Here is a 57671-nt window from a genome sequence, read left to right as displayed (position 1 = left end):
CTGCTCGACCTTCCGCAAACAGCAGGGCGACCGACCCGCCGCGGTGAGTGACATCGGGATTCACAAAGCTCGCCCCTTCCTCATATCTGAAGTCCGGAGCAATACGCGTCAACAGCTTCGCAATATGTCGACTGTCATACCCCGCAGCGACGAGAAACCGGATCGACTCTGGCAGCAGCCAACCCAAAAGCATGCTCAGAAGGACAGGCACAATTCCTCCGATCCAGTACACCACGTGCCAGTCGAAATGCGGAATCAGCGCCCAGAACGCAATACCACCAACTACCGCACCAAGGGGCGTTGCACTAACCGTGATTGCCACAGTCCGCGCTCGTGCTCGCTGTGGTGAGTATTCGGCGACAAGTGCCAGCGCATTCGGAATGCCGCCTCCCAAACCGACACCGGCGAAGAAGCGGACCGCCAACAGCGCCGCCCACGTGTCGGCATATATTGTAAGTGCGGTAAATACGCCAAATATCACGCAAGACAACTGCAAGAGCCGCTTCCGGCCAAATCGGTCGGCTATCGGACCGACGATCAATGACCCGAGCGTCAGACCGGCCAATCCGGATGCGAAGACCAGCCCCAAGGAAGTCACTTTGCTCCCAAGGTGATCCGCCAACAGCGGCGCAGTGAAGCTAACTATCTGAATATCGAATCCGTCGAGCAAGATCACCAAGCCGCATAGCAGGAACAGCAACCACTGTTGACCGCCAATTCGCCGACGGTCTATCTCTTCACCAACGTCATACTGCGTGCGATTCATCGCGTGGCCTCCGGTGGACCTCGTTAATTGCGTTCTGCTGGCGCGCTGCCTGGGTCAGGCCGGGATCTCCATTCGAGATCCGGTGACGATTTCGACGATCGCGGTCGCATCGCCGGTGGTTATGCCTCGCCATGCGACGTGCCCGTCGGGGCGAACAAGCACGAGCGGCGCGCCATAGAGCTTTGCAATCGCGGCATCGCTTATCGCATGTACGGTCACCGGTGCACCCCGTTCGCGCAGTGCATCGTGCAGGCGATTGACTTCGGATTCCATCGCCCCGTCAAAGACCATCAGCACGAATCCCTTACCGAACAGATCGAGCGTCGACCGACCATCCTCGAGCCAAGCATGCGGTGCCCGCGCCCCTGGACGGGCCGTCTGCACATAGATAGAGTAATCATCGGGGGGCGCACTTGTACCATCAGGCACCACGATAGGCGAATAGTCGTAGCGGTACCCGATCTGCAGTCCGAGCGACTCCCATTCGATCCGCGTGGATTCGCGCATTCTGCTGCCAATGAGCTTGCGAACGCGCTCGCCTTCCTCGGTATCGTCGCAAACCGAAGCGGCATCTGGCGCATCCTTCCACGCGCGGAAATTCTGCGTCGAAAAGTCAATATTGCGCTGTGCCACCGGCCGGCGTTCGGGTTCGTAACTATCAAGCAAGCCCGGACCGCCCCAGCCTTCTAAAACGCCTTGCAGCTTCCAGCCAAGATCCAGCACTTCCTGAATCCCTGTATTCATCCCCATTCCGCCAGTGGGCGACATTGTGTGGAGGGCATCACCCGCCAGTAGCACGCGTCCCTTGACGAACCGCTCGGCCAGCATTTCACTACGTCGCCACGGCACGATCGACAACACCTCGAACGGTACGTCGGCCCGGCCGAGCGCCTCGCGGACGTAGGCGCCGGCGTCGAAGGTGTCCAGATCCATTTTCTCCTCAGAACCCAATACAGTCAGGCGCCAGATTTCTCTCCCGTCTACAACTGTCAGGTTGCCCCATGTACCGTTCGGACCCACGAAGAGATACCGCTCTGCCTCGCCCTTATCGTGAGATTCGTTGAAACCAGGGATGCGCAGCAATACATTGATCGAATAGCTTAGCAGGCGGCCTCGCATCGTAATACCGAGCTGCTCGCGAATAGTACTTGTTGCCCCGTCGCAGGCGACGACATACTGACTCTCGACGGTAATCAGCTTGCCCGTACGCAGATCTGTCAGCACGGAGCGCACGGCGTTATCGGTTTCAACGAAACTTTCGAAACGGTGCTCATAGCGGATCGAAACCAACGGGTTTTCCCCGGCGACATTCGCTAGGATTGGCTGCAGCCACAACTGCGGACAGCGCTGCTTTTTCTCGGGCGTCTGCGCCGGCGTTGGCGCCTCGTGCATGCTCGGATAATCCTCACGATCTAAAAGAAAGCCGTTCAGATTCGTGCAAAACACCATCGACAGCCTGTAGTCCTCTGGAAACCCACACGCCCGAACACGGTCGGCAAATCCCCAACGGCGGAAGCCCTCCATGGTCCGCACAGCCACCAACCCCGTGCGTGGATGTTCGATGTTGCCATCGCCCCGCTCTACCAACGTACATTCAATTCCACGCCACCCAAGGTCGATTGCCATCGCAAGTCCAATAGGGCCGGCACCAACGATCAAAACCGGTGTCTTTATGAGCTCGTTCACCACTAATTCCTCCCGTGCTTTGCACCCCATCCGCCGCACAACTGCGGTCGCCAAGTCTGGGAAATTATCGTTAGACGCTCGTGTCGCGTCCAATGGATAGGAGAGAGACACTGTATTCATGAACTGAATGGCAAACGAGCAGGGACTCGCCTCCCCTGACTGCAGGACCGTAACTGTGCCTGCACATATGCACGACGCGAAGCGTATGTAGCGAGGATTGCGACCTCAATGCCCCGAAAATTCCTGCCGATGTGTCGTCATCCGCTGCGCTCGTCAAGCCAACATAGGTACCATTGCCGATTGCGAACTGCGCTATCCAACTTATATTCGACGCACGGAACATTCACATCGTGAATTTCAGGTCAGAAAGGCCTTGATCGGCTGGCCTGATGCATGGGGATGCTTCTGAAGACAACTGGGGAAACTGGCAAGACGCCGGCATGAATATAAACACACTAGACCTGAACCTGCTGCGGGTCTTCATCGCGCTGTACAAGGAACGAAATGTGTCGCGCGCAGCAAGCGCGATCGGACTTACCCAGCCCGCCATGAGCAATGCACTGCTCCGGTTGCGTAGAAGCTGCAATGACGAGCTGTTCGTCAGAACGAGTCAAGGCATGAATCCCACGGCTTTGGCGGAGCAACTTTCTGGACCGGTTCGAGAAGCATTCGTTCTTCTTTCTCAAGCGCTGGAATCGCCGTTTGCATTCGATCCCGCATCGTCCAGCCGCATCTTCCGGTTGTTGATGTCCGATGTCGGCGAGACGATCATTCTTCCCCAACTCATCGATACCGTGATGCGCAGTGCACCTGATGTACGCATTGAAGCCATGCAGATCCCGCACGACCGATACGCGAGCACATTGGAGGCAGGCGGCGCCGATCTAGCGATCGGCAATCTTCCTTTTCTAAAGTCGGGTTTCTTCCAGCAACGGCTCTTCGAAGACGAATATTGTTGCATTGCCCGGCAGCAACATAACAAATTACAAGGTCGTTTGTCGCTGCACGACTATGTACAACACGAACATTTGCGCGTGAGCAGTGGAAACGCCGAGATACTTGTCGACAATGAACTTGCACGAAGGCGCCTTCGCCGAAAGATCGTGTTAGTGGTCACGCATTACCACACTGCCGCCGAGGTGGTTGCAACGACCGATCTGCTTGCAATTGTGCCGCGCAACTTCGCACCTGACCCCGGCAAGCTTCGCCTGCTACCGCTACCTTTCGACGTTCCACATGCCAAAGTGCGACAGTTCTGGCACAAAAAAGTCAACCATGACCCAGGCAATCAGTGGCTACGCCAAGTCATAGCCGGGCTGCGATGGCAGAACCCCAAAAAACATTCACGAACCGTAGTGGCCTTGTGAGAGCGTGAGAAGGTTTGTGCTGTGCCTGCACCCGCCCTCAGGTGGGCCATGCCAACAAGGCGCGTTCCACCGTTTCATTGAGCTCGTTTGCACTGGCTCCTGCGGCTGCTAGAACGCCGATTCCGCTGAAGATCGCGTGTACGTATCGTGCAAGTGCCCCCGAATCCGCGTCCGGCGGCAGGTCGCCCTCAATTTTGGCCTGCTCGAAGCGCTTCCTCAGGACAAGTTCGAGAGCCTTTCGTCGCCTCGCGAGTTCCTGCGGAATATCGTCGTTGTCCGGCCCGGCTGAGAGGCCAGCCTGAATCAACAGACAACCTCGAGGTTCGGTTGGGTCAGTCAGCCACTCCACGGCTCCGAAGAGCATACGCTCGGCGACTTCGCGAGCAGTGGCGCCCGCAAGCATCCACCTCTTGTGAGCCGCCCTACGCTGCCGGTATCGATTCAAGACCGCGTCGAACAGGCCGCGTTTGTTTCCAAAAACCGCATAAATACTTGGCGCATTGACATCCATGGCCTTCGTCAGCTCCGCCATCGAGGCACCGTCGTAGCCGCAGCACCAGAAAACATCCATTGCGCGGTCCAAAATTTCGCCTTCATCGAACGTGCGAGGTCGAGCCATCTTCGCCTTCCATCTGTAAATTTATCGATCGTTACAAAATCAACTTGACACCCGCGGGCGAGCGTCTTTATTGTATTGTATCGATCATTACATAACTGGACAAGGTCGCTCATGGACACTTCATTGCAAGGTAAGATCGCAGTAGTCACAGGGGGCAGCAGCGGTATCGGTCTGGCAATCGCCAAAGAGTTCGTTGGCAAAGGCGCCTTTGTATTCATTACGGGACGCCGACAACCGGAGCTTGACGCGGCGGTCGCCGAAATCGGCAGGAACATCGTCGCCGTCCAAGCCGACTCGTCGAAGCTGGCCGACCTGGACCGCCTATTCGAAACTGTGAAAGTGCAGAAAGGACGCGTGGATATCGTTGTGGCCAACGCCGGCATCCTCGAGAAGGCGCCGATTGGCCAGATGACCGAGGCGCATTTCGACCGGCTCTTCACGATCAACGTCAAGGGGCTTGTGTTCACGGTCCAGAAGGCACTTCCGCTCATGCCGGACGGCGCCTCCGTGATTCTCATGTCTTCGGCTGTAGCCAATAAGGGCCTGGGGAACAACAGCCTTTACGCCGCTACCAAGGCAGCCATCCGCAACTTCGCGCGCGGCTGGATCGTCGATTTGAAGGCGCGTAGGGTTCGGGTGAACGTCATCAGCCCAGGGCCGATTGAAACCCCAGGTGCCGCCATGGCCGGCGCGTCCGTTTTCGCACAGATTGCGGCACAAGTCCCCGTCGGCCGGCTGGGCGTGCCCGATGACATTGCCAACACCGCAGTATTTCTCGCATCGGACGACGCGAGCTTCATCAACGGCGCGGACATCCAGGTTGACGGTGGTTGGGCTCAAATCTGAATCTGTATGCAGCCGAGGGCCATGGCCGACGGCGCTCGGCGGTTGAAATGTAACGAGTGAATTTTTTCGAATCGCTGGAATCAATACAGGATGTCCGCACCGGACTACAGTCACTCGCTTCGGCTCGACCTGCGTTTGTTCTACTCTGAGTGGTTTTCGACACTGCACGCCATTCGAATCACAAGCGGAGCTTCCTGAGCAGAGCCATTTCCATCCATTCGAGCGGCGAGGCATTGAGAATGTCGCTTCCCATGAGCGCGCCGGTCTTGAAGTGGTTGACCTGCCCCATCTTGTTGAATTCAACGCCATCTTTTGAAATGAGGCCGAGGCCGACTAGCTCGCGCGCGGCCTTCACGGTCGTCTTGCCCTAATAGACGCTCTTATAGGCCGACATGAGCCCGGTGCCGACCGCGTGCTCGCCATTTCCAGAATCAACGGCTCCGTCTGATAGAAAAACGCGTGTTTGTGCATCGGTTCCGCCGCCACGCTGCCGGTTTGTATGAACGGCATCCATTGATCGCCGCCGACACGGCCGCCGGTCGCGGTAAATCACTTTCCGCGCCATGTTCGCTTCGTTTTTTCTACACTTCGCACTCCTTTTATTAGCGGTTCGCGCGACGCTCTTCAATGTTGCTTGAGATTCCTTTTCCGCTCCGCCTATCACACACAGAATTCCGACATCGGCCAAATCGGTCGATTCCGCTCTCGCCAGATCCATGCGCCCCCATGGAGGCAACTATTTTTCGTTTTTCAGAAAGGATTCATTGAATGCAGAAATCACGCCTCAACAAGACGCTCCTCAAGCTGTCGCCTCTAGTCGCATGCATGACGATGATGCTTGCCCAAAACGCGTCCGCGCACGGCTGGCTGGATCAGGGCCGCAATTACCTGTGCAAAACCAAACAAAATACGGGCTGCGGGGAATGGATCTTGTACGACACGCAGAGCCTGGAAGGGCCGGATCGATACCCTGATACGGGCCCGAAGGACGGCACTCTTGCATCGGCAGGTAAGACCCTTCCGCTGAATGAACAGACCGCCGACCGCTGGAAAAAAGTCGATATCAAGACGGGCAGGAATACGTTCAAGTGGCACCATACCGCGCCTCACAAAACCAGGGACTATCGATTTTTCATCACAAAGAAAGGCTGGAATCCGAACAAGCCGCTCACGCGTGATTCGTTCGAGTCAACGCCGTTCTGCTCCCTGGAATACGACCAAAAATTTCCGCCTTACGACTTGCCGATGGAGTGCAACGTCCCAAGCGACCGCTCGGGCTATCACGTGATTCTCTCCGTGTGGGATGTGGGCGACACCGCTGCGAGCTTCTATAACGTGATGGATGCGAACATTGTCCCGGGCGACGGCGGCGGCAATGGCGGCACGCCGACTCCGCCGCCGACGCCGCAATGGAAGGAGGTCGGCGCGATCGAACCGTCTCTGGATCTGAAAGCGGGCGATAAAGTCAAGACTCGCGTCTTCAAGGCTTCCGGCGAGGTAAGCAGCCTGTCCACGTCGATCACGATCAACTCCGACAAGAACGGCGAGCGCAACGCATGGGGGCTGCAACTTGCGAAGGAAATCAACAAGAAGCAGTCCGCGTCGATGATGGCCGGGACGCTCGGCACGAGCGGCTCGATTGAGCCGGCGGCAGGAAAGAACGACATTTTCACGAAAGACGGCAGCGGCATCAAGCGCGTCGAAATCGAGATCCAGAAAAAGCCGGCCGACAGCATCAACCCGTCGTTCACCGTGACGGTGAAGAGCAGCTATCCGATCGTGGGCGGCAAGGCCAAGGTGGATCCGTTCGTGACGGTCAACAACGCCGCCGCGATCAACGCCAAGCTGTACGACGCGCGAAACAAACTGGTCGGCTTCACGCCGGCGATGATCGAGCGCTCGGGCACCGTGAGCATCGATGTACCGGCCGCGCAGGCGGGCGAGCATACGCTGGTCATCACTTCTCGCGAACGAGATGGCGAGATGGAGCAGCAATCGTTCGACATCAAGCTGACGGGCGGCGAAAGCAGCGACACGGCCGACAACGCGAAATGCGAAGCGGCGCCTTACAAGCCCGGCACCGCGTACACCGGTGGTGCGAAGGTTCAGCGCGACGGCAAGATTTACACCGCGCGCTGGTGGACCCAGAATCAGGAAGCGGGCAACGCCGCATACACTGGCGCCGATGGCAGCGGCAAGGTGTGGAAGGACAGCGGTTCCTGCAAGTAAGCTGACTTAGCGGTATTCCGGCGCCCCTGGGCGGTGACCGGAACGGATCGCCTCTTCGTGCGAAGAGGCGATTTTCATTGGATTTCCTGCCCCCATGAAACGGTTCGATCGGCACACGCCGACTCGGACCGTTTCCTCTGCCCCTCCCCTATCCGATAAATCATCGCGCCCATTCGGTGCGGTGCGATTCCTCTCGGTGTGCTGGATTGAGCGCTTACGGTCAAACAGGCGCTGGAAAAACGTCTAGCTGAATAATGCCGGGCGGCTCCCTGGTTTGCGCCGGTGCGGTACAAACCAGGAGTATCGCATTTAGTACCACCCCTCCATCTTCAGCAACAACGGCTGCTGTTTTCCCCCCTTGAGCCACGCATCGTATGCATCGGTCAATTGCCCGACGAACTCTGGCTTGTCTTGCGCATAAGCGAGATAGCGGGTGGCAACGGTAAATGAATCGGCATTCTCCTTCGATTGATTGATTTTGTTCGCCTTTGCTTGCCGCTCGGCCAAAGTAAGCGGCACGCCGGGCATCTCCTGGTCCAGCATCGGCAAGCTCGCCAATTTCGTCAGATCATGAAATCCGGGTTGGGCCATGACGCCGATGTATTCGTGATCGTCGGTCTTGAGGGCCCCGTGGGACAGTTCGTGGATGGCGACGTGGGCGACATGTTCCGGACCTAAATGCGAGGTGCCCTGGATTTCGGCGATCTTCGCGGTGTAGACATTCACATACTTTCGCTTGTTGCGGTCGTCACGCCCATAAGCATCCATATTGAGTTCGGCGACGACGCTTGCCTTGCCCGATTTGGCCTGCAGGTAGTCGATGTTTTTTGATGTCTTCAGCTTGTCGAGTGCACTGTGAACACTCGCGATGTTCTCCGACCATTTTCCAAGATAGGACTCCTCCAGCGTGCTGCCGAAGAATATCTTGCCGATTCGCAGTGCGTTCTGCCGATTTTTCGGCTCCTTGAGAAATTTTTGGGCTTGATCGAGGCGCTTCATGCCCAAGCTCTTTGCGTCTTTGAAAAGCTTGCCACCCGCTTTTCCGTCCGTTGCATTCAGTCCGGCGTTGTCCTTGAAGCGCAGCGGATTATTCCGCACCATCCTGAACAAATTCAGCCCATCGACCGACCCCGCCGGATCCGGATTCAGCCAGCGCCCCAGCCACGGCGCGTAATAGCGGTAGCCGTAGTAATACAGCCCCGTCCCATCGCGCTCCTTGCCTGAATAGCGCACCGTCTTGTATTTGGCCTCGCTCTCGCTGCGGGCCGCCCTCAGTGCGGTGCCGCCGAACGGGAAATACTCCTCGCGGCTGATTTTCTGGCCGCTGCCGTCCAGCTCCAGCACGCTGGAGCCCAGTTGGTCATCCAGGCTGTAGCGCGCCTGGTCGTTGCCGATCCCGGAGGGTTGGCCGGCTTCCCAATGCAGCACCCGCAGGCCGCCGTCCGCCGTTACGACTTGCAGGCTTTCGTTGATCTTGCGGCCGCCGCCGCTGATATCCGACTGCGATGTCTCGCGCCATTCCAGCCCCGGCAGGTAGCGCACCTCCTCGCGATGCGTCTGGCTGCCGGCACGCCAGCTGCGCACCTTCCTGACGCGCTGCCCCCCGCCGTCGTAAATGTAACGCTCGTCGTCGGCCGGGCCGTCGGCGTGCTCGGTTTGCACGGTCCGCTGCAATTGGTTGCGTTCGTCCCAGGCCAACGGCTGGCCCGGCTGCAGTTCGCGCACATTGCCGTTGGCATCGAAGCAGCCGTCGACGTCGCCCGGCATGACGCCAGGCCGCTTGGCGACCGCCCGGTTCGAGCGCGGCGAGACCAGCATCTCCAGCGTGTAGCGCTGCGCGCCAGCATGCACGATCGCTTCCAGGTTGCCGCCGCGGTCGTAGCGGTATTGCCGCACGTAGTTGGCCAGTTGCCCATCGTCGCCCACCTGCAGCGGCGGCAAGCCGGGACCTTGCTGGCCGGCTTGCGCGCTTTCCGGGCCGCTCGCTTCGAGCAGCTGGTACAGCGCGTCGTAGCGATACGCGCGCACCGGGTCGATGCGCTGGTTGGCATGGTGGCGCACCGGCTGCGTGCCGTCTTCGATCCGGGTGACGTTGCCGACCGGATCGTATTGATAGCCCAGGTCCTGCAGCACCACGCCGTCGCGCTCGCGCACCGAGCGCAGCGCGGCCAGCCGCGAGGTTGCGGGCTCGTAGCGATAGTCGCGCCGCACGCCGTTCCCCGCACGGCTGGCGAGCAACTGCCCGCCGGCGTTGTAGCTCGGCTCGGTCAGCACGATTTGTTCGGCCTCAGCGACAACCCCTGCGGCCAGTTGCAGCCAGCGTCCCTTCAAGAGTCCGGCGCGGTCGTACGCGTTGCGCCGCCGATGACCGACGGCATCCAGCTCGCCGATCACCGCGCCGAACGCATCGTAGTCCCAGCGCGTCGCGTATCCCGCGCCCGGCTCCAGCAGCGCTTCGCTGGCCGCCGCCTCTTCCGGCCAATCCGGGGCGTCGAGCGCGGCCAGGAAACGGCGGCTGTCGGCCAGCGGCTGGCCGTGCAGGCCGTAGCCGGCCAGCGCGCGCCGCCCGGCCGGATCGTCGTGCCGCCACAGCTGGCCGCGCAGGTTGTGCGCGGCCGCATCCGGCGCATCCTCGCCGTAGGCGTAGCGTTCGCGGCATTGCGCGGGCGCGTCGCCGCGTTGTTCCTGCACCGCCAGCGGACGGCCGAGCGCGTCGTGCTGCCGGCGCCGCTGCTGGCCGTTGCCGTCGGCGGCCCATAGCGGCCGGCCGGCGACGTCGGCCAGCGCCAGCCGCAGGCCGGCGTCGACGCTGTCGCTGCGCAGCGGCTGGCCCGACAGCGTGTGCACGGTGCGCAGATTGGGCGCGGCCAGCCGCGCATCGGTCTGGCTCAGCAGCTGGCCGGCGGCATCGAATTGCTGCCGGCTGATGCGCGTATCGCGCGGCTCGTCCGGCGCGCTGCGGTTGTAGGCGACCGTGCGCACCGTCAGGCCGCGGTTGTCGCGCACGATGACGTTCGGTGTGTCGCGGTGTAGCGAGGAACTCATTTGCTCACTCCTTCAGTGTCATCGGATCGTGCCTGTGCATCGTTGCCGGACGGGCTGTAGCCCTGCCGCGCCAACGGCACTGCGGCCGGATCCTTCGCCTGCGCGCGCAACGCCTCGACCTCGGCCGCGGTGTCGTTCTCGTCCTCATGGCTCTCGAACCACACGCCATAGGTCGTCCGTCGCAGATAGCCTGCGGCGGTCCACACTTCGGTGTTGCGGCCCAGGGGGTCATAGCACAGGGTGTCGTAGCAACCGTGCTCGCGCAGCGCGGCATCGTTCACCGTGTGGTGGCTGTCGAGGAAGTACGGCCGGTAGGTGCGCACAGGCAAGCCTTTGTTGTTGTACTCGACCCGCTCCGACACCACCCAGCGCGGATCCGCGTCCTGTTCGAGCAACTTTCCGTTGTCGATCGCCAGGTTGCCCTGGCCATCGCGTACATAGGCCGGCCCCGGTTCAGTACGCAACTTGGTCTGCAGGCTGCGGCCAAAGCCGTCGGCAAACACCAGCGCACAGCGGATCTGGCGCTCGGGGTCGTCGGGGTAGCGGTCATGGGTCAGCACGGCGCTGTGCACGGGCTCGCGCGGCAAGCCGTCCAGCACCGCGCGAACCGCCGCCTCGGTCTGCGGGGAAACGCCATCGAGCGGCGTGCCCGCGAAACGCCGGCGGGCACGCACCCGGCCTTCCGCGCTCACCCAGCCCCGCGCCAGCAGCGACGCCTGGATCCCCTCCAGCTGCAGCGCCCCGGTCTTCAGCGCCGGGGGCAGCGCATCCCACCGCACCTGCGGCATCCAGCTGAACGGCTCCTCGTAATACACCACGGACGCACGACGGATCGCGCCGGCAGGATCCGTCAGTGCTTGCTCAAGCCCCACGACCTCGCTGCGGTAGTCGCCGACCGGATCGAACCCCACCGGCTGCGCCGCTTCCGTGCCGTAGAAGGCTGATACCCGGACCCGGCCCAAGGGGTCGTGGGCGACCTCCTGGACATTGTCGTTGGGATCGGTCAGGCGCCAGGGGGCGAGTTGGCGGTAGTCGAACTCGGCCCGCGTGATGTTGCCGAGCGCATCGGTGACCTGAGTGACGGCGCAGTAATACGGGTCGTGCCCGACCTGGGTGACAGCACCAAAGGGATCGACTTGACGGTCGAGGCGCAGAAACCCCGCACGAGGGAGGTAGCGGGTCTGCGCACTGGGGACCCAGTAGTACCCCTCGGCCAGCAAGTAACCAGCCTCATCCATGGTCTGGCGCAGACGCTCGCCTTCCAGGTGCCCCGCAAAAGCTTCGGCCAACAGCTCAGGCGTCGCTTCGGCATGCTCGGTATGACTAAGCAGTCCCTCACGCGAGGCCTGCCCCAACGGCAGGGCATTACCGCTAACCGCGTCGCGGTAGTACAACCGCGCCCAGCCGCTCAACTCGCCTCGCGCCGTGTCATTCAACGGACTATCGGATGCGGCGAGAACCTCATGGCTCAGCAGCCCCTGCGGCGCATCAGGCCGCGCCCAGTGCCACACGGCTTCCCGGCTCTCGTAGGCCAGCCCCAGCCGCCATTCGTCCTCGTGATCCAGATGCAGCACCTGTCGCGTCTGTTCGGTGAGGTAGAGCATTTCCTGCTGCTCGTCGTTGCATTCGTCAGGCGTGGTCGGATTGGGACGGCGTGGGTAATTGATCTGCGCACTGCGGGTGACGCTGCCATAGCGGTCGGCCTCGAGCAACACCTGATGGGCAATCAAGGGGTCCGTCATGTCGCGCTCGTATTGCCAACTGATCGACTCGGCTGCGCACCGCCCTGCACCTCCCGCACCTGGTAGCGCGACTCCGCCACCGAATAGGGCAAAGCTGCTGCCGGCGCATCGTCCAGCCCATACACCTCGACGCGTCGGACCTGCCCGCTCAGGGCCCGTCGCGCAGCCGTCAGCCAGACGGCCGGCGGCGCACCGATCGGCTGATCATCGGCATCCACGTAGCGGGTGGCGCCCAACGGCCAGGCCTGCGCATCGTCCTGGTTATAGCCGCGGCGATCGGCATCGAACTCGGCCCCGACGCAATACCAGGTCCGTGTTTCCGCCGGCGCGGTCAGAGTCTTGTCCTGGGATCTCGCGTCCCCTTCCCCTTCCGTGTCGCGATGGATCACCAGGCCAAAGCCGCGATATTCACGCGAAGCGCCATCGTAGTACCCCGATCGGTAGCGATAGCGCTGCGTCAGCCGGTTGCCGCTGATCTCGTCCAGCGTGATCTGCTGCGACACCACCTGCACCGGGAACGGCAACCGGCAGACCGCCCCCGGCTGGTCGCGCTTCTCGTCCAGCCACTCCTGGGCGGAACTGCGGTAGGCGACCTGCGCATCCAGGCCCCGGTTGTTGTTGTAGCGATCGAGCAGGTGCGGCTTGCCCGCGGGCGAAAACTCGCAGAGCCAATGCCGCAGGGTCATGTGCGGGCAGGTCAGCACCAGGCTCGCGCAACCGCTGCCGGTCACATCCGCGAAGGTCGCCAGGCACAGGTCGTCAAAGCGCAGGGCGTCGGGAAACAGCAGCTCGGTCGGCGCGGCAAAACTGTTGCCGCTCTGGTTGGCAAAGATCCGCAGGCGGTCCACCTCGATGTAGATCAGGTCCGCCGCGCCGTTGCCATCGAGATCCGCCAAAAAGACGCGCCGCGGGTCGAAGGCCGCCGCCGCGAACGGCAAGCTCGCCAGCCGGATCGGCTGGCCGAAGCGGCCATACCCCAGGTTCGGCCAGCACTCGATGCGATCGGCCCGCACCCGTACCAGGTGGCTCTGGCCACTGCCCAGGACATCGGCGAAGGCGACCAGTTCGTTGTCGGCTGCCGCAAAACTCGGCAGGCTATCCTCGCCTTCGTGGGCCACGTCGCGCGGTGCGGCAAAGCGCCCGTCGCGCTGGTTGGCATACAGCCGCACGCTCTTCGGCCCGATCAGGGCCAGGCTCGGCACGCCGCCGCCGAGCAAGTCGGCCAGTTGCGCGCCGTCGGCGAAAAACTCGGTGGGTAACGCGGCAAACGGCGTGAATCCTTGCCATTGGCCATCCGGGCCCAGGCTGAAGAACCCGGCCAACCCCGGCGCCGTGACCACCCAGTCCAACCGGCCATTACCGTTCAGGTCCATCAGCGCGCGCCCCACTTGCGGGGTCAGGCCGCCGGTCGGCAACTGCGGCAACGGGCGCCAGGGCCCATAGGCCACGGCGTTCTCATCGCCGGGCACCTCGGCCCGTTGCGGCGCCCGGTACAGGTAGCTGCTGCCGTCGCGGAACAGCACCCCCGGCAGCCCCTCGCCGTACACGTCGACCAACTGGTAGAGCACGCCGTCGTGCATGTCCGCCAGCGCCTCGAACGGCTCGAAACGCGCCGCCTGGCGGTCGTACGGCGACATGCCGAACTCCAGCGGCGGCAGCGCCGCCTGGCTCTCCAGGCCGCTGGCCGGGTCCGGGCCATAACCGTGCACCGTGGCCGCCTGCAGGGTGGTCAAGGCGGGGGCCTCGGCGTACTCCAGCGCCAAGCCGCGCACCAAGGTCGGCTGCCCGGCGTTCAGCTCGGCAAAGCGGTGGAACATCAACACCTGGCGGCACAAGCGATGGGTCCGAACTTCAAAGCCCGCCGCGTACTCCGAGAACGCATCGGCGCGGGCGAGCCAAGACCCCTGCTCCCAGTACTGGGGCCGCTCCTGCCCGGGCAATTGGTGCTCGCCATAGTCGAACACCAGCTCGAAGTGCCATGCCTCGGCGCTGGGCACCGAGCCCGTGATGCTCAGGACGTATAGCCCGTCATAGGCCTCTTGATTGCCGTACAGCACCCGCTTGAGGTAACGCTGCGCTCGCCTCTCCCGCGGCGCTTCCGCCGGCGTCTCCGTAGCCACGTTGTCGGCGTTTTCCACCTTGTACTGGTACAACAGGTGCTGGCCATCGACGCTGACCGACTCCACCGGCAACCAGCGCAGGATCCGGCCGGGCTCGGCCGGGTCCTCGATCCGCGCATCGAACGCCCACACGTCCGCCTGTTTGCCGAACACGTGCTGGCTGCCGTCGGCGCCCCGCAGCAGCCAGAAATCATCGCTCAGCAGCGTGCCCGACTCCGCCTTCCATCGCTCCAGGCGGTCGAAGCCGCCCTCGACGCAAGGAAAGTAGCGCACCACCCGGTAGGTCGTCCCCGCCAGCTGCCGCGTGACGGCGACCACCTGCCCTTGCGCGTCGCATTCCGGTACGAGTCGCTCCCCCGATGGCCCGAGAAACTCATCCGTCTCGTCGTCATAGCGCGGCACCCCCATGGCCGTGCGCCGGGCAATGCTCGGCAGGCTCAGCGCCCAGCCCAGGCCGAACGGGCCGTTGCCTTGGCCGCTGGCGTAATCCAGGGCGAGCGCCGGGGCGAAGCCGCGGCCGCCGCTGATCGGCAACGGCACGCTCAGCGACGCCACCCCGCTCATTCCGCCCCCGCTCAACGCCTCGCCCAGCCCCTGGATCGCGCCACCGCCCTTGGGCAATTCCATCTGCGGCAGTTGTACCGCTTCTTGCAGTTTCATCTGGATACCTCACCTCGATTGCGCGCCGATGAAGGGCGCCCGGGCGGCAGCCCCGGCGCCCGCCTGCCCCGTGCCTATCGCGATCGCGATGGCGACGGGAGGGCTCGCGACGGCGACTGGACCGCTGCCTGGACCGCCTCCCTGAACGCGCGCCCGCCATTCTTCGCGGTGTAGCGCACCCGCACGATCACATCCGTCAGGCTGCTCAGCAGCGCTTGCTGACGCGCATCGTCCGGATTGGGGAAGCTCAGTTGCCAGGTCGAGACCGCCCCGGTGCCCTCGAACGGCAGGTAGCGTCCGTCGCCGAAGTTCAGCACGAACAGCCCGCTGTCCTCGACCCCGGTGGACAGCGCCACCTGCTGGCTGGCCCGCAGGTTGGACTGGACGTTGTCGCCCGCGCTGCCCTCCGGCTTCAGCAGCCACTTGACGCCCTCGATGTCCGCCGCGCTCAGCACGTGGCTGCTGGTTTGCGTCAGCTCCGCGCGCACGTCCTGGTACGGCGCGCTCACCGCCGGCAGCGACACCGACACCGAAGCGATCTGCCGCAGGTAGTGCCCCGGGTAGTCCTGGTCGTAGTCGCGCTCGCTCAGCGCGAAGTCCAGCGTGCCGTTCGCCTGCAGACTCGCCAGCGCCTGGTTCCAGCCGTCCGGCTCGCGATCCTTGAGCGCCTTCAGCGACACCGTCTTGACCACCTCCAGGCGCCGTTCGTTGCGCGTCAGGTAGGCTTGGTCCATGCGCTGCAACGCCAGCTTCAGCGTCTCCCCGGCCAGCAGCCCCTTGTACAAGTCGCTCCAGCCGCCGCCCTGGATAAAGCGCGAGCCGAACTCGCCCATCTCGTATTGCCAGGCCGCCTCCGCCGCCAGGCACAGCGACACCACGGCGTCATACGCCTGGAAGTACAGCGCGGAGAGCTGGCCGATCAGCCATGGGTACAGCGCCGGGCCGGTAAAGCGCGTGTCGAGGAACGCCAGCATGGCCTGCAGCTGCGCCTGCTGCGCTTCCACCTGCTGCAGCTGGGTCTGCGCCGACTGCTCCTGCAGCGCCTGCGCGGCGATCTGCTGCTCCAGCTGGGCGATCTCGTGCTCGGCCTGCTGGTATTGGATCTCCCAGTCCGAACGCCGGCGCCGGTACTGCTCCGAGGTGTCCAGGCGCTGCGCCGCCATTTCGGTGGCCATGCCGATCGCCTGCAGCCCGGCCCCCACGCCGGCCAGCGGCGCGCCCCACTGCGAGCCGCCCACGGCCACCCCGAAGATGTTCGGCGCCAGCGACGCCAGGCCCCCGGCAATCATCAACGGCTGCGCGGCAATGTTCAGCGCGCCGGCCGTGGTGCGCAGGTCCATGGCTTGGCTTTCGGTGCTGGAAACAGGCTCATCGAACAGCTTGCGGTAGTGGTCGCGCCGCGCTTGCGCACCCGCCTTGCCCAGGCGCAGCCCCTCGACGCTCGCCCGGGTCATTTCGATGGCCTGCTGTTGCAGGGTCAGCGTGAAATCCAGCAGGTCCAGTTGCTGGCTCAGTTGCAGTTGCTCGATGTCCTTGGCGTCCTTGCGCTCCAGCAGGCCGAGCAAGGTGCTGCCGTACTGGATCAGCGTCTCCACCGCCTGCAGGGCCTTGTTCTGCATCACCAGGAACCGGTACGGCGGAATCGTCAGCGCGCCCGCCGCGCCCCCGCCGCCACTGCCCGCCCCGCGGCTGCGCGCGGCCAGCAGCTCGCGCGGGTTGGCCTGCGGCGCGAACAGCGGCAGCACCAAGGGCTTGCCGTCCAGCGTGAGGTTGTGCCGCAGGTTGAACAGCCGGCTTTCCAGGCTGTTCCAGTAGGCCAGCAGCTGGGTGTTGAGCGCCGGGCGGAACGCATCCGTGTCGGCCGCGCGCAGCGTCCAGTCATGCACCACCGGCAGCAGTGGCAGCTCCGGGTGTTTCGCCTCCAGGGCGCGCAGGCGCTGCGACGTGCCCCCCGCCACCTCGGCCAGCGGCCTCGGTTCCCAGCGCGAGGTGTAGCCCAGGTCGGGCCGCTCGCCGAGCAGATCCAGCGCCGCCACGTACCACTGCCGGGCGCTGTTCAAGCCATCCGGCGTCAGCTCGCGGTAGGCCGCATCGCCTCGGTCCTGCAGAGTCTGCACATAGCGCAAGAACACCGCCTTGCGGTAATGCACCGGGTCCGAGGCGGCAATCCCGTCGGGGTCGTCCGGCTGGACCAGGCGGCTGGACTGCGACCCCTCCTCCACCAACGGCCGCACGCTCCAGTACGGCGGCTTGCCGTCGGGCGTGCCGGGGTCGAGCGGGTTGAAGATGGTGTGCAGCCAGTCGGTGGATTCCTGGTGGCGCTGCTCCAGGTTCAGCCGCCAGGCCACCAGGTACGGCAGGTAGAAGAACAGCTCCCAGAAGTACAGGCCGTTGGCGCCGTGGAAGTCCATCTTGAGGTTCTTCGCATTCGGGTCCTCCATCGGCGGCTCGGGCATCTCCTGGGTCGTCCAGTCGATCACCTGATCGAGCGATACGCTGGCCCGGCGGATCAGTTCCTTGCCGAACAGGGTGTTCAGGCGTACTGATTTGTAGGCGTAGCCAAGGCTGGACACGTCGAGGTACTGCGCGCCCTGAGTGTTCGAAACCAGTTTCAGCGCCTGGATGCTGCTGGTAGCCTTGATGGTGACCTCAAACAACCTTGCGCCAGGTGTAGGAGAAATGCCCTTATCCCATCCGGTAACAAACTTGTATACGAGCGTGCCGGGCTTGAAGTCGGCTTGTGCATCCAGGCTTTGCGCGCCATCCATTGGCTCGCTGGCATTACTCGCAAGCTCCGAGCCCAATGAATCATTATTAACCGCCCAGATGGCGTATTTACCCGAATCAAACCGAACAAACGACGGCGCAGTGTAAGTTGCATAACCGATTGAACCAAATGGATGTTCATAATCAACTACCGGGGGTGTCGACATCCTTCCGTGAAAATCAACAGATATCCCATCCCGAGGGGCACTAACAAGTACATCTTGAATTGGAAAAGATTTTTCAGTCCACCCACCATCTCCCGTTGTCTCCGGCACAAGCATAGCCCCATTAAATCTTAGCGCAACCAGTTTTGTCTTGGTTTTTTGATCTGGCGTACTTACACTTAAGTTTCCACTAACCTTGAATTGATTGTCGCTCGCAGGCACAAACGTAGCTGTAGTGCTCAGCCCTACATACCAAGGCATATAAGTACCATTGATATTCGATTTTAATATAACTTTTTTTCTGGAACATTCAGGGTTAACTTGGGATCACTGTAAATACTTCGCGTGAACGAATTCGTTGAAGTTAATTTGAATGCCTTGCCATCAAATTGGACGTCCAATTTGATGGCAGAGACTGCATCACCGCTCCATCCGGGTGACGTGTTGTCTTTCGGGATAGCACTTTCCAACATGTAGTCAGAGTTGGTGTACGGGTGTAATACTCGTCCGTCCTCACCTAGCGCCGAGATCAACTCCTCCCCAAAAGGCTTGCTCACCACAGTCAGGAGCATGTCACATACGCATTGTGCCAAGGGAGTTTTGCCGCCTTTCTGATACGCTATCAGCGCCAGGTAAGGATCGTTCTCACGCAGATCCACGGTCACGATCAGGCGATTGGGCTGACTGGTATTGCCCTTCAGTTTCTCTTCCTGCAGCAAATGCGGCACCGACCACGTATCGTCGAACTTCTTGTGCGCGATATAAAACTGAAGGATGTAGTCTTTTTCGCCCTCGGGGACCTCCGGCTTTTGCGGCCGCGCCTCGACATTGAGCCAGCCCACATACAGCCGGTTGTTCAAGAACACCGGCCGCACCCCGCCTTGAATCGCCGTGATCTGCGATGTATCGGAGGTTTTCAGGTTTTTCGAATCGGGCAGCGGCAGGTCGATCTTCTTCCAATCGGTCCACGCAGACGGGAACAGCACGTGAGTGGTCGGGTTGCGCAGCGATATGTCCAGTTGCCGCCAGTAGTACTGGTAGGGTTTGGAACGGGTGCGGCCGATGAAGTAGTAGGTGTCCTCCTTCTGGTTGATCCCGTCCTCGTAGGCCGACACCACCTCCAGGTTGGCCACCTCCTCGAAACCATTCAGGTAGGTCAGCACCGCGTCTTCCACCGAGTCGCGATTGATCCGCCCTTGGTTAATGGTGTTTTCCAGCGCCTCGAACAGCTTGGTCTTGCCTTGGCGCAAGGTCGGCTCGATGTAGTTCTCCGGGTACTGCACCAGTTGCTGGCTGGCGGCCCAGAGCGGGTAGCGGCTGTCGGTGGTCTGCCAGCGCTCCACCTGCTTCGGCGCCACGCCGCTCTCATACCCGGGCTCGAGCTGCAAGGTGATCGCGCCGATGTATTGCTGCAGGCTCGCGATGGCCTGCGCCACCTTGCTGGTACTGACCTCGCACGACACCTGGTTGTCGATCAGCAGGTATTCGTAGAGGTCATTCGGAGTCTTGACCAGTTCCTTGAGCGAGGGATTGGCCGGCGCCACCTGGCCCAGGTAATAAGCGACACAGGCGTCGCGGCGGGCTTCCTGGAGCTGGGCCGAAATCGATTGCGCAGTCGTCATGAAACTCTCCATCCGTTCTTGAGGGCGTGGGCGGCCCGCCGGGTTGCGGGCGGCCCACGCAATGCGAAAGGGCCGGGCCCCGCGGGGCCCGGCAAAGGCGGGGTTAGGAAGCGGCGGCCCGGACCAGGCCGCGGGAGGCCGGCTGCGCCGAGGCCGGAGCCGGGGCTGGGACCGAATCCTCGCCACGCTCATCCGGTTCGCCGCCGAGCGAGGCCATCAGCGCTCGGGCCAGCGGCTGATACTCGTCGCGGCGGGGCAAGGCCGCCGTGGCGCCGCGCACGGTCAAGACGGCGCTGACCGGGACCCGCAACTCGCGGGTCATCTTCTGCATGCGCATCGCCCAATCGAGCTCCTCCAGCGAGCGCAACGGGTGGCCCACATCGGCGAACAGCGCCTCGACCGAGGTCTGATCCCAGTCCAGCACTTCGGCCAGGCGCGCCGCACAATCCTCCGGCGGCGTCACCGCGTTGGCGGCCATCAGGTAGCTGAGCACCTTCTCTTCCGCCAGCGGCGATTGGTTCACGAGGTCGCGCCAGCGGCTCAGCCAATACACGGTCGGTACGACCAAGGGAAGATCGACGGTCAGCGGATCGCCGTCCAGCCAACCCGGGTGCGCCAGGAACAGCGCCAGGGCCGGCGCGCTCAACTGCAGGATGGCGATGACCTGGGCATAGCGGCTCAGCCGGTACAGCAGCTCCACGTAGGGCGTGCTGGCCGCGCTGGGCGCGAGACCCGCGACCTGCCGCGCGGCGGTCTCGAAGGTGGCGGCAAGCAGCGCATAGGGCGAGCTGGCCGCCCACTGCAGCAGCCCGGGCACCAGCGCCGTCTCGCTGCCGAACAGTTTGGCCAACGCCGTGCTGGCCAGCGCCGCCTGCGCAGCCCGGGCCTCGAGGAGCAGCGTCACCGCCTGCGGTTTCAGCCGCGCTTTGTCGGCCTCGGCCAGGTTAAGGGGGGCCACGGCCGCCGCCGCCGCTTCAGTGATCGTCGCCTGCGCGTGCGCGTCGTCGAAGGCCAACACCAAGCCTTGTGGATCCAGCACTGTGCTCAGCAGGCGGTGCCAGTCGAGGACCTGGCCGTCGAGGTCCAGCGCCGGGAAGCCGCGTTGGATGAAGCGCTCGCTCAGCAGGCACTCGGCTATGGCGTTTTCCCGCAGCTCCTGGGCGAAGCGCACCAGCTCGGGCGTCTCCACCGGGATCTCCGCGGACAACCCGAGCAGCTGGCGCAATGCACTCGGCGCCAGGTTGATCGCACGCAGCCAAGTCGCCAGCGATTCGCAGGCGAGCAGACCGGGGAGGCTGTCTAGGCTGCTGCTCTGCACCTCGCTCTTAATAACACCTGTGACCCAGTCCTGAGCCACCGACCCCAACAGATCAAACAGGGCTACGCCTTCCATCACGCCCAAACCGAACAAGCGCGGAACGGTGATCGCCCGGTAGGGGTAATTCAGCACACGAATATTTCGCAATTTCCCCCCCAGCCACGACTAATAATCAGCCGCCATTCCTCACTGGTGATCTGCAGGCCCGCGCAGATTTTTTGCACCGTGGGATCGTCCGGGTCGTCTGGGTCGAACGTACCGAAATCCAAGACCAGCGCCTCTGAAACGCCTGGACGCGCACCAAACAACAGATCGCATTGCGGCGTCTGATTGCCGATGGCATTCACATTGATATCGCCGGTTCTCAACAACGAGATAGCAACATCGGGCACGATCTGGTAGCGCGCATGCCAACGGCGATACAAGCCCACGGCACGCTGCTGCAGCAACCGAAGGCGAGGAACACCGGCGTTCTCCGCGTGGGCAATCAAATGATCCAGGCGATCAAACGGCAGGCCACTCCAGCGCTGCAGCCGCACAAAGGCGTTGATCCGCCACAGGCGTTCCATATCCAGGCCTTGGATGAAGCCATTCGCTGTGTGCAGGTAGACCTTGTCTGCACTAGCGCCATGGATATATCGCACGCCGTAGTAATTGTGCGGATCGCTCATGGGCTCCGGCCCGGCTCCTGAACTCTCCGGCACAATCATCGCGCTCGGCACGGACGTCGAACGTATAGCGCGGAACTCGCCCTGCGCGAACAAATGATCCAGCTCCTCGCCGCTGAGCCCTGTCGCCTTGAGAAAGCTCGACACCTGGCTCAGTTGGCTGATCATTTCCGGCAGGGTGGTGACCTGCTCGCTCACCCCATAATGCCGCCGCAGAAATGCCATCGCCTCGTCGTCGCTGGCCGGCATCGGTCCGCTGATCAGCGCACAGGCCTCCTCACTGAGGCCGGATGACGCGAGCAAGGAGCGCGTCTGCAAGCCGGTCAATTCCGTGGGGTCGTCCGGCACCCGCGTGAAATACGGCGCCTTGAGGTCCGCCTGTGCGATCACCTCCCCCAAGTCGGTGTGCTGCGCCTGCAGCGCCAGGTTGATCTGGCTGTTCCAGAGATCGAACGGCAGGTTGAAGGGGTAGCGGCTGGTGGCCAACACCTCGTCCAGCGCCTGGCCGCCGAGCGTCGGCGCGATGGCCGCCTCCAGCACCTCGTTGACCAGGCTCAGGGTCGGCACCACCTTGTACGTGCTGTCCACATCCAGCACCAGTTGGCCGATATCCGGCCGCCGCGTGGCGAGTTTCAGCGCACCGGCGCCGGCGCTTCGCTCCAGCTCGGCCGCCAGCCGGTACAGATCCGCCAGGTAGGCCACGGGTGAGTCGGCGGCCTCGATCGCGCGGGGCGCGCACAGGTCGAACCAGGGCTCCTTGAACTGGCGCTGGTAGGTCGGCCCGCCCACCGCCAGATAGGCATCGGGAATGCCGCCGCCTTCCGGGAACGGCGTGCGTTGCCGCTGGCCCATGCGGATCGCCCGTGCCGCCTGCAGCAGTTGATTGGCGTAGCTGGTCGCCCGCTCATGCATTGCCGCGCCGTTGCCGTTGAGCTGGACGCCGTGGCGCGCCACGAACTGCTCGGCGCTCAGCTTGGCAATATCGAACACCGAATTCAGGCCGGCTTCGTGCAGAAGCCAGCTCATTTCGCGATCACCGGTCACTTGATCGATCAGGCAGGGAGCTTCAAGGGGCACCACGGAATCATTCATCACATACCTCTTCTGCAAGTGGAAAATTTGAACCGCCCCGCTTTCGTGGAGGCCCGCCGAGGTGGTGGCGCCGAGAATTCGAACAGAGGGACAAGCTTAAAAGGCCATCTTGATGATCAACGCGGTCGGGATCATGTCCAAGTCCGGGTAGTCGATGTAGCAGTCTTCGTAAATCTTCGCGCCGTCGCATGGAATGCCGCCGGTCGCCGTATAGACATTTCTGTTTATTTGTTAATCGGTGAGACCGCAAATTTATATCACGTATTTACAAACAATCTCAAAGACAATTTTAGATGCTTCTTTAGTAAATCTATTGGTCTTCAAGCAAAGTTGCGAAGCTGCCTTCCATCAAAGATCTGTCAATCAAGTTTTGGCAGGAATTTGAAATTCCAGATGGAACGCCCCGTACACTACGCCCATCGAAATATTTGGAACCGGTTTAATCGCATCGATGCATGTAGGCCGGTCAGTCCAAACTCCGATTGCCGGGCTGCCAAGCAAATGTGCAAATAAAATTATTCGACGGGCGAATTCCGCTGGCTATCCTTTTTCGGGACGCTTTCGTGCGACCGAATCCGCTTCTCTGGCTTCTCTAATACCCGCCCGAATAGATCGTCGCATTTTCGCCGGTTCACGCCGACACGGTCACCGACGAAGGGACCGCGGCCGGATTGCAGCCCCTTCTTCAAATCCTCTTGAGATTCGTTTGCATCAAGGCGGCGTTGTCCCACCATTGCGCTTTCGACATCGGCTTCGTCTTTCCGCATTTTTTTCAGTCCGGATCAATTTCTCCGATCCAACGCTGCTCACAGGACAGGCCAGTCATCACCCCGTTCACGCGAAGCGCCGCGCCCTTCTTCGGGGCTTGCGCGCCATCCGCGGGCCAGGATCCTTGCGAGCATGACGACCCAATCTTCCCGTTTCATCGAACTCGATTTTCTCCGGGGCCTGGTGCTGCTGATGATCGTCGTCGATCACATCGGCGGCAGCATCCTTTCCCGCTTCACGCTGCACACGTATGCGCTGAACGACGCATCCGAAGTCTTCGTGTTTCTCGGCGGCTATTCGGCGGCGCTCGCGTACGCCGCGATCGAACGCAGGCATACGGCGGCCGCCGCCGCGCGGCGCTTCGTCAAGCGCGCGTGGGAGATCTACCTCGCGTTCGTGATCACGGCCATGCTGATGTTCGCGACCGCCCTGCTGTTCTCGTCGCTCGCGATCGATGCGCCCAACCTCGCTCCGATCGGACTCGACCTGCTGTTCGACGCCCCGCTGCGCACGTTCAACGAAGTGCTGACGCTGCACCGCCAACCGTATCTCGCCTCGGTGCTGCCGATGTATGTGTTGTTCGCGCTCGCCGCGCCCGCGATGTTCCGCATGGCGTCGACACGGCCGCTCGTGCTGCTCGCGACCGGCGTCGCGCTTTGGCTCGGCGCGCGCCGGCTCGGCCTGTATTTGCCGACCGCTGAAGAGAGCCGCTGGTCGTTCAATCCGTTCGCCTGGCAACTGATGTTCGTGCTCGGCGTGCTCTGCAAGCGGCAGCCCGTATTCCAGATGCTGCGCCATGGCCGTTTCGCGCCGCATGTCTCGATGGCCGCTCTCGCGATCGTCGCCGGCGTCGCCCTCTACAAGCTCGTGCTCGACAGCAGTTATCCGCCGGGCGACCTGAAATTCAACCTGGCTTTCGGCCGCATCGCCAACTTCCTCGCGCTTGCCTGGTTCACGGGTCTCGCGATCGAGCGCGGCTGGATCGCGAAGCTCGCACAGCGGTTGCCGGCGGTCTGCACGATCGGCAAGAACGGCTTGATCGGCTTCGTAACCGGCGCGGTCATTTCGCTCGCGCTCGATGCGCTGCTGTACGACCTCACGGGCGGCCTGCTGCACATCCCGCTCGGGCTCGCAGCGGACGCCCTCGCCATCGGCATGCTGCTCGCGGCCGCCAAGACCTTGCCGGGCCTCCTCGCCAGAGGCGGCGCCCTGATCCGGCAGTCGCGGGCCGTGCTGGGCAAGCGCCGCGCACTGAACTGAACCCGGCCCTGTCGCCGAACCGCTTACCTCGCAATGGACTGATCGACATGAAAAAGCAATTCGCTACGCTTCTGGTTTCCCTGTGCCTCACGGCCGGCTTCGCGCAGGCGCCACAGGCCGCTCCCGTGGCCGGCAAGGACTACGAAGTGATGAAATCGCCGCAGCCCGTCTCCGCGCCGGCCGGCAAGGTCGAAGTGATCGAATTCTTCTGGTACGGCTGCCCGCACTGCTATTCCTTCGAGCCGACGCTCGAGGCGTGGGTGAAGGCGCAGGGCGACAAGATCGCATTCACGCGCGTTCCGGTCGCGTTCCGTAGCGAGTTCGTCCCGCACACGCAAATGTTCTATGCGCTCGAGGCACTTGGCGCAGCGGAGAAAGCGACGCCCGCCGTGTTCAACGCGATCCACAAGCAGAAGAACTATCTGCTGACGCCGCAGGCACAGGCCGATTTTCTGGCGACGCAAGGCATCGACAAGAAGCAGTACCAGGACGCGTACCACTCGTTCAGCGTGCAGGGTCAAGTCAAGCAAAGCACCGAGACGGCCAAGCGCTACGACGTGCAAGGCGTGCCCGTGGTCGTCGTGCAGGGCCGTTACAAGACCGGCCCTTCCTACGCGGGCAGCCCGGCCAACGCGGCGCGCGTGCTCGATTTCCTCTTGAAATCCTCATCCCCGTGAACGGAGAGGATTCCTGCTCGGCATTAAGGGTGCGCTGAAGCTGGGATCCAGCGGTACAGCGTGGGAACGGACACCCCAAGGTTCTTGGCTACATCCCGAGGCGGCACGCCACTGGCCAGCAGCTTTCTTGCCGAATCGATCTTGCTGCCCGTCATCTTAGGTTTGCGCCCGCCCTTACGACCAAGCTGCCGTGCGACTTCCAGCCCGGCGCGGGTGCGTTCGATCGTCAACTCGCGCTCCATCTCGGCGAGCCTCCCGGCCGCGCCTCCGCGAGCACCTTGGCCCGGAACTTCAGCGGCAGATCGGCCGGGGGCAGCAGATCGACGTGGACACCAAGCAGTGATTCCAGCTCGTCTTGCAGCCCACCCACGTCAACTCGACACGGGCTTTACCGGTCACGTCTTCGCCTTGATGCACGTGCTGGGCTTCCGCTTCGCGCCACGCATCCGCGGCCGGCTCAACCGTTCGTCACGAGCCGCACCCGCTCGGACGGCATCCGCACCTTGAGCCAGCGTTCGAGCCGCTCCCGGTCCGCGCGCGGCATCGGCTTCGGTGTCGAGAGGGTGAAGACGATCACGCTGCCCGCATCCGGCGCGCTCGCCGCCGGATCCCACTCGGTCGCATCCGAGTACAGGATCTTGCGAATCTGCGGATACTGCGCATGCAGCTCCCGCGCGACCTGCGACAGTTCGGCCCGCTTGGCCGAGGCGCGATCGAGTTCGGTCTGCAGCCGCGCGATCGTCTTGTCCTTGGCGTCGAGATCGCGGTGCGTCACATCGTTCGCCGTCACGAGCTCGCGCACGATGCTCGCCTTCAGCGACGACTCGAGCGTGCTCGTGTCGATGCGTTCGTCGCCCGCCTGCCGCACCACGAGCCGGCTCCCCGGCAAACCGTAGCCGGGCAGCTTGAGCGCCAGCGCATCGAGCTGCCGTTGGTCGGTGCGCTGGCCGACCAGCGTCACGTCGATGAGCCGCTTCGCGGGATCGATCCGCGTGCCCGCGACCACCGTGAGCGGCAGCGAGAGCTCGCTCTTGACGAAGACCTGCGCCCGGGCGTGAAACACCTCCTGAGTCACGAGCCGATAAGCCAGGAAGACGCTGGGCACCGCAGTCAATACGACCGCGCCGAGCACATAGCGCCTGACGCGCTGCTGCATGCTCACGTCGATTTGCGTATGCGGCCGCGCGCGGATCGCCCACGTGACGATCACGGTCGCGAAGGCGATGAACACGCAGTTGATGGAGAACAGGTAGAACGCGCCCGCGACGTAGCCGAGGTTGCCGTGCGCTAGACCGTAGCCCGCGGTGCACAGCGGCGGCATCAGCGCCGTGGCGATTGCCACGCCCGGAATCACGTTGGTCTTTTCCTTGCGGGTCGCGCCGACCATGCCGACCATCCCGCCGAATAGCGCGATGAGCACGTCCCAGATGCTCGGCGACGTGCGCGCGAGCAATTCCGAATGCTCGCCCGTCAGCGGGCTCAGCGAGAAATACAGCGTCGAGGTCGCGAGGCTGATCAGCGTCGCGATGCCGAGGTTCTTCAGCGAGCGCCGGATCAGGACGAAGTCGTAAATGCCGATCCCGTAGCCGACGCCCATGATCGGCCCCATCAGCGGCGAGATCAGCATCGCGCCGATGATCACCGCGGTCGAGTCGACGTCGAGGCCGATCGACGCAATGAAGATCGCCGACATCAGGATCCACAGGTTCGTGCCGCGCAGGCCGATGCCGCCGCGGAGGTCCTGGTCGATCGTGTCGTGGTCGGCCTGCCCTTCGCGCAGGCTCAGGTAGCGGTGCAATACGGCGTGCACCCGATGGGAAAGTCGCATGGATAGTTTCTGTGTGGGATGCCTGCGATTCCAGACTCTTGGAGCCGGCTTGCCAGTCGCGACGCCTCGTCGCCGCCGTAGTATGCGTTGGCCGAATCTGAATTTTCAATCCTATTTATCTATAGGAACTATCCGCAATTTGATCGCTGCGGGAATGCCGCGCCCCGATCGTCGCTATTCAGCAATGCTTGAGAATCGTTGGCTCTCCGCAGCACCGCATTCAGGATCCGTGCATCGATCAAGCTCCGATCGAAAACATTGTCCGACGGCATGGGCGGCACGGAATGCGTGAGAGCGTGCCGAACGGCCCTCTTCCGATTTTCAAGCAAGGATGTACACGATGCAGAAACCCCGATGGTTCAGTAACACGCTTCTGAAGCTGTCCCCGCTCGTCGCCTGTGCGTCGATGATGTTCGCGCAAAACGCGTTTGCGCACGGCTATCTCGTCGATGGGCGCGCGAAGCTGTGCCAGAGCGGCGCCAACAGCAATTGCGGCCCGGTCCAATGGGAGCCGCAAAGCGTCGAAGGCCCGGACGGCTTTCCCGGCACGGCCGGCCCGAAGGACGGCACGATCGCCGCTGCGGGGAACTCGACCTGGGGCGCGCTCAACGAGCAGCTCGCGGATCGCTGGACAAAAACCACGATCAAGACCGGCAAGAACACCTTCAAGTGGCACCATACCGCCAACCACGTCACCAAGGACTATCGCTACTACATCACGAAGCAAGGCTGGAATCCGAACAAGCCGCTCTCGCGCGACGCGTTCGACACCACCCCGTTCTGCACGCTGGACTACGGCATGAAACAGCCGACGACGAACCTGTCGATGGACTGCACCGTGCCGAGCGACCGCTCGGGCTACCACGTGATTCTCTCCGTGTGGGACGTGGGCGACACCGCCGCGAGCTTCTATAACGTGATGGATGCGAACATCGTCGCGGGCGACGGCGGCGGCAACGGCGGCACCCCGAATCCGCCGCCGGTGCCGCAATGGAAGGATGTCGGCGACATCTATCCGAGCGTCGACCTGAAGGCGGGCGACAAGGTCAAGACCCGCGTGTTCAAGTCGAATGGCGAAGTCCCGAGTCTCTCGACCTCGATCACGATCCAGTCCGATACGGACGGCGCACAGAACGCGTGGTCGAAGGCGCTCGCCACGGCAATCAACAAGGCACAACCCGCGTCGCTGATGGCCGGCGTGCTTGGCGCAAACGGCTCGATCCGGCCGGCTGCCGGCAAGAACGAAATCTTCGCGAAGGAAGGCAGCGGCATCAACCGCGTCGAGATCGCCATCGAGAAGAAGCCGTCCGGCGACAACGGCGGCGCCCAGGGCTTCACCGTGACGGCGAAGAGCAGCTATCCGATCGAGAACGGCAAGGCCAGGATCGACCCGTTCGTGACGGTCAACAAAGCCTCGGCGGTGGATGTGCATGTCTTCGACAAGAAAAACGAACGGGTTGGCTTCGCCAACGCGATGATCGAGCGTTCGGGCACCGTCTCCGTCGACGTACCAAGGGCTTCGCCGGGTGAGCACACGCTGGTCGTGAGAGCGAGCGTGCAAGGTGGCGCAACGGAGCAGCAATCGTTCGACATCAAGCTGACGGGCGGCACGGACAACGGCGCGCAATGCCAGTCGGCATACCAGTCGGGAACGGCCTACACCGGCGGCGCGAAGGTCCAGCATCAAGGCAAGACCTACTCGGCCCGCTGGTGGACGCAGAACCAGGAACCGGGCAACCCCGCGTTCACGGGCGCCGACGGCAGCGGCAAGGTGTGGAAGGACGAAGGCGCCTGCAAGTAATCCCGGGCAGCCTTCGGGGCCGATGCTGCGCCCCGGAACCTGGGTCGGCGAACGCCCGCCTCTTCTCGCGGAGAGGCGGGCCAGATTGCCAGATTGACGAACCCCTCGCCTTTCGGAGCGAGGGGTTTTGTCTTGTGCGCCCCGAGTTCGTGCGGATTTTTCTGTGATCGCTACGCCGATTGCGCCCGTGCGCTCGCCGCGAGGTCCTGTTGCTCGAAAACCGCTTTGGCGGCCCATAGTCCGTTCAGGGCCGCCGGAAATCCGGCGTAGACGCTCAGCTGAATCATCGCTTCGACGATTTCCGTTCTCGAAACGCCCACCTTGAGCGCGGCGGCCAGATGGACGTTCAATTGCGGCTGCGCATTCCCGAGCGCGGCCAGCGTCGCGACAATCAACAATTCCCGCTGCTGCGGCGTCAGGCCAGGCCGCAAATGAATTTCGCCGTAGGCAAACTCCGTGATGTATCGCCCGAAATCCGGACAGATTTCCGCCAGGCTTTCGATGACCTGTTCGCCCCTTGCTCCGGTGACCGCCGACAGCCGGTCCCTGCCCCGCTCCGCGTTGCCGTTTTCCATGCGTTTCTCCGTTGTGTGTGAATGAGTCGACAGGCGCCCGCCGCCAGGCTCGTGATACGCCGATGACCGCGGCAAACGGGGAGTCAGCCGTAACGCCGGCAGACAGCGGGCGGCCCGATTGCGACGACGTCACCATGCCCATCGGCCACCGGCGTTGCCCGTCACCGAGCGCTGATGCTCGCCGCCGAAGTTGGTCAGGTAGCTGACCGTCGCGTACACGCTGCCGCGCTTGCTGACTTTCGCCACCACCCCCGCGCCGATCTGGCCGGCCGTCTGGCTCACCGGCGTGCCCAGCGTCGTGCTGCCGCCGAACGTCGTCTGGTCGGCGCTGCCGAACGCGCGCAGCACGTTCGCCCGCAGGTACGGCTTCCAGTCGATCCCCCCCGACGCGAACGCCCATTGCAGCCGCGCGCCCACCCGGGCCAGAAACGTGTTGCCGTTGTTCGAGGTGACGTCCGACACGCCGTCGTTGAACCCGTCCAGTGCCAGGTACTGCCACGTCAGCTGCGCCTGCGGCTCGAGCGTCAACCCGTAGCCGAGCGCGATCGGCAAGCCCGCTTCGACCGAGCCCGTGAATGCGTTGCCGTCCGTCGACCCGCTCACGCCGTCATGCGAGCTCGTTCTCACGGTCAGCGCGCTGCCCATCGCCACGACGTCGGTGTACCAGCCGCCCCGGCCGAGATGCGTCCAGTAGCCGCCCAGGTTGTACGCATTGACGGCCAGCGAGCCGACGCCCAGATCCTGCTGGCCCATCGCGAAGCCGTTCACGTCGCCCACCGCGCGCGAGAAACCGATGAGGAAGCCGTAGTGGTTGCGCTGCCCGTTCGTGCCGTTGTCCGCGTACAGGTCCTGGCCGACCTGCATGCCCCATACCGAACCGTCGAACGACGGGTTCACGTCGCCGCTCTGGCTGAATTCGGCATGCCCGCCCCAGACCCGGCTCCAGGCGGCCGGCACCGAGCCGGTTTCCGTCAGGAGTCCTTGCTCGCCCTGGCGGTCATGGAACGTGTCGATCTGCAGGATGCCGAGCTGGCGCGCGACGCTCGGCGCTTCCGCGTACAGCGGCACTTCGTCGCGATAGAGCGCGATCGGGTCCGAGCCGGCCGCCGGCAGCGACGGCGTGCCTTCGGCGGCGACCGGCGTATCGCCCCCCGCCCCCGGCTGCGGTGCGACGGTATTGCGCAGGTACCAGCTCTGCGACGAGCCGGCGCTCACGCCGCCCTTGGCAAGGAAGTAGTCGTAAGCCCCGGCCTTGACCGTGCCGCCCGCGAGCGCGAAGGCGCTCGCGCTGGTGGTCGCGCCATTGGCCGCCTGCACGACCTGAATGCCGTCGCCCAGCGTCTGCGCGCCCGGGCCGCCCACGTTCGTCACCTTCAGCGTGCTCGATCCGCTCGCCGCGCCGCCGCTGACGATGAGCTTGTCGGAGGCCGCACCGTCGCCCGCGAGGTAGGTGTTCAACGCCACCGTCGCGTTCTGCCCGACATAGTTGCCCGCCACCGTCAGCGTATTGCCGACGCCTGTGCCGCCGATCTGCGCGGTGCCCGCATTGGTCAGGTTGCCGTTGATCCGGAAGTTGCCGGTGGCGCCGCTCGCGAGGCTCGCCAGTGCGTTCCCGACCGAGATCGTGCCGTTGTTGGAGACGTTGCCGGTGACGCTGCCGTAACCGCCGAGCGTGGCGCCCGAGGCGACCGTGACCGGGCCGCCGCCCGCGAGCGCGGCCGAGGCGCTCGTGCCATCGCCGACGATCAGCGTGCCGGCGTCGACGCCCGTGCCGCCCGCGTAACTGTTCGCGCCGTTCAGCGTGAGCGAGCCGGAGCCGGCTTTGGTCAGCGCACCCGCACCGGTGATGTTCTGCGCAATCGTCGAATTGAATCCCTGCGTATCGATCACGCCGTTGTTCGACGTGATCGACACAGCGCGGCCCGAGGCGAGATTGAAGCTGCTGCCGAGCTGCAGCGTGCCGCCGTTGAAAGTCAGGCCGCCCGAGCTCGCGCCGATCGCGTTGTCGGCCGCAATCGCGAGCGTGCCTTGCGTGATCGCCGTGCCGCCCGAGTAAGTGTTGCCGCCCGCCGCCGACGGCGCCAGCGTCAAGGTCCCGGCGCCCGTCTTCTCCACCGCGCCGCTGCCCGCAATCGCCCCGTTGTACGCCCCGTCGCCGCCTTGCGCGAAACGTACGAGCCCGTTGTCCGTGACGGATAGCGGCAGGTTCTGCGAGTTGGCCTGCAAGGTCGCGCCGCTGTTGACGGTCGCCGCGACCGACGCCGTCGTCGTGCCGAGCATGCCCGTCAGGTTCAGCGTGCCGCTTTGCACGAGCGCGGTCGCGAACGTGCCCGTGCCGGCCCACGTCCAGTCGGCACCCGCCATCGTCAGGCTCTGGAAGTTCGTGAACGCGTTCGACGCCGTGCCCGAGCCTTGCAGCGTCACAGCGTTGGTGCCGCCGCCGCCGTTGGCCGCGCCGACGATCTGCGAGCCCGTCTGCAGGATCAGCGTCACGTTGCCGTTGCCGCCCTGGATCGCGGTGCCGCCGCCCCCTTGAATCAGCCCGGCGTTGGTAATCGCCGTGTTGCCGTTGGTCGAGCGCACGCCGATGCCGTTGTTGCTGATGATCTTGCCGCCCGACTGATTCGTGATCGTCGCGGCAAACGAACTGCCGAGCGTGTTGGACACGACTGCATCGACGCTGCCGCTGCTGTCCGCTGTGCCGGTCGTCTGGATCGTGCCGCTGTTGACGAGCGTGTCGTTGTTGCCCTGCATGTAGACGGCAGGGCTGTCCTTGCCGGCCGACGTCAGCGTGCCGCTGTTGTTGATCGTGCCGTTGCCGCCGAGGAGCGACGCCGCGCGCGCGTTGCTGCCCGACGTCGACACGGTGCCGGTGTTGACGATCGTGTTGCCCTGCGCACCGGGATTGCTTTGCCCCCACGCGGCCGTCATCCCGTACGAGTTGTTGCCCGTGGTCGTGATCTTGCCGTTGTTCGTCAGCGTGTTATTGCTGCCGTTCGCGGCGATGCCGTCGTTGTAGGCACCGGTCGTCGAGATCACGCCGGTTGCGAGGTTGGCGAGCGTGTTGCCGTTGTTCACGCCGAGCAGCATCGCGCCGCGGTTCGCGACGCCGGTCCCGTCGCCGGACAGCGTCAGGTTGCCGATGTTCGCGATAGAACTCCCGCTGTCGACCGAGAACGGCGTCGGCGTGCCCGGCAGCGCATAGCTGCCGGTCGCCGTCGAATCGATGCCGATCGTCACGTTGCTGCTGCCGCTCGCGGCAACCACGGACGGAATGCCGGCGCCGGAGCATGTCACCGCGGTGTTGCTGCCCGGGGCCGTGCTGGTGCAAGCGGCCCAGGCGCCGGGCGATACGGCTCCTGTGAACAGGATCATGCTGCCGAATCCGAACTTCCTCGTATTTTTCTTCATTTTCATCTCGACTGGTGGTTTGCGCCTTTTTAATCAATCGGTGAGATGCCGGATTTATATCACCGGAATTTAAATAACTCCAAACACAATTTCAATACCAGCTTAAGCAACATTTTATTCGTTGCGCGAAAATGACAATTGTTTTCATGACCGTTCTGTCAATCCGACCGTTTTGTATAGCATCGAATTTTCCATAGCGAAATCTCGATATAATTTCGAGCCGTCGATATGGAATAGTCTTTATACGACAGGGGGGTCGTTGTATTGCCGCTTGTTCCTGCGCGATCAATGTCCAGACCGCATCGCCACGCCAACGTCGGCGGAATTGCGAATTGCGGGATACGATTAAAATGAGCCCAGGAATGAAGCGGCGTGAAATTTTCTTTATTGGCGATATGACAATATCTTCGTCGGGATATCTTGTTTTTCAATATCTCCCGATCCATGGCTGGTTGTCTGCCGAAGAGACTTGCATGGCCGCATCTGCAACGGATCGGCATTCGGTTTGCGTGTTTTTAGGATTTCGCCGTCGCTGTCGTTGCTCGCACCACCAAGTATTCCCAACTCTTTATTGGAGGAAGCAAGTCAGTTAGTGATATCAAAAGGAGGAGAACTGGGGGCTGTACGCGACCGAGACGGATAACGGACCGGGAGCCGATCGGGCGCTGAAGCCGTCGGACAGCATCGCGATGGGTTCGGCGCGGCACGTCCCGAGGCCGTTTGGCGGCCGGCCTCGGGACGCCGGATTTCGCGGATCGGCCCAACTCACGCGCAACCGCCTCGGAAGGGTTCGCTCAGCGAGCCGCCGAATTCATATCACGCCGCCCAGGCGTTGTGCCGCACCGCAGAGGTCGACCGCCGAGTTCCGCTTTGATGCGCGCCATCTTCTCGGGCGAATCCGCCAGCACGGCATCGATCCCGAGGCACGCCGCCGCACGATAATCGTCCGCATCGTTGACCGCGATCGCGACGATGCGAACCGGCGCCTGCCGGCGAAAGCAAGCCACGGTGGCCGGTGTCCACATCGTGGCCAGCGCATTCGACACGCCTTCGCCAAGCGTGAATTTTTCCGTGACGGTCAGTTTTCTGTGAAGCTCGAAACCGGTCCATATCGGGGCGGCCGGCGCGCTTTCGCAACCCTCGTTGAGCAGGACTTTCACCAGCCTATCTCGCGTGGCGTCGCGCGACTCGAACAGCTGGGCGTCGCGGTACGACGCAAACGCCTGCTGATAGGCCGCGTCGGTCGAGTAGATCGTCACGCGCGGCCATGCGCCGAGTTCGGTCAGCACTGCCGCGACCGCGCGCGCCTGCGGCTCCGCGGGCAGCGCTTTCATATCGAGCATCACCGGCATGCCCGGCGGCAGCGCGAGCAACGCGTCGCGCAGCGTGGGAATGCCGACCGGATGATCTCGATACGGATACGCGCCGTCGGCGTTCTTGAAGGACCAGCCCGCGTTCATTTGCGCCAGCTCCGCCGCAGCGTGGTTCGCGACCGGCCCCGACGACTGGGTCAATGCCGAAAGGTCTGCCGGTCGATACAGCACCGGCACGCCGTCCTTGCTCAACTGCACGGACAGCCATACGGCATCCGCGCGATGGGCGACCGCCTGCCTGATCGCCTCGAGGGTGTTCTCGGGCGCGTCGCCCGTGCCGCCCCGATGCGCGACGACATGCGGCAGCGCGACGGCCGAATCGAGCGGCGGGGCCGCAATCTCGCCTCCTCCACAAGCGGAAAGCGACGCCGCGCTCACCAGCGCGGCGACGATGCGGCGGGATGGGGTATGACCGATCATGCAACTCCTCCATTGATTTCGTGTTCCGGGGCGGCCCGATAGGAGCAAGAACGCGCGTCCCTATCGGCGGCGACGCGGCATGGCACGTCGCCGGCCAGACCTTAGTGGAATTGGCTGCATGCCGGAACACGAGCATTTCCTATTCGTTCCGCCCGTGAATCCTAAATCCGGCGTAGGTCCGCCGGCATGGCCGAGCATTGCGCTCGGCGTGCGGCCCATATCAACGTGATGGAGAAGTGTCGATCAAGCGCGGGGAATGTCTCCTCCTTCCGGACTACTGAATCTGCCTCAGCCGATAGCCGTAGTTGTAGATGGTGGAGATTTCGATCCCGTTCTTGGGCCGCAAATGCAGCACGCGACGCAGCGTGCTGATGTACGTCGAGAGGCTCGCATAATATTTTTTCTGCTGGCTGGCGCGCTCCTCTGCGGTTTCACCGGCTGGCTCGCTGCCCCAGATGTGCGCGACCAGATCCTCTTTCTTGACCAACGCGCCCGAATTCGAAAACAGATAGTCGAGCAGCTTGAATTCGCGTTCCGGCAGGACCTCGTCGAGCGAGCACCCGTCGTCGGTGTCGCCCTTGATGCCGGCCGCCCGGACGTTGCGCGCGGTGCGGTCGAGCGTGAAGCGGCCGATCGTCAGCGTGTCGCTTTGCAGCACGGCCGGATAGTACCTGCGCTTCTGCGCCTCGATTCGCGCAAGCAGCTCCGGTCCGCCCACCGGCTTGATCAGGTAGTCGTCCGCACCGTTGTTCAACCCGGCCACGATATCGGCCTCGCTGTCGTGCTGGGTCAACATGATGATCGGCGTGTCGGGCAGCTCGCCGCGCGCGATGCGCGCGACTTCGATGCCGGGCGTGCCGGGCACGTCCCAGTCCAGGAGCAGCAGATCCAGCTTGTCGCTGCGCATCAGGTCGAGAAACCGGTCGCCGTCGTGCCGGACTCTGACGATGTGCCCTACCCGCCGAAGCTGCTCGGCCAGGATGGAAGCCTGTTCGGGAACATCTTCGAGAATTGCGACGATCATGGTGACGTTTTTCAGATGGGGTTGAACGGTTGGCAGTGGATGAATCCGTTCCAATCGCGAGAGCGGACAGACGGCGCCGGCCGCTTCGTGAATGGCGTCATGGTGTTGTGCAATGGCAGCAGGCATTCTAAACATCAGATCGATACCCGACAATTAATAGGAATAGTCCTGATTTCCGGAGCCGGCTCAACGGCCGGCGACGTGCCGCACGACTCGCATGCCGACGGGCATGCGGCGCGGCCGATGAAGATGACGGCCCGAGCGAGCCGCGTCGATCTATTCATTGCGCCTCCTGCGCTTCGAACGACGGCGTGTCGCCGCCCTCGGCCGGCGCCGCATTGTCCGGCAGGTAGACGAACGTCCATTCCTGGTACGTCTCCTTGTCGCCGAAGCTCTCATAGGCCGCCGGGAAGCCGCCGCGCTTGACCGGCGTGCCCTGGGCCTTGCTGAATACGCCCATCAGGCCGCCATCCGGCGATTCGACGACGCCCCATTCGCGGTCGCCCGTCAGCGGGTCGCGATAATGCTTGCGCAGATGATGCGTCGGAAACGAAGTGCGTCTGTCCACGACCAGGTCGTCGAGCGATTTCGGATACGCCGCACCTTCGCCGGAGCGGTAGTAGCTGCCGATCGCATCGCGAATCTCGTTGCCGACCGTCAGCAATTCCTTCTCTCGCTCACGCTGGGCCTGAACGCTCCATACGTGCGCCGCCTCCATCATGCCGACGCCGATCGCGGCGATCAGCAGCACCACGCCCATATACGCGACGCCGCGCTGACGCCCGGCCGGCGCGGCGCGCTTACCAGGACGCATAGTCGCTCCCGTCGAGCGACGTGCCTTTCGCCCCGCTTCGAATGTCCCGAATGCCCGACGTTTCGCCGGGCTCGGTGGTCCACGTGTCGTTGCGCCCCGTCACCGGATCGAGCGGCAGTTCGCGCAGGTACTTGCCCGATACCAGCGTATCCAGCGCGTCGGGATCGGCGCCGTGATCGGCGCGATAGTCGTCGATCGCCTGCCGGACCGTGATCAGGTTGTGGCGCAATACGGTTTCCCGCGCCCGCGAGTTCTGCTTGAAGTACGACGGCGCCACCAGCGACATCAGCGCACCGATGATCGCCATCACCACCAGCAGCTCGATCAGCGTGAAGCCGCGTGCGCGCCGCCGCGCGTCCGGCCGCTTACCATTCGTTGTAAGGAATGCCATTGATGCCCTCTTTCTTGTTGCTGGAGCGGACGTCGTAGACGTCGTCGCCCGACGAGAACGAATCCGGACTGCTCGCGTAGCTGCGCGTCTGCCAGGTTTCCTCCGCGGACTTGCCCGGGCAGTCGCACATCGGATCGGCCGGCAGCTTGCGCAGGAAATAGATCTTCTTGCCGTCCGCTTCCCGCTGATCGGTCGCCCCTTCCACCAGCACCCGCAGATCGGGCGGATAGCCGCTCTTGTTCACCGCCACCTCGATCTGCCCGTCGGCGGTGGCCGCCCGGTAAGCGTCGATCGCGCCGCGGATGCTGGTCAGCGCCTGCTTCAGTTCCGTTTCCTTGGCGCGCCGCTTCACGAGATCGTTCAGCGGCATCGCCACCGAGGCGAGCAGCGCCAGCAGCGTCAGCACGACCAGCATCTCGACCAGCGTGAAGCCCCGCATCCCGCGCTGCCGCCGGCCACCGATACGCCCTAGCATCGCCCGCTCCTTATACGAATTGGATCACGCCCGACAGCACCGTCATCGGCTTCGGCTGCGGCGCCTTGCTGTCCAGCTTCGTGCTGGACATCGGCGCTTCCGTCGGCTCGTCCGGCTCGCCGGCCTGGGCGGCCGGGTCGGTCCCGTTCGCCGGGTCGGCGTGCGCTTGCGCGTCGGCTGCTGCCTGCGCGTCGGCCGCAGCCTGGGCGTCGGCTGCTGCCTGCGCATCGGCTGCTGCCTTGGCGGCGCCATTCGCCTGCAGCTCGTCGCCGTTCGACGGCTTCGCCGCCGCGTCGGCGGGCGTTGGCTCGATCGGCATGTGCAGCTCGGGGCCCGCATCGGCGCCCGGCTTGCGGCTGATGTCCGCCGGCGAAGCGAACTCGCCCAGCGTCGTCGATTCGGTCGTCACCTGGGCTTCCGTGCCCGACAGGAACGTCGTGACCGAGGCGTTCGGCAGATCGAGATTGCGCTCGATATGCGGCGTGATCAGCAGGACGATTTCCGACTGGGTCTGCGTCGTGTTGTTCGAGCCGAAGAAGCGGCCGACACCGGGGAGCGTCGACAGGTACGGAATGCCGCCCGTGTTGACCACTTCGTCGCGCTTGATGAGACCCGCCAGCACCTGGGTTTCCTCGTTCTTCGCGGTCATGATGGTTTCCGCGGTGCGCGTTCCGAGCGAGTAGGCGGTCAGGCCTGTCTTCGTGACTTCCTTCGACAGGATGTTGCTCGCCTCGAGATTGACCTTCACGCTGACTTCGTCGTTGAGGCTCACGCGCGGCTCGACCTTGAGCGTCAGGCCGACATCCTGGTACTTCACCGATTCGGTGACCACGCCGTTCGCGTTCGTCGTCGTCACGATCGGCACCTGCTCGCCGATCTTGATGCTCGCCTTCTCCATGTTGCGCACGCGGATCTTCGGATTCGCCAGCACCTTCGTCTTGCCCTGCTTCTGCAGCAGGTTCAGCGCGATCGACAGCGGGCCCGAATCGGACGACACGCCGATCTTGTCGCGGCTCAGCTTCAGCAGATCGCCGAGCGTCGTCGTGACGGGTGTGACGGCTTGGTCGCCGAGCATCGAGAACGACACCTTGCCCGGATAGTCGACGCCGAGCTTCACCTCGTCGTTCAGGTTGACTTCGAGCACCTGCACGTCGAGCGTCACTTCCGACTGGGGAATGTCGAGGCTCTGCACGATGCGTTCGGCGACCGCGATGGTGTCGGGCGTGTCGCGCAGCACGACGGCGTTGACCCGCTCTTCGACATAGATGTCCTTCGGCTTGACCATCTGGCGCAGCGCGGCCATCACGGTCTTCGCGTCGCCGTGCGACAGGTAGAACGTGCGCACCGCAAAATCCTTGTAGCTGCGGTCCTTGTCCGGGCGCGCCGGATAGATCAGCAGCGTGTGCTCGTCGAGCACCTTCTTCTCGAGCTGGTTCGTGCGCAGCAGCAGGTTGATCGCGTCCTCGGCCGTCGTCTTGGTCGCCAGCAGGCTGGCGGGCGCGGAAGTCTGCACGTCCGCGTCGAACACGAAGTTCACGCCGGCCATCCGCGAGATCACGTCGAAGATGTTCTGCAGGGGCTGCGAGCGGAAATTGAGCGACACGCTTTTGCGCAGCGCGTCGGACATCGTCGGACGCAGCGCGCGCTGCGCTTCGTGGCGGCTCAGCAGCTGATCGCGCAGTGCGCTCGCGCCCGGATAGTTCGGCTGCTCCGCAAGAACGCGGTTGACCGTCTCCAGCGCCGCGCGCGGCTTGCGGTCGCTCATCGCGCGCGCTTCTTCGAACTGCTTGCGCAGCTCGATGCGGCGCTTGGCCTGCGCGGCGGACTGCGTCGCCTTGATGCTGTTCGGCGACACGTCGAGCGCGTTTTGCAGATGCTCGGCCGCGCCGGCATCGTTGCCCGCCGCCGCTTTCGCTTCGGCGGCCTGCAGCTCGCCGTCGACGTAGCCGTCCTGCGTGCGCTGCAGCGCGGAGCGGATCGCGGCGTCATTGGGCGTCTTCGCGTCGGCGGTACGCAGCACATCGAGCGCCGCGGCCGGCTTGCCGGCCTGCGTGAGCGACTCGCTGCGCTTGACGGGATCGTTCAGCAGGTCGCGGATCGGGTCCGGCAGCGAGCTGCAGCCGCTCGCGAGCAGCGAGCACAGCAGCAGCGAAATGGTGAGAATGGGTTTCATGGCGAATGATCTATCAAGGTTCAATTAGGTTGGCGTCAGGTTCCGCTCGTGAACAACGGCAGCGAGACCTCGCTTTTTTCGGGGGTGAGCAGCACCGCAGCGGCGGCTTCCAATCTGGCGAGCTGGTAGCCGCCCGAGATTTCCTTCCCGGGGCGGATAGCGTCCTTGACGCTGCAAGCCTGGCAAATCAGGAAGATCTGCCCCATCCCTTCCAGGACGACGACGCGCTGGCGCCCTTCCTTCCATTCCGCGGTGACCGAAAACGGCATCGGACGGATCGTTTCCGCCTTGACGCCTTCCTTGCCCTCTTCCTCCTCGTCCGGCGTGATGAGCTTGATGTCCGCCGCTTCGTTTTTCTGCGCCGCCGCCGACAGCGACGCGAAACTCTGCGTCGGAAAGAGATCGATCGATTCGCCCTCGTCGGCGCTCGACAGCGCCGCGGCGCCCAGCATCGCGGCGAAGAGTGCGATCGCGCCGGCCGCCGGGGCCAGCGTCTTGTTACGGATACGCGTCATTTCTCGGCTCCCAGCAGCGACACACGCAGACCGATGTTCAGCGTGACGTCTTCGATGCGCGGCCGCGTCAGCGTGACGCTTTCGACGCGCAGGAAGCGCTGCTGCGACAACGCCTGCAACGCGCGCGACAGATCGGCGTAACGTCCTGTAGCGGTGATGCCGAGCGTCCAGCGCGCGAGCTTCCCCTTCACCTCGGCGTCCTGCCGATAGGTCGACTCCGAGGCATCGATGCCGTACTTCTTCAGCGTTTCGAACACCTGCAGTTTTTGCATGTTCGCATTGACCTTGCGCAGTTCCGCGCCAAGCTCGTCGCCCGGCGCCTCTTGGCGCGGAACTTTCGCGAGCCGCGCAAGATCGGCGGTCAGCGCCTGGCGTTCGTCGGCGAGCTGGCGCAGGTGCGGCTCCTGCACGAGCAGCTGCCAGCCCGCCGCGCCCACGGCGAGCGCCGCCAGCACGACACCGGTCCTGCCCAGGCGATCGGCGCCATGCTGCAGGTGCCAGCGCAGGCGCGGCAGCGGATTGCCGACGCGCAGCGACGCCAGTGATCTGAGTTTCATGTTCTTCATGGCAGTTCGATCCGCACGCCGAACGACACGGCCCGGTTCGGATCCTTGGGTTTGATTCCATGACGGACCAGGACGACCTGCGCGGATGAAGGCGCTTTGGCAGCCTTGGCGTTCTTGCCGCCCGGCTCGGCCGGGGGCGGGCTGTTCCTGGCCGCGTCCGCGATTCGTCCGGCCGCGAGGCGCAGGCGCTCGATGAACGCGTAGACCTGGACCAGATCCTGGGCCTCGGCCTCGATCGTCGCTTCCTTGCCCGCGCGCTGCACCGACAGCGACAGCAGCGCGATCTGCGGCGCCCATGCCGACTCGACCACGTCGAGCACCGGCAGTCGGGCGTGCGCGCCCGCCTGCTCGCGCAGCACCGCGTCGAACTTCTTGTCGTCCGGCGAGGCGCCTTGCGCGGCCCGCTTCGCGACATCGAGCGCGCGCTCCCGCTGCTCGATGCGCTGCTGCAGATGCTCGACGTCGGCGCGCAGCTCGTCGGCCTGCAGCCACGTGCCGCCGGCCCAGACGCCGGCCGCGAGCAGCGCGCCGGCGAGCGCGAGCGTCGCCGGACCCGCCTTCGCCTGCTTCGCGGCGAAATCGAAACGCTTCAGCTTTTGCATGGCGTGGCTCCTACCAGGTGCGCAAGCGGTGCATCGAGTTCGATCCACGCAGCGCCGCTGAAATCGTCGCCGCCAAGCGGCGTGGTCGCGCAAATGAAGACCGGCGACGCGGCCGTCTGACCGCACATGACCGTAACCGCATCGATCGCGGTCTGGGCCGGCTGGCCCGCGCCGCGCATCAGCGTGGCCGCATCGATCCAAGCGCCGTTGCGTCGGTAGAGACAGCTCACCGATTCCGGCTCGACGAGCGCGAGCGCATAGTCGCGCCCGAGCCGCTTGGCGTGGCGCGCGAGCGTCGCCGACAGCAGATCGCCGCAACTCGCCACCTGCCAGCCGGCTTCGGTGCCGGCGGCCATCAGCAGCGCGGCCATCGAATCGTCGACGCCGGCAGCCAGACGCGCCCGGCCGAAGCCCCCTTCCTCGACGGCGACGCGCAACGCGCCAGGCGCGCCCTGCTCGCTCAAAACCGACGACGCATAGGCCGACCACGCCTGCCGGTTCGGCAACGCTTCCTGCCACGGCAGCACGGCGGCATGCGCCCACGGATAGCCCAGCAGCAGGTGCAGGCGGTTGCGTGCGCGCCCCGCGCGCCGCTCGACGCGAGCCAGCAGCGCGGACAAGGCGGCAGCCGGCTCGCCGCAATGCGGCTCGCTGATCGGCACGCAGAAATCGCGTCCCGGTCTCAATCTGGGCAGGTTGAAGGCGACGATCGACACGCGCTCGACGTCGACGGTTGCAATGCACTCAGTCCACAGCGACGGCACGTTGCACCTCCTGATAAGTCGTTGAGCGCTTGCGGATCGCGGCCATGCCCGCGCTGCGCATCGATTGGTAGTCGGCGCACTGCGCGAGCGCCTGCGCGCGCTTTTCCGGCGAGCGTTCGAGGAGCGCCGCCTTGAGCGCCGTGTTCAGGCGCAGCACTTCGGCGAGCGCGATCCGGCCGTGAAAGCCGGTGCCGCGGCAGGCGTCGCAGCCCGCGCCCGGCAGCACGGCGTGCGCGAGTTCGCTGTCGGGCACGTCCGCGCCGATCTCGCCGCCGCCCGGGTTGGCCGCCGGCCCGCATTGCGGGCAGATGCGCCGTACGAGGCGCTGCGACACCACGCCGTTCAGCGCCTCGAGAAACGTCGAGGTCTCGACGCCCATGTAGATGAAACGGTCGATCACGCTGAACGCGTCGTTCGCATGCACCGACGACAGCACGCGGTGCCCCGTCAGCGCCGACTGCACCGCGATCGACGCCGTCTCCTCGTCGCGGATTTCGCCGACGAGGATCGTGTCCGGATCGTGGCGCAGGATCGAGCGCAGGCCGCGCGCGAACGTCAGGCCCTTCTTCTCGTTGACGGGAATCTGCAGCACGCCCTTCAGCTCGTATTCGACCGGGTCCTCGATCGTGATGATCTTTTCGTCGCCGGTGTTGACTTCCGACAGCGTGCCGTACAGCGTCGTCGACTTGCCGCTCCCGGTCGGGCCCGTGACAAGGGTGAGCCCATAGGGGAGCAGCGCGAGCGCGCGGATGCGGGTGGCCGTGACGGTGTCGAAACCGAGCGTGTCGAGATTCATCACGTCGCCGCGCGACGATTTGTCGAGCACGCGCAGCACCGCGTTCTCGCCGTAGACGCCCGGCATGATCGAGACGCGGAAATCGATCTCGCGCCCCTGCAGGATCACCTTGAAGCGGCCATCCTGCGGCACGCGTTTTTCGGCGATATCGAGACTGGAGACCACCTTCAGCCGCGACATGGCCTGGTTGGCGATTTCCAGCCCGGGAATCGGACGGATCGCCTGCATGACGCCGTCGATCCGATAGCGGATCATCAGCCCGTCCTGCACGGCCTCGAGGTGAATATCGCTGGCGCGGCTCTGCAGCGCGTCGTAGAGCGTCATGTTGACGAGCCGGATGATCGGGCTCTCGTCCTTCGCGATCGTCGTCAGCGAGATCGACTCGACGGCCTGCGCGAGCGAGTCGCTCGACGCGTCGACGTTCATGTCGTCGCCCATCACGCGCTCGCTCGCTTCCGCCGTCTTGAGAATCCGGTCGACCGCGCCCGGCGTGCTCATCGCGAACGACGGACGCGCGAGCGCAAAGCGGATCTGCAACCGCGCGCGCACCTGCCGCTCGAGCGGATTCGCCATGACCAGCGTCAGACGTTCGCCGTGCTGGACAGGCAGCACGCGCAACGTCAGCGCTTCCGGCAGCGGCAGGTGTTCGAAACGCACCTGAGCGGCCGTCAGCTCGTCCGGCGCCACCGCGGCCACGCCGATCTGCCGCGCGACTTCCCCAAGCCGTTCGGCGTCGGCGAGCAGCTGCTGCTCCAGATAAGCGGCAAGCGTCACGCCGCCTGCTTCGGCCGCGTGCTGCCATTGCTGCAATTGAGATTGATCGGGAGTGTCCATGAATTTATCTCGTATGGATTCGCGCGCGTCAGATGCGATGCGAACCGAAAAAAGGATTGTCGGAAATCGCATCGGAACCAACAACGAAACTGAAACGAATCTGAAGTTCGCGATAATGTTAATTCAGGACACCTGGAGAAACGAAAGGCCCGGTCGAAACCCGGGCCTTTCGTTTTTCTAAGCGCGTGTTGCGCGGCGTTCAGCCGATGCTGCCCGCCAGCTCGAAGATCGGCATGTACAGCAGCACGACGATCGTGCCGACCATCGCGCCGACGAACATCATCAGCACCGGTTCGAAGATCTTGCTGAACATTTCGATCGAACGATCGAGCGCGCCGTCGTGAAAATGCGCGATGCGCTCGCACATGCCGCCGAGGTCGCCGCTTTGCTCGCCCACACGCAGCAGGCGCTCCGCCACGGCGGTCGTCAGTTCGTGCTCCGCGAGCACCGCCGACGCGGCGCGGCCGGCCTTCAGCTTCTCGAGCGCGAGCGCGAGCCTGGCCGCATACGCGGGCGGCAGGATCTTCGTCGACAACGACAAGGCGTCGATCACGGGGGTGCCGCCTGCGATCAGCAGGCCGACCGTGCGGTAGAAACGCGCCAGCACGAACAGATGGCACACCTCGCTCAGCTTCGGGACCTTCCACAGGCTGCGCAGCAGCGCCGCGCGCACCGCGCCGGACCGGACTACGAAGTAGAACGCGGCAGCGCCCGCCGCGACGCCTGCCCCGAGCATCAGCCCGTGCTCCTCGACGACACCCGACCACCACAGCATCGCCTGGGCGCTCGCAGGCAGCGTCTGCATCGTCTCGAACACCGCCGAGAAGCGCGGGATCACGAAAAACAGCATGAACATCAGGATGGTGGCGCCCGCCGACATCACCACGCCGGGATAGACGAGCGCACCCGTCACCCGCTTGCGGATCTGCTCGATCCGCAATTCGTAGTGCTGATAGCGCTGCAGCGCCACCGGCAGCTGCCCGCTGCCTTCCGACGATTCGACCGTCGCCACCAGCAGCGGCGGAAAGACTTCGGGTTGCGCCGCGAGCGCCTTCGAGAACGGCTGGCCTTCATACATCGTCGCCAGGATCGCCGCGAGCACCGCGCGCATGGTCCGGTCGGAACCGGACTTGTCGCGCAGCGCCTCGAGCGCCTCGATCAGCACCAGCCCCGCATCGAGCAGGGTCGACAGTTCCTGCAGGAACAGGCCGAGCGCGAACTTCGATTTGCGGCCCCTGCGTCCAGCGCCCTTCGCGGCGGCAACCGCGAGCACCGCGGCGCCGGTCAGCGCGCATTGGGCGCGTGCGGCAGCCGCGTCGGCGGCCTCGACGGTCCTGACCTCGATCTTGCCTTGCGCCAACAGACGAACTTTAAACGTAGCCACATCGGCTCCTTTAGTCGAACGAAACGTCGCCCGACGCGCGCGGCGCTTCGGCCGCCGCCTTTCTGGCCCGCTCGTTGGCGCGTTCGCGCGTCAGTTCCTTGTATTCGCGCCACACCTTGGTCGCGTAGGCCTTACGCAGCGACGCGCGTTCGGGCGCGCTGCCGGCGTTGTACGCGCCGACGGCTTCCCATGTATAACCATGCCGCTCGATGAAGCCGGCGAGGATTTCCGCACCGCTGCGCACCGACGTGCACGGCTCCTTGACGAGCCGCTCGCGCGTGATGCCCACGCGCATGAGGCGCGGCAGGTGCGTGCTGTTGATCTGCATCAGACCGATGTCGTACGTGCCGTTGCGGTTGCGGTTCATCGCCTTCGGATTCAGCGACGACTCGACCTTGGCGATCGAATACAGCAGCAGCGGATCGATCCTGAATTCGGCGCCGACCTTGGTCCAGCAATCGGCCGCCATGGAAGAGGAGGCAGCCAGCATCGCAGCGCCCGCCACGATGCCCTGCACGATGGAAGACCGGACGACGCGCGCGATCGGCAGACTGCGGACTCGCTCAGAGACCGTAGACGATATCTGCGTCATCGCCCTCGCCTCCTTGTCGGCCGTCGCGGCCCAGCGTCACGATCTCGGCTTCCGCGTCGCGGCCCGGCACGTTGTATTGATAGGCGCGGCCCCACGGATCGGCCGGAACGTCCTTGGCCAGATACGGCCCCTGCCAGCCGGCGACGCCCTGCGGCTCCTTGACGAGCGACGCCAGGCCCTGGTCTGCGCCGGGATAGCTGCCGGTGTCGAGCCGGTACTGGCTCATCGCGTCGCCGAGCGACTTCATCTGCGCTTGTGCGGTCTTGACGCGCGCCTTGTCGACCTGCGAGAACAGCTTCGGGCCGACATAGCCGGCGAGCAAGGCGATGATCAGCAGCACCACCAGCAGTTCGAGCAGGGTGAAGCCTTTCATCGCGGCTTGTTTGAATTTGATCGATGCGTTTTTCATGTTGATTGTCCGTCACGCATCTCTCGATGCGTATACCGCCTCCGGCCCCGGCGACATCGCGCCGGCGCGCTGAACATTGATCGGGAAAACGAGCGGGCCGGAACATCGGCCCATCTGAACAGGCGGAGGCCCGGGGCCTCCGCCTCTTGAATGCATCGGCTCGCGCGATGGCGCGGCCGATGCGTCGTCGCTGCAGCTAGTGGATTACTTCGCGATCCAAGCGTCCGTCCAGTTACTGCCCTTGCCCGGCTCGTAGTACGCCGGAGCTTGGCCGCACCAGCCCGCTTCAGGGTACGGCTTGCACTGGTACAGCTTGCCGTTGTTGGTGACGATCTCGCCGCCCTGGTACGCCTTGCCGGCTTCGTACTTCGGATAGTCGCCGCCGCCCGACGAGCCGCTGGCCTTCACCAGGACCTTCTGCGAAGGCACCTTGTACTCGGTCGTGCCGTCGCTGACCGTGACGCCGATGTTGCCGGATTGATCGGCGTCGATGTTCGCCACCGAGTAAGAGCCCGCCGGCTTGTTGCCGATATCGCCGGAGAACAATGCCGTCGTGCGCGACCACTTGTAGGTCAGCTTCTTGCCGTCCGCGTGTTTCGCGTCGACCCGCACGTTCAGCGTGCTGCCCGCGTCGACCGTCGACGGCACCGTCAGCGTTGCCGTGATCGGGTTGCCGCCCGGATTCTCGCCTGCCGGCTTCGCCTTGACCGTCATGTCGTCGGATGCCGAGACGCCTTCCGGATCGGTCACGGTCAGCTGGAAGCGATAGCTGGTTTCCGTCTGCGCCTTCGGCACCGCCACGCTCGCTTTGGGCTGGGTCGGGTTCGCGATCGTCAGCACCGGGCCGCCGACCTGCTTCCAGCTGTACTTGAGCGCGCCGCCTTCCGGATCGCTCGACGCGCTGCCGTTCAGCGTTAGGGTCTGCGCGCTGTCGATCGTCACGTCAGCGCCCGCGTTCGCCACGGGCGGCTTGTTCACAGGCGGCGTGCCGCCGCCGTTGTCGGAGTCGTCCTTGTGGTCGATCGCGAAGTTGTAGTCCTTGCCGTTGCCGAAGATGTCGTTCTCGGTCGCGCTCTTGACCGGATTGATCTGGCCGTCCGAGCCGAGCTTGCCGATCTTCACGCGCTCCGATGCGCCGTTGACCTTTTCCGCGAGCAGGTAGATCCACTCCGCCGCTGCGGTCTGGCCCGCGCCAACCTTCACTTCATGCTTTTCGAGGTCGCTACCGCGCGTCTTGTCGAACACGCGCAGGGCCACCGTCGAGCCGGCCTTCACGTCACCGCCGCGAATGTCGCCGATGTCGCGCCACTCTGACGGCGTGCCCGCGATCTCCACGTCCGAACACGAATAGAACGCTTCCGCGCTGTCGCTGCGCTGCCACACGTTGTAGATGACCCGCTTGCCGCTCATGCCGCTCGGGATCTTGACCTTCATGGTCGTTTCGCTTTCGGCCGGCTGCGAGCCCACCTCGCCGACCGGCTGGAGATCGTCCCAGCGCAGCGGTCGCGTGAAATCGTAGCTGTCCTTCGTGATGTAGTTCTTGAAGTATTTCGTCTGGTGCGGGGCCGTCTGCTTGTACTTCAGCGTGACCTCGCCCGACGCGTCCGGCGTGATGACCGTGCGCTTCCAGTCCGCGAGCGTATCGAGCGAACTCCAGTTCGACTTGCCGCCCGCGCACAGTTGGCCGCCCGGCACGACGGCCTCGTGATTGCCGCCCGCGCTGCCCTGGGCGTTGGACATCCAGTCGTAGACGATGCCGGTCTGGCCCGCGGCCTTGATCGCCTTGCAGCCCGCCGAGATCGGGCCTTCCGGATTGTCGCCGCCGGCCGTCGTGCACATGTACTGGCGGCTGGCCGGGCTCGTCATCGAGCCGTGCGCCGATGCGCTGGTCGGCAGGAGCATGATCGCGACGGCCGCAAGCTGCGTCAATGCGAGTCCCGGCAAAACAGCGCGGGCCAGTTTGCGCTGTGCGGAAGTGTGTCGATGAAAAGCCATTTAAATTAATTCCTTTATCACGTGAATCAATTAATCACAGAGAAAATCGCGAGCGGCAAATCGCCGCCGCACCACTTTTAATCGCCGTCATTTATTTGGTAAAAAAGAAAATCGATCCGGCAATCAACTCATGAGAATTCTTTCAGCTCCCGGCGGGCGAGTCGATCATTCTCAAAAGCATCTGTGGAGATATTGAAGAATTTCTAAAGAAATCCGGTCGAGCCTTGAAACGAAGGCGCTTCGTCCGGAGCGGCCTTGCAGTACGAACCATGCCGACACAACGCGAGATGCCGGACTCCGGCGCGTCAAGCGGCGGCCGGCAAATCGATCCAAATGTCGCTGCCCTTCCCGAGTTCGCTCGCCACGCCCACCGCCCCGCGATGCCGCTCGACGACGGCCTTGACGAACGGCAAACCCAGGCCCACCCCCGAGCCGGCGTCGCACGCTTCCTTCACCTGGAAAAAAGGCTCGAAGAGTCGCGGCAGCGCATCCGGCCCGATGCCGATCCCCTCGTCGACGACATGCAACGCCACCCTCCCGTCCTGGCGGGAGGCCGCGTTGATCCGCAGCGCCACGGCGGAGCCCGGCGGCGAGTACTTGACGGCGTTGTCGAGCAGGTTCACCAGCGAACGCAGCAGCATGTCCCGGTTGCCGAGCACGATCGCGCCGCTCTGCTCGCCCGGGCCGGCGATCCGGATCGCTTTCATGTCGGCGCTCGCCCAGATCTGGTCGAGCGCTTCGTCCGCCAGTTCGTCGACCGAAACCGGCTCGAATGCGTCCGCATCGAGATGCTCGGCGTGGGCGAGCTGGACGAAGTCTTGCGTAATGCGCAGCGAATAGTCGACCAGCCGGCGCACCGTACCGATGAACGGTTCGTCGAACGCGGCCGGCCCGGCGCGCTTCTGCTCGATCAGGGCGAGCACGGTGGTGAGCGGATTGCGCAGGTCATGCGCCATGTGGCGCAGCGTCTGCCGGTCCTGCAGCACGGATTCCTTCACGTCGGAAATGTCCACCAGGCAGATCAGCTGCGTGTCGGCATCGTCCGCGCTGACCTGGGCAAACGACGCGAGCTGCACCGACAGCAGCGTGTAAATCCTGCCGTCCAGTTCGATCTCCCGGTCCGCGCCGCCCGCCGGCAGCGGCCCGGCGAGCGCGTCGCCGAGCCAGGCGGGCGCGACCGGCGCACTGCCGTCGGGCGCCGTATCGAGCAGCGCGGCGGCCCGGTCGTTCCAGATCGCGAGCTGCCCGCCCTTGGTCACGAAAATAGGGTGCGGAAGCTGGTTGATCACGCTCACGTACGCTTCCTGCCATGCCCGGATCTGGCGCATCGCCGAGCCGATCTGCTCGAGCGGCGGCGCGGCCAGCGCGGCTTCGTCGCCCGGCAGGTCCAGCGCGCCGGGCGCGCCGACCCGCGACGACAGTTCGGTGAAGCCGTGGATCTCGCTACGCAGCACGCGCTGCGTGGCGACGATCCGCTGCCAGGCGTAGAACGCATAAATCAGCAGGCACACGAACGGCAGCACGCCGAGCGGCAGCCAGATGTGGAACCCGCCCAGCAACGCCGTGGAGCCGGCAAACGCCGCGGCGAGCCAGCCGAACGCGAACGCGTGCATGCGAGCGCCGGGCGTCAGCGCGCAGATCAGGATCATCCCGAGCGCGATCGCCATGTACACCTGCATCGCCGTCTTCCCCGGCACCTCGCGGATCACGTTGCCGTCGACGATGGCCTCGGTCATCAGGCCGTCCAGCTGCGACGGCGTGACGGCGTCCATGTTGAGCGACGAGATCTGCCACGAGCTTTCGGCGCTGGCGCCGGACGCGCCCACGAACACCAGCTTCTGCGCGAACGCGCTGGCCGGCACCCGGCCCTTCACCACGTCGGCGAACGAATAGTGCGCGATGTCGGATAAACGGGGCATCATCAGCAGGATCGACGGCGTCGTCTCGCGGCCGACCGACAGCGCGCGCGGCTGCATGTAGTCGCTGAGCGCGCGGGCGAGCCGCGCGCTGCCGAGCCGGATCGCCTCGAGCGCCACGTGCGGATAGACCTGCGCGCCGACCTGCCGGAACGGCACGATGCCGCTGACCGCTCCGAAATGCCCGACCGTCACGTCGCGATGGCCGACCGACGCGGTATTTTTGAGCCAGTGCGGCAGCGCCGCGCCGCGCAACGCGTCCGCGCCGACGGCCGGCAGCGGCAGCACCAGGTGCTTGCGTTGCGCCCGCCCTTTTGAATCGGCCGCCGCCATGTAGAGCGGCACCATCACGTCGAGCGTGACGCTGGCGGCCTGGCCCAGTTCGTCCATCAGCGCGGCGCCGTAGCGGGGCAGGTTCACCGGGCCGAGCTCGCGCATGGTCTTTTCGTCGATCTCGACGATGGCCACCGTGCGGGAGCTCGGATGCGCGAAGCGTTGCGAGACCAGGTCGAACGTGACCTTGTCGAACGAGCCGAACATCGTTTTCAGGATCGGATGGCTTCCCAAGGCCGCCATCGCCAGCATCGACAGCGCGAACAGTCCCGTGCGCAGGTTGGCCTTCGACAGCTTTTTGAAAGATTCGCGGGAAGCGGGCATCCGGTGTCCTTGGGTCGAGCTGTAATCGATCGGACCCGCCGCCTCATGGCCCTGTAAGGCTCGCCGCCGGCGGCGGAAGAAAGGATGCAATTTTAAGATTGGCTTGGGATTATCAATATAAGAACAATCTTATTCTCAGGGGTAAGACAATCCTCAATTTTTGATTCGACATTGTTTGAAGATTTTCCGGCCTGGCGCCGCTTTCAAAAACTTCGCTTTCTCCCGAAGTTATTTTCCTATTCGGCTTTTTCAGATTCGCTTGAGATAGCTTCTATCGATTCGATTCGACATTCAGAATCCGGTCCGTGCAAGACGACAAGGGTCTTGCCTTTTCCCCCAACCAGAGTTCTTTTTGCATCGAATACGAGTCAAGCATGAAACCTTCTTTCAAGATTTCGATGGCGCTGCTGGCCGTCCTTTCGTCGCTTGGCACCGCGGCGCACGCTGCAGACGGCACGATCAACTTCACCGGCAAGGTACTGAAGACGACCTGCTCGGTGCCGAACAAAAATATCAACGTCTCGATGGGCACGGTCTCCGCCGACGATTTCAATGTGAGCGGCGCGGAAGGACGTGATATCCCCTTCAAGATCGAGTTGCAGTCCTGCGACTCCGGCCTCGCAGGTGTCAAGGTCAAGATGAACGGCACAGCCGACGCGAACCAACCCGATCTGCTGAAGATCGGCCAGGACGCGGGAGACGATGCAAAGGGTCTCGGCATCCGGATCGTCGACGACGCCAATACGGATGTGCCGATCAATTCCGAATCGAAGGAATACGCGATCGGCGAGGGCAAAGCGAGCCTCGAGTTCAAGGCGCGCTACGTCTCCACTTCCCCGAACGTGGAGCCCGGCGAGGCCAACGCTCAGGCCGAGTTCCAGCTGACCTATCGCTAAGACCGCACGCATCCGGCCGGACGCAAGGCCCTCGCTTCGCTCACGCTCCGATCATCGCAAGGACCCGACATGACGCGCATCGACGCCCGACTGAAAACCACGTTCAACGCCCTGCTCTGCTGCGCGGCGATCGGGGTCGCCCAGCAAGCCTGCGCGGGCGTCGTGGTGGGCGCCACGCGCGTCATTTTCGACGAGGGCCGGCGCGAGGTGTCCGTGCCGGTGAAGAACGTCGATCAGGTGCCGTTCGTCGTGCAGGCCTGGGTCGACGGCGGCGACGGCAGCGGCAGCGACGCGGGACCCGCCAAGGGTAAAACCAAGGCGCCGTTCCTGCTCACCCCGCCGCTCTCGCGGCTCGATCCCGGCAAGGAAAATCTGCTGCGCGTGATGCAGGCGCGCAATGCGCTGCCGTCCGATCGCGAGTCGATGTTCCGCCTGAATTTCAGGGAGATCCCCGAAGTGCCGGCCGGCAAGAACGTACTGCAAATCGCGGTGCATACGCGCATCAAGCTCTTTTATCGTCCGGGCAATCTGCCGGGCAAGGCCGCCGACGCGCCGAAGCAGTTGCAGTGGAGCGTGACGGACGGCGGCGGCAAGGGCGGCAAGGCGCTGACGGTCACGAACCCGACGCCCTACTACGTGACCTTCGCAAGCATCGAGGCGGGGGACGCAAAGGAAGCCGTCGACATCGAAGCGGTCGCGCCGTTCGCCGAGGCGTCGCTCCCGCTCAAGCATGCCCCGGCCGGCCATGCCGGCGCGGTGCCGGTGCGCTTCAAGACGATCAACGACTTCGGCGCGACGATCGAAGCCCCCGAGGCGCAGGCGCGCTTCTAGAAGGGCCCGTTCACGCCAATAACAGGCCCTGACACGCGGGCGCTCCGCGCCCACCCGGATTTCATTTCTGGTGCGTCTCCGAAGAGCCGGGACGCGCCTGTCGCATCGCGTCCCGCGCCGCCGCTTTTCGCGGGCGGCGCGGGGCGCGGCATTGACCATCATGAAGACCTTCAACGTTCTGCCGCTCGCGGCGCGCTTACTGCTGGCATGGCTGCTCTGTGCATTCGCTCACTCGGCGTTCGCGCAGGAACCGCCCATGGCGCTGCCGGACGCCATGCCGCAGGACGTCGAGCAGATGGCCGGCATGTCCCCCGAAACGCCCGCCGAACCGCAGGCCGCCGCGCCCGCTGAGGGCGCGGCCACGCGCTTCAACACACGCTTTCTGTCGTTCGGCGGCGACGGCGAAACGAGCGCCGCCGATCTGGCCGCATTCGCGCACGGCAACGTGCTGACGCCGGGCGAACACCTCGTCGGCGTGACCATGAACGACGGCACGGCGAGCCAGTACACGCTGAATTTCCAGTCCGACGCCGCGAGCGGCGATGTCCTGCCCTGTCTGACGCCTGCGCTGCTCGACGAACTCGGCGCCAATCTGTCGGCATTCCCGCAACTCGCCGGCCAGGATGCCGCCGCCTGCATCGATCTGCACGCCGTCGGCCCGAATCTCTCGGTGCGGGTCGACGCAGCGACGCAGACTGTCGCCATCACGATCCCGCAAGCGATGATGAAACGCTCGGCGCAAGGCGCGATCGATCCGGCGCACTGGAACAGCGGCATCGATTCCGCGTTGTTCGACTATCGCCTGAGCGCCTCGAAAAACTACGTCTCGAGCAGTCGCGGCAACGGCGCCGAATGGTACGCATCGCTGCGCTCGGGCCTCAATCTCGGCGGCTGGCGGTTTCGTGGCGACATGTCGCTGAACCGCGACTACAGCGGCACGCATGTGCAGATGCCGAGCGCCTACGCGCAACACGACATCACCGCACTGAAGAGCCAACTGACGGTAGGCGACAGCTTCATGCCGGGAGACGTGTTCGACAGCGTGCCGTTCCGCGGCGTCCAGCTCTCCTCCGACGACGCGATGCAGCCCGACAGCCTGCGCGGCTACGCGCCGATCGTGCGCGGCATTGCGCAAAGCCATGCAAAAGTCGAAATCAGGCAGAACGGCTTTCTCGTCTACAGCACCTACGTTCCACCCGGCCCGTTCGTGATCGACGACATGTATCCCGCGTCGTCGAACAGCGACATGGAAGTCACGATCATCGAGGCGGACGGACAAAAACGCTCGTTCATGCAGCCGTACGCGAACATCCCGACGCTGCTGCGCGAGCACGGGCTCAAATACCATTTCACGGCCGGCGTCACCCGCGTTCCCGGTGCCGCCCGGCACGCATCGTTCGTCGCCGGCACGGCGGCCTACGGCGTCGGCCACGAGATCACGCTGTACGGCGGCGTGATCGCTTCGCCGCTCTACACCGCGCTCGCGCTCGGCGCCGCAAAGAACATGGCGGTGCTCGGCGCGCTGTCGGTCGACGTCACGCATGCGCGCTCCCGTCTCCCGGACGGCGGCACCGAAAGCGGCCAATCGATGCGCGTCATGTACGCGAAAGCGCTCGACACGCTCGGCACGGAATTCCGTACCGCCGCATACCGCTATTCGACCAAGGGCTATCACTCGTTCCGCGACGTCGTTTCTCCCACCCCGTCGGATATCGGCGCGGCAATCTCGACCGACGGCGCGCGCAGCCGGGTCGAAGCCACCGTGACCCAGGCGCTCGGCAAGGGCGGCCACTACGGCTCGATGTACGCGAGCTACACGCAGCAGAGCTACTGGCGCCGCCCCGGCAACGACCGCGTGATCCAGCTCGGTTACTCGTCTTCGCTCAAGCGCATTCCGTATCGCGTGAATTTCAGCTCCGATCGTCCGGCCGGCGGCAAGGCGAGCCGCCAGGCCTCGTTCAGCGTCTCGATCCCGCTCGGCGGCAGCGCGTCCAGCACCACCTATGCGAACGCCTCGATCACCAGCGGCGAAGCCGGCACGGAACAACACGCCGGGCTCTTCGGCACCGTGTTCGACGATCACCGGTTCTCCTACAGCGTCGACACCAACCGGTCGCCGAACGGCGGCATGAGCGGCAACGCGAGCGTCAACTACCGGACCTCGGTCGGCGAATTCGGCGTCGCCCATAACCAGGCGCGCGACTATTCGCAAACCACGCTCGATGCATCCGGCGGCGTGATCGTCCACGGACGCGGCGTCACCTTCGGGCAGTCGCTCGGCGAGACCAACGTGCTCGTCGCCGCGCCGGGCGCCGGCCAAGTCGGCATCGAATCGAATTCGGGTGTCCGAACCGATTCGCGCGGCTTTGCGATCGTGCCGAGCGCGACGCCCTACCGGGCGAACCGCGTCGCGCTGCGCACCGAGGATCTCGACCGGCAGGCGGCGGTGAAGGCCGCCACGGTCGACGTCGTGCCGCGCCGGGGCGCCGTCGTGCTCGCACCGTTCGAGATCGCGAAGGGCCGTCTGTTGCTGAATATCCGCAACGAATCCGGCGAGCCGATGCCGTTCGGCGCGCGCATTTTCGACGCGGACCGGCATGAGGTCGGGATGGTCGGCCCGGACGGCCAGGGGTTCGTCACCGGCGCGGGCGACGCCGCCACGCTGACCGTGCGCTGGGGCAAGCAGATGCGCGAGGCGTGCCAGTTGTCGTTCGATATGACATCGCTCGCCGAAGCCTCCGATCTGCCGGAACTGGACGTGGTCTGCGGCGCCGCGCGCCGCGAAGCGGACGAGGCTCCGCCGGGTCTCGCCGGAGACGTCGAACGTAATTTCAGGAGTCTTTCACAATGAACCGCAGGTATCGAAATCTGCTCCGAATACTGCCGGCGCTCGCGCTGTTCGGCCTGTCCCACGCGGCGCACGCAGATCACTGCGAGGGGGACGGCGACATCCACACGCCAATCGAATTCGGGAGTCTTTACGATGACGGCAAGCAGGTCGGCCATGTGTTCGCCACCAAAGAGTTCAAGCTGAAAGTCGTCTGCAATCCGAGGTGGGATGGATCGCCAGCCCCCAAAAACATCTTCCTTTCCTCGAATGACCCGATTCCCGGCACCGACTTGAGTCGCACGAGCCTGCCGGGCGTGGGCATTCGCTTGTACGCCGACGGCAACGTGATCAACCCCGGCACAAGCGTGCATCTTGCAGCGCATCGCGGCGACGGCGTCGATATCTCCATTTCGATGAAGGCCGAACTGGTGAAGGCGGGACCGATCACCCCCGGCCACATCACCAGTCGCGCATTCAAGGTCGAATGGCGGCACCCAGGCGATTTCATTGGGCACGAGTTCGGAGCAAAACATTTCGTCAACACCCGGTTCGACGGCGTGGCCTGCAAGTTAGCCGAAGCTTCGAAACTGTTGAATGTCAATCTCGGCATCGTGGCGCTCTCGGACTTCACCGGAATCGGCACTGCGACCACGCCGCGCAATTTCAGCCTGCACGTCACCTGCGCGCAGTTCGGCGAAGGCGGGTCCACGCCTCTTTCCGTCCAATTCAGCGGCGAGGCCGCTCCGGACTCGTCCGAGTTCATCAAGGTCACCGGCGACGCGCCGGCGACCGGGCTCGGCGTTCGCCTGTCTTCGCAGGACGGCAAAACGATGCCGGTGAACACCTGGAACAGTCTCGGCCACCCCGACGCAGGGATCGTAGCCATTCCGCTCTCTGCGCAGTATGTTCAGACGTCCGGCCGCATCACGCCTGGCGACGCCAACGCGACGGTCTCGGTCTTGATCGAAATGCGGTAGTGCGAATTGAAAATCCGTCGACGACTTTTGATTCTCTTGACAATGATTGCCCATCATTGATGCGGATTTGAAAATAGCGGGTATTCAACCGAATTATTTATTCCAATGAAACCCGCTATCAAGCGTTACAACGCCGCGTCGGTGATGTGCCACTGGCTCGGTGCGATCCTGATGTTCGTCGCGCTGCTTTCGGGCGAAGTGCGTCACTTCGTCGTCGAGGCAGGTCACGTCACGATGTACTCGATGATGGTGCTGCATATCGGCACCGGCATGGCGATCCTGTTCCTGATGCTGCCGCGCATCCTGTCGCGCGTGATCGGCCCGCAGCCCGCCGCCGTCTCGAACGGCAGCACGCTGACCGATTTCGCCGCGAAGGCGGTGCACCTGATGCTCTACGTATTCCTGATCACCGAACCGTTGATCGGCTGGCTGATCGTCAACGCCAAGGGCATGCGGGTGCCGATGCCGCTGCTCGGCTTCGAGTTCCCGGCGCTCGTCGCAAGGAACGCCGAACTCGTCGCACTGCTCGTGCCGACGCACGACTTCATCGCCCGCGTGTTCTATCTCGTGATCGCGGCGCATATCGGCGCAGCGCTCTGGCATCACGTGGTCAAGAAGGACGGCACGCTGCGCCGCATGAGCTTTTCCGCATTGTCGTCGCACAAGACGCACGCCTGAACCTCAACCTTAATCCGCAATTTCCGCGCGCGGCCTATTCAACCATGGATCTCACCGCGCGCAGATCACAACCTCGAATCGTTGCATGCAATACGTTAACTACAAAGACCGCGAATACGGCGTGTTCGCCGTTCAACGCGACAACAGCCGCTGGGATGCCTACTACGAATTTCGTTCGCCGCACCATGCCGGCGCCGACAAGCCGCGCTACAGGGTGCAGTCGCTGTTCGGTTTCGATTCGAAGCTGAGCGCGATGCAGGACGCCGAACGCAACGCGCGCGCGGACATCGATCAAGGCATCGGTCTGCCGCTGCCCGCCTGAGCCTGCGTGCTCGTCTCCTCTCAACCCGACGCCCTATTTCATGTCTTTCCGATCTCGCCACGTGTATCGAGCCGCATGGATCGCGATCTTCGCGATCCTGCTCAACACGCTTGCGCCGGCGATCACGTCGGTCAAGGCGGCGATGCACGGCCGTTCGTCGGCCATGCTGCAGATCGGGCATCACGCGATGCGCGCGACGGATGCCGCCCCCCCGTGCGGCTCTGCTGCGCGCGATGAGCACGACATCGAGCCGATGCCGCATCACGACACGAATCGGGCCGCCGATCCGGATTGCGCTCAGGAGGCCGCGCCTCAAGCGGACGAATGCCCGTTCTGCCACGTTCACGCGGGCAGTTTCGGCTTGCCCGCGATGCCGCCGCAAGACGCGTTGATCACGCGCTTTGCGG

42 protein-coding genes and 3 pseudogenes (2 of these 45 cut by a window edge) are annotated in these 57671 nt (G+C 64.1%); 14 read left to right on the top strand and 31 right to left on the bottom strand.

What is annotated here, in order from left to right; all coding sequences use genetic code 11:
• Together J3489_RS22355 and J3489_RS22350 are read right to left on the bottom strand one after the other, a co-directional pair.
• On the bottom strand, positions 1-766 hold the 5' portion of the coding sequence (locus J3489_RS22355; RefSeq protein WP_207001716.1) for an MFS transporter. 623 nt of this gene lie to the left of the window's left edge; only the first 766 of its 1389 coding nucleotides appear in the window; its start codon is at positions 764-766; the stop codon falls past the left edge of the window.
• Between the two features lie 54 nt (positions 767-820).
• Positions 821-2452, bottom strand: coding sequence for an FAD-dependent oxidoreductase (locus J3489_RS22350; RefSeq protein ID WP_207001714.1), 1632 nt, complete (start codon positions 2450-2452; stop codon positions 821-823).
• Between the two features lie 389 nt (positions 2453-2841).
• Here J3489_RS22350 and J3489_RS22345 point away from each other — a divergent pair, with 389 nt between their 5' ends.
• A complete protein-coding gene (locus tag J3489_RS22345; RefSeq protein ID WP_242540202.1) occupies positions 2842-3819 on the top strand; it encodes a LysR family transcriptional regulator in 978 nt (325 codons plus the stop codon).
• A gap of 37 nt (positions 3820-3856) precedes the next feature.
• On the opposite strand, the gene J3489_RS22340 is transcribed toward J3489_RS22345, so the two are convergent.
• Positions 3857-4438 carry a TetR/AcrR family transcriptional regulator gene (locus tag J3489_RS22340; protein WP_207001712.1) on the bottom strand — a complete coding sequence of 194 codons (582 nt, stop codon included), beginning with the start codon at positions 4436-4438 and terminating at the stop codon, positions 3857-3859.
• Between the two features lie 111 nt (positions 4439-4549).
• On the opposite strand from J3489_RS22340, the gene J3489_RS22335 reads away from it, so the two are divergent.
• Positions 4550-5284 carry an SDR family NAD(P)-dependent oxidoreductase gene (locus J3489_RS22335; RefSeq protein WP_207001710.1) on the top strand — a complete coding sequence of 245 codons (735 nt, stop codon included), beginning with the start codon at positions 4550-4552 and terminating at the stop codon, positions 5282-5284.
• A gap of 178 nt (positions 5285-5462) precedes the next feature.
• Here J3489_RS22335 and J3489_RS22330 read toward each other — a convergent pair whose 3' ends face one another.
• Entirely contained in the window at positions 5463-5639 is a 177-nt protein-coding gene (locus tag J3489_RS22330) for a hypothetical protein (protein ID WP_207001709.1), read from the bottom strand.
• A 413-nt stretch (positions 5640-6052) separates the two neighbouring features.
• On the opposite strand from J3489_RS22330, the gene J3489_RS22325 reads away from it, so the two are divergent.
• Entirely contained in the window at positions 6053-7513 is a 1461-nt protein-coding gene (locus tag J3489_RS22325) for a lytic polysaccharide monooxygenase (RefSeq protein ID WP_242540201.1), read from the top strand.
• Positions 7514-7822: 309 nt separating this feature from the next.
• On the opposite strand, the gene J3489_RS38345 is transcribed toward J3489_RS22325, so the two are convergent.
• From J3489_RS38345 to J3489_RS22285, 7 genes and pseudogenes are all read right to left on the bottom strand, one after another.
• A complete protein-coding gene (locus tag J3489_RS38345; RefSeq protein ID WP_309491402.1) occupies positions 7823-10519 on the bottom strand; it encodes an RHS repeat-associated core domain-containing protein in 2697 nt (898 codons plus the stop codon).
• A 35-nt stretch (positions 10520-10554) separates the two neighbouring features.
• Positions 10555-14984, bottom strand: a pseudogene (locus J3489_RS37780) (SpvB/TcaC N-terminal domain-containing protein).
• Between the two features lie 170 nt (positions 14985-15154).
• Positions 15155-17848, bottom strand: coding sequence for a Tc toxin subunit A-related protein (locus J3489_RS37775; RefSeq protein ID WP_242540200.1), 2694 nt, complete (start codon positions 17846-17848; stop codon positions 15155-15157).
• 446 nt (positions 17849-18294) lie between these two features.
• Positions 18295-19632, bottom strand: a complete 1338-nt coding sequence (locus J3489_RS22300; RefSeq protein ID WP_207001703.1) for a neuraminidase-like domain-containing protein — start codon at positions 19630-19632, stop codon at positions 18295-18297.
• A gap of 103 nt (positions 19633-19735) precedes the next feature.
• Complete coding sequence (locus J3489_RS22295; RefSeq protein WP_207001701.1) at positions 19736-21082, bottom strand: hypothetical protein; 1347 nt, start codon at positions 21080-21082, stop codon at positions 19736-19738.
• Positions 21076-22710 carry a Tc toxin subunit A gene (locus J3489_RS22290; RefSeq protein ID WP_207001700.1) on the bottom strand — a complete coding sequence of 545 codons (1635 nt, stop codon included), beginning with the start codon at positions 22708-22710 and terminating at the stop codon, positions 21076-21078. Before J3489_RS22290 ends, J3489_RS22295 begins: the two co-directional genes overlap by 7 nt.
• A 515-nt stretch (positions 22711-23225) precedes the next feature.
• Positions 23226-23477: a hypothetical protein gene (locus tag J3489_RS22285; RefSeq protein WP_207001698.1), complete on the bottom strand. Its 252-nt coding sequence runs from the start codon at positions 23475-23477 to the stop codon at positions 23226-23228.
• A 133-nt stretch (positions 23478-23610) separates the two neighbouring features.
• Here J3489_RS22285 and opgC point away from each other — a divergent pair, with 133 nt between their 5' ends.
• The gene (gene opgC / locus J3489_RS22280) at positions 23611-24738 is read left to right on the top strand and encodes an OpgC domain-containing protein (RefSeq protein WP_207001696.1); all 1128 of its coding nucleotides are present in this window, start codon (positions 23611-23613) and stop codon (positions 24736-24738) included.
• 47 nt (positions 24739-24785) lie between these two features.
• Positions 24786-25415, top strand: coding sequence for a thiol:disulfide interchange protein DsbA/DsbL (locus tag J3489_RS22275; RefSeq protein WP_207001694.1), 630 nt, complete (start codon positions 24786-24788; stop codon positions 25413-25415).
• A gap of 23 nt (positions 25416-25438) precedes the next feature.
• Here the strand turns inward: J3489_RS22275 and J3489_RS22270 are convergent.
• Positions 25439-25666, bottom strand: a pseudogene (locus J3489_RS22270) (helix-turn-helix domain-containing protein); the annotation flags it as partial.
• Between the two features lie 133 nt (positions 25667-25799).
• Between J3489_RS22270 and J3489_RS38910 the strand changes: the two are divergent.
• Positions 25800-25865, top strand: a pseudogene (locus J3489_RS38910) (Tn3 family transposase); the annotation flags it as partial.
• Positions 25866-25872: 7 nt separating this feature from the next.
• Here the strand turns inward: J3489_RS38910 and J3489_RS22265 are convergent.
• Entirely contained in the window at positions 25873-27243 is a 1371-nt protein-coding gene (locus J3489_RS22265) for a DUF389 domain-containing protein (protein WP_207001692.1), read from the bottom strand.
• Between the two features lie 340 nt (positions 27244-27583).
• On the opposite strand from J3489_RS22265, the gene gbpA reads away from it, so the two are divergent.
• A complete protein-coding gene (gene gbpA, locus J3489_RS22260) occupies positions 27584-29044 on the top strand; it encodes an N-acetylglucosamine-binding protein GbpA (protein WP_207001690.1) in 1461 nt (486 codons plus the stop codon).
• Positions 29045-29214: 170 nt separating this feature from the next.
• Here the strand turns inward: gbpA and J3489_RS22255 are convergent, their stop codons facing one another.
• The 18 genes from J3489_RS22255 to J3489_RS22170 form a co-directional block, all read right to left on the bottom strand.
• Positions 29215-29619, bottom strand: a complete 405-nt coding sequence (locus J3489_RS22255) for a carboxymuconolactone decarboxylase family protein (protein ID WP_207001688.1) — start codon at positions 29617-29619, stop codon at positions 29215-29217.
• A gap of 129 nt (positions 29620-29748) precedes the next feature.
• Positions 29749-32994 carry an autotransporter family protein gene (locus J3489_RS22250; RefSeq protein ID WP_207001740.1) on the bottom strand — a complete coding sequence of 1082 codons (3246 nt, stop codon included), beginning with the start codon at positions 32992-32994 and terminating at the stop codon, positions 29749-29751.
• Between the two features lie 830 nt (positions 32995-33824).
• Positions 33825-34823, bottom strand: coding sequence for a glycerophosphodiester phosphodiesterase family protein (locus J3489_RS22245; RefSeq protein ID WP_207001687.1), 999 nt, complete (start codon positions 34821-34823; stop codon positions 33825-33827).
• A gap of 274 nt (positions 34824-35097) precedes the next feature.
• Positions 35098-35847 (bottom strand): response regulator transcription factor, encoded by a 750-nt coding sequence (locus J3489_RS22240; protein ID WP_207001686.1) that lies wholly within the window; start codon positions 35845-35847, stop codon positions 35098-35100.
• Between the two features lie 280 nt (positions 35848-36127).
• Positions 36128-36661, bottom strand: a complete 534-nt coding sequence (locus J3489_RS22235) for a type II secretion system protein (RefSeq protein WP_207001685.1) — start codon at positions 36659-36661, stop codon at positions 36128-36130.
• On the bottom strand, positions 36648-37052 hold the full coding sequence (locus J3489_RS22230) for a type II secretion system protein (protein WP_207001684.1): 405 nt from the start codon (positions 37050-37052) through the stop codon (positions 36648-36650). Before J3489_RS22230 ends, J3489_RS22235 begins: the two co-directional genes overlap by 14 nt.
• The gene (locus J3489_RS22225; protein ID WP_207001683.1) at positions 37027-37527 is read right to left on the bottom strand and encodes a prepilin-type N-terminal cleavage/methylation domain-containing protein; all 501 of its coding nucleotides are present in this window, start codon (positions 37525-37527) and stop codon (positions 37027-37029) included. Before J3489_RS22225 ends, J3489_RS22230 begins: the two co-directional genes overlap by 26 nt.
• Before the next feature lie 10 nt (positions 37528-37537).
• On the bottom strand, positions 37538-39700 hold the full coding sequence (locus J3489_RS22220) for a secretin GspD/PilQ domain-containing protein (protein WP_207001682.1): 2163 nt from the start codon (positions 39698-39700) through the stop codon (positions 37538-37540).
• A 35-nt stretch (positions 39701-39735) separates the two neighbouring features.
• On the bottom strand, positions 39736-40215 hold the full coding sequence (locus tag J3489_RS22215) for a hypothetical protein (RefSeq protein ID WP_207001681.1): 480 nt from the start codon (positions 40213-40215) through the stop codon (positions 39736-39738).
• A complete protein-coding gene (locus J3489_RS22210) occupies positions 40212-40772 on the bottom strand; it encodes a hypothetical protein (protein WP_207001679.1) in 561 nt (186 codons plus the stop codon). The genes J3489_RS22215 and J3489_RS22210 overlap by 4 nt, the downstream gene beginning before the upstream one ends.
• 5 nt (positions 40773-40777) lie before the next feature.
• The gene (locus tag J3489_RS22205; RefSeq protein WP_207001677.1) at positions 40778-41383 is read right to left on the bottom strand and encodes a hypothetical protein; all 606 of its coding nucleotides are present in this window, start codon (positions 41381-41383) and stop codon (positions 40778-40780) included.
• Positions 41371-42147 carry a hypothetical protein gene (locus J3489_RS22200; protein WP_207001675.1) on the bottom strand — a complete coding sequence of 259 codons (777 nt, stop codon included), beginning with the start codon at positions 42145-42147 and terminating at the stop codon, positions 41371-41373. Before J3489_RS22200 ends, J3489_RS22205 begins: the two co-directional genes overlap by 13 nt.
• Entirely contained in the window at positions 42128-43777 is a 1650-nt protein-coding gene (locus J3489_RS22195) for a GspE/PulE family protein (RefSeq protein WP_207001673.1), read from the bottom strand. The genes J3489_RS22200 and J3489_RS22195 overlap by 20 nt, the downstream gene beginning before the upstream one ends.
• A gap of 199 nt (positions 43778-43976) precedes the next feature.
• Positions 43977-45161: a type II secretion system F family protein gene (locus J3489_RS22190; protein ID WP_207001671.1), complete on the bottom strand. Its 1185-nt coding sequence runs from the start codon at positions 45159-45161 to the stop codon at positions 43977-43979.
• Positions 45162-45171: 10 nt separating this feature from the next.
• The gene (locus J3489_RS22185) at positions 45172-45753 is read right to left on the bottom strand and encodes a transglycosylase SLT domain-containing protein (protein WP_207001668.1); all 582 of its coding nucleotides are present in this window, start codon (positions 45751-45753) and stop codon (positions 45172-45174) included.
• The gene (gene gspG, locus J3489_RS22180) at positions 45725-46162 is read right to left on the bottom strand and encodes a type II secretion system major pseudopilin GspG (protein ID WP_207001666.1); all 438 of its coding nucleotides are present in this window, start codon (positions 46160-46162) and stop codon (positions 45725-45727) included. Before gspG ends, J3489_RS22185 begins: the two co-directional genes overlap by 29 nt.
• 204 nt (positions 46163-46366) lie before the next feature.
• On the bottom strand, positions 46367-48157 hold the full coding sequence (locus tag J3489_RS38495) for a lytic polysaccharide monooxygenase (RefSeq protein WP_207001664.1): 1791 nt from the start codon (positions 48155-48157) through the stop codon (positions 46367-46369).
• 305 nt (positions 48158-48462) lie between these two features.
• Positions 48463-50730: an ATP-binding protein gene (locus tag J3489_RS22170; RefSeq protein WP_207001661.1), complete on the bottom strand. Its 2268-nt coding sequence runs from the start codon at positions 50728-50730 to the stop codon at positions 48463-48465.
• A gap of 374 nt (positions 50731-51104) precedes the next feature.
• Here J3489_RS22170 and J3489_RS22165 point away from each other — a divergent pair, with 374 nt between their 5' ends.
• The 7 genes from J3489_RS22165 to J3489_RS22135 form a co-directional block, all read left to right on the top strand.
• The gene (locus tag J3489_RS22165) at positions 51105-51626 is read left to right on the top strand and encodes a fimbrial protein (protein WP_207001660.1); all 522 of its coding nucleotides are present in this window, start codon (positions 51105-51107) and stop codon (positions 51624-51626) included.
• Between the two features lie 69 nt (positions 51627-51695).
• A complete protein-coding gene (locus J3489_RS22160; protein WP_207001658.1) occupies positions 51696-52457 on the top strand; it encodes a fimbrial biogenesis chaperone in 762 nt (253 codons plus the stop codon).
• Between the two features lie 160 nt (positions 52458-52617).
• Positions 52618-55308, top strand: coding sequence for a fimbria/pilus outer membrane usher protein (locus tag J3489_RS22155; protein WP_207001656.1), 2691 nt, complete (start codon positions 52618-52620; stop codon positions 55306-55308).
• Positions 55305-56264 carry a fimbrial protein gene (locus J3489_RS22150; protein WP_207001654.1) on the top strand — a complete coding sequence of 320 codons (960 nt, stop codon included), beginning with the start codon at positions 55305-55307 and terminating at the stop codon, positions 56262-56264. The genes J3489_RS22155 and J3489_RS22150 overlap by 4 nt, the downstream gene beginning before the upstream one ends.
• 105 nt (positions 56265-56369) lie before the next feature.
• Complete coding sequence (locus J3489_RS22145; protein WP_207001652.1) at positions 56370-56942, top strand: cytochrome b; 573 nt, start codon at positions 56370-56372, stop codon at positions 56940-56942.
• Positions 56943-57027: 85 nt separating this feature from the next.
• Positions 57028-57264 (top strand): hypothetical protein, encoded by a 237-nt coding sequence (locus J3489_RS22140; protein WP_207001650.1) that lies wholly within the window; start codon positions 57028-57030, stop codon positions 57262-57264.
• Between the two features lie 40 nt (positions 57265-57304).
• Positions 57305-57671, top strand: the 5' portion of a protein-coding gene (locus tag J3489_RS22135; protein WP_207001649.1) for a DUF2946 domain-containing protein. Its footprint extends 89 nt past the window's final position; the window shows 367 of its 456 coding nt (coding positions 1-367); the start codon lies at positions 57305-57307; its stop codon lies beyond the right edge, outside the window.

The organism is Trinickia mobilis (assembly GCF_017315705.1).
In the GTDB taxonomy this organism is placed as follows: Bacteria; Pseudomonadota; Gammaproteobacteria; order Burkholderiales; family Burkholderiaceae; genus Trinickia_A; species Trinickia_A mobilis.
This window is presented reverse-complemented; position numbering and strand designations above follow the sequence as displayed.

Coding starts and splice junctions, on each gene's coding strand:
- J3489_RS22225 (WP_207001683.1), bottom strand. CDS start 37,527: ATGCTAGGGCGTATCGGTGGCCGGCGGCAGCGCGGGATGCGGGGCTTC.
- J3489_RS22340 (WP_207001712.1), bottom strand. CDS start 4,438: ATGGCTCGACCTCGCACGTTCGATGAAGGCGAAATTTTGGACCGCGCA.
- J3489_RS22245 (WP_207001687.1), bottom strand. CDS start 34,823: ATGATCGGTCATACCCCATCCCGCCGCATCGTCGCCGCGCTGGTGAGC.
- J3489_RS22240 (WP_207001686.1), bottom strand. CDS start 35,847: ATGATCGTCGCAATTCTCGAAGATGTTCCCGAACAGGCTTCCATCCTG.
- J3489_RS38495 (WP_207001664.1), bottom strand. CDS start 48,157: ATGGCTTTTCATCGACACACTTCCGCACAGCGCAAACTGGCCCGCGCT.
- J3489_RS22170 (WP_207001661.1), bottom strand. CDS start 50,730: ATGCCCGCTTCCCGCGAATCTTTCAAAAAGCTGTCGAAGGCCAACCTG.
- J3489_RS22235 (WP_207001685.1), bottom strand. CDS start 36,661: ATGCGTCCTGGTAAGCGCGCCGCGCCGGCCGGGCGTCAGCGCGGCGTC.
- J3489_RS22195 (WP_207001673.1), bottom strand. CDS start 43,777: ATGGACACTCCCGATCAATCTCAATTGCAGCAATGGCAGCACGCGGCC.
- J3489_RS22325 (WP_242540201.1), top strand. CDS start 6,053: ATGCAGAAATCACGCCTCAACAAGACGCTCCTCAAGCTGTCGCCTCTA.
- J3489_RS22210 (WP_207001679.1), bottom strand. CDS start 40,772: ATGAAACTCAGATCACTGGCGTCGCTGCGCGTCGGCAATCCGCTGCCG.
- J3489_RS22165 (WP_207001660.1), top strand. CDS start 51,105: ATGAAACCTTCTTTCAAGATTTCGATGGCGCTGCTGGCCGTCCTTTCG.
- J3489_RS22205 (WP_207001677.1), bottom strand. CDS start 41,383: ATGCAAAAGCTGAAGCGTTTCGATTTCGCCGCGAAGCAGGCGAAGGCG.
- J3489_RS22265 (WP_207001692.1), bottom strand. CDS start 27,243: ATGCGACTTTCCCATCGGGTGCACGCCGTATTGCACCGCTACCTGAGC.
- J3489_RS22185 (WP_207001668.1), bottom strand. CDS start 45,753: ATGACGCAGATATCGTCTACGGTCTCTGAGCGAGTCCGCAGTCTGCCG.
- J3489_RS22335 (WP_207001710.1), top strand. CDS start 4,550: ATGGACACTTCATTGCAAGGTAAGATCGCAGTAGTCACAGGGGGCAGC.
- J3489_RS22255 (WP_207001688.1), bottom strand. CDS start 29,619: ATGGAAAACGGCAACGCGGAGCGGGGCAGGGACCGGCTGTCGGCGGTC.
- gspG (WP_207001666.1), bottom strand. CDS start 46,162: ATGAAAAACGCATCGATCAAATTCAAACAAGCCGCGATGAAAGGCTTC.
- J3489_RS37775 (WP_242540200.1), bottom strand. CDS start 17,848: ATGGATGGCGCGCAAAGCCTGGATGCACAAGCCGACTTCAAGCCCGGC.
- J3489_RS22145 (WP_207001652.1), top strand. CDS start 56,370: ATGAAACCCGCTATCAAGCGTTACAACGCCGCGTCGGTGATGTGCCAC.
- J3489_RS22155 (WP_207001656.1), top strand. CDS start 52,618: ATGAAGACCTTCAACGTTCTGCCGCTCGCGGCGCGCTTACTGCTGGCA.
- J3489_RS22140 (WP_207001650.1), top strand. CDS start 57,028: ATGCAATACGTTAACTACAAAGACCGCGAATACGGCGTGTTCGCCGTT.
- J3489_RS22150 (WP_207001654.1), top strand. CDS start 55,305: ATGAACCGCAGGTATCGAAATCTGCTCCGAATACTGCCGGCGCTCGCG.
- J3489_RS22220 (WP_207001682.1), bottom strand. CDS start 39,700: ATGAAACCCATTCTCACCATTTCGCTGCTGCTGTGCTCGCTGCTCGCG.
- J3489_RS22250 (WP_207001740.1), bottom strand. CDS start 32,994: ATGATCCTGTTCACAGGAGCCGTATCGCCCGGCGCCTGGGCCGCTTGC.
- opgC (WP_207001696.1), top strand. CDS start 23,611: ATGACGACCCAATCTTCCCGTTTCATCGAACTCGATTTTCTCCGGGGC.
- gbpA (WP_207001690.1), top strand. CDS start 27,584: ATGCAGAAACCCCGATGGTTCAGTAACACGCTTCTGAAGCTGTCCCCG.
- J3489_RS22215 (WP_207001681.1), bottom strand. CDS start 40,215: ATGACGCGTATCCGTAACAAGACGCTGGCCCCGGCGGCCGGCGCGATC.
- J3489_RS22160 (WP_207001658.1), top strand. CDS start 51,696: ATGACGCGCATCGACGCCCGACTGAAAACCACGTTCAACGCCCTGCTC.
- J3489_RS22275 (WP_207001694.1), top strand. CDS start 24,786: ATGAAAAAGCAATTCGCTACGCTTCTGGTTTCCCTGTGCCTCACGGCC.
- J3489_RS22345 (WP_242540202.1), top strand. CDS start 2,842: ATGCATGGGGATGCTTCTGAAGACAACTGGGGAAACTGGCAAGACGCC.
- J3489_RS22285 (WP_207001698.1), bottom strand. CDS start 23,477: ATGCGGAAAGACGAAGCCGATGTCGAAAGCGCAATGGTGGGACAACGC.
- J3489_RS22290 (WP_207001700.1), bottom strand. CDS start 22,710: ATGAATGATTCCGTGGTGCCCCTTGAAGCTCCCTGCCTGATCGATCAA.
- J3489_RS22300 (WP_207001703.1), bottom strand. CDS start 19,632: ATGACGACTGCGCAATCGATTTCGGCCCAGCTCCAGGAAGCCCGCCGC.
- J3489_RS22230 (WP_207001684.1), bottom strand. CDS start 37,052: ATGGCATTCCTTACAACGAATGGTAAGCGGCCGGACGCGCGGCGGCGC.